The organism is Gordonia phosphorivorans (genome assembly GCF_042432625.1).
Taxonomy (GTDB): domain Bacteria; phylum Actinomycetota; class Actinomycetes; order Mycobacteriales; family Mycobacteriaceae; genus Gordonia; species Gordonia phosphorivorans.
In genome coordinates this window covers 392962-450218 of sequence record NZ_JBHLWV010000016.1, presented here as the reverse complement: position 1 = coordinate 450218, position 57257 = coordinate 392962, and the positions used below count along the sequence as shown (strand labels likewise).

The 57257-nt window shown below is 68.8% G+C and carries 49 protein-coding genes, 1 tRNA gene and 1 riboswitch (1 of these 51 running past the window's edge); of the genes, 23 read left to right on the top strand and 27 right to left on the bottom strand.

Features of this window, described 5'->3' with window-relative positions; genetic code table 11:
• Positions 1 to 251 precede the first annotated feature (251 nt).
• Positions 252 to 911, bottom strand: coding sequence for a thiamine phosphate synthase (thiE, locus tag ACFFJD_RS08190; protein ID WP_382362937.1), 660 nt, complete (start codon positions 909 to 911; stop codon positions 252 to 254).
• Between the two features lie 26 nt (positions 912 to 937).
• Positions 938 to 1052: riboswitch (TPP riboswitch) on the top strand.
• On the opposite strand from thiE, the gene ACFFJD_RS08185 reads away from it, so the two are divergent.
• From ACFFJD_RS08185 to ACFFJD_RS08175, 3 genes are all read left to right on the top strand, one after another.
• A complete protein-coding gene (locus ACFFJD_RS08185) occupies positions 1044 to 2132 on the top strand; it encodes an FAD-dependent oxidoreductase (protein WP_382362935.1) in 1089 nt (362 codons plus the stop codon). It overlaps the preceding riboswitch by 9 nt.
• Complete coding sequence (thiS, locus tag ACFFJD_RS08180; RefSeq protein ID WP_382362933.1) at positions 2129 to 2359, top strand: sulfur carrier protein ThiS; 231 nt, start codon at positions 2129 to 2131, stop codon at positions 2357 to 2359. The genes ACFFJD_RS08185 and thiS overlap by 4 nt, the downstream gene beginning before the upstream one ends.
• Positions 2352 to 3137, top strand: a complete 786-nt coding sequence (locus ACFFJD_RS08175; protein ID WP_382362932.1) for a thiazole synthase — start codon at positions 2352 to 2354, stop codon at positions 3135 to 3137. The genes thiS and ACFFJD_RS08175 overlap by 8 nt, the downstream gene beginning before the upstream one ends.
• Before the next feature lie 27 nt (positions 3138 to 3164).
• Here ACFFJD_RS08175 and ACFFJD_RS08170 read toward each other — a convergent pair whose 3' ends face one another.
• On the bottom strand, positions 3165 to 4127 hold the full coding sequence (locus ACFFJD_RS08170; RefSeq protein WP_382362930.1) for a DMT family protein: 963 nt from the start codon (positions 4125 to 4127) through the stop codon (positions 3165 to 3167).
• A gap of 125 nt (positions 4128 to 4252) precedes the next feature.
• Here ACFFJD_RS08170 and ACFFJD_RS08165 point away from each other — a divergent pair, with 125 nt between their 5' ends.
• Complete coding sequence (locus ACFFJD_RS08165) at positions 4253 to 5419, top strand: ATP-grasp domain-containing protein (protein ID WP_382362928.1); 1167 nt, start codon at positions 4253 to 4255, stop codon at positions 5417 to 5419.
• A 10-nt stretch (positions 5420 to 5429) separates the two neighbouring features.
• On the opposite strand, the gene ACFFJD_RS08160 is transcribed toward ACFFJD_RS08165, so the two are convergent.
• Complete coding sequence (locus tag ACFFJD_RS08160; protein WP_246993618.1) at positions 5430 to 6293, bottom strand: alpha/beta fold hydrolase; 864 nt, start codon at positions 6291 to 6293, stop codon at positions 5430 to 5432.
• 80 nt (positions 6294 to 6373) lie between these two features.
• Between ACFFJD_RS08160 and ACFFJD_RS08155 the strand changes: the two genes are divergently transcribed.
• The 7 genes from ACFFJD_RS08155 (at position 6374) to ulaA (ending at position 13847) form a co-directional block, all read left to right on the top strand.
• On the top strand, positions 6374 to 7330 hold the full coding sequence (locus ACFFJD_RS08155) for an ABC transporter ATP-binding protein (RefSeq protein WP_382362925.1): 957 nt from the start codon (positions 6374 to 6376) through the stop codon (positions 7328 to 7330).
• Positions 7327 to 8118 (top strand): ABC transporter permease, encoded by a 792-nt coding sequence (locus ACFFJD_RS08150; protein ID WP_382362923.1) that lies wholly within the window; start codon positions 7327 to 7329, stop codon positions 8116 to 8118. Before ACFFJD_RS08155 ends, ACFFJD_RS08150 begins: the two co-directional genes overlap by 4 nt.
• A gap of 109 nt (positions 8119 to 8227) precedes the next feature.
• A complete protein-coding gene (locus tag ACFFJD_RS08145) occupies positions 8228 to 9136 on the top strand; it encodes a crotonase/enoyl-CoA hydratase family protein (RefSeq protein WP_382362921.1) in 909 nt (302 codons plus the stop codon).
• Positions 9133 to 10743, top strand: coding sequence for a class I adenylate-forming enzyme family protein (locus ACFFJD_RS08140; protein WP_382362919.1), 1611 nt, complete (start codon positions 9133 to 9135; stop codon positions 10741 to 10743). Before ACFFJD_RS08145 ends, ACFFJD_RS08140 begins: the two co-directional genes overlap by 4 nt.
• A 23-nt stretch (positions 10744 to 10766) precedes the next feature.
• On the top strand, positions 10767 to 11360 hold the full coding sequence (locus tag ACFFJD_RS08135) for a TetR/AcrR family transcriptional regulator (RefSeq protein WP_382362917.1): 594 nt from the start codon (positions 10767 to 10769) through the stop codon (positions 11358 to 11360).
• A gap of 100 nt (positions 11361 to 11460) precedes the next feature.
• Positions 11461 to 12267: a PTS sugar transporter subunit IIA gene (locus ACFFJD_RS08130; protein ID WP_382362915.1), complete on the top strand. Its 807-nt coding sequence runs from the start codon at positions 11461 to 11463 to the stop codon at positions 12265 to 12267.
• Between the two features lie 11 nt (positions 12268 to 12278).
• On the top strand, positions 12279 to 13847 hold the full coding sequence (gene ulaA / locus ACFFJD_RS08125) for a PTS ascorbate transporter subunit IIC (RefSeq protein ID WP_382362913.1): 1569 nt from the start codon (positions 12279 to 12281) through the stop codon (positions 13845 to 13847).
• Positions 13848 to 13858: 11 nt separating this feature from the next.
• Here the strand turns inward: ulaA and ACFFJD_RS08120 are convergent, their stop codons facing one another.
• From ACFFJD_RS08120 to ACFFJD_RS08110, 3 genes are all read right to left on the bottom strand, one after another.
• Positions 13859 to 15172, bottom strand: a complete 1314-nt coding sequence (locus ACFFJD_RS08120; RefSeq protein WP_382362911.1) for a family 1 glycosylhydrolase — start codon at positions 15170 to 15172, stop codon at positions 13859 to 13861.
• Positions 15173 to 15222: 50 nt separating this feature from the next.
• Positions 15223 to 16890, bottom strand: a complete 1668-nt coding sequence (locus ACFFJD_RS08115) for an SLC13 family permease (protein WP_382362909.1) — start codon at positions 16888 to 16890, stop codon at positions 15223 to 15225.
• 90 nt (positions 16891 to 16980) lie between these two features.
• Positions 16981 to 18342, bottom strand: coding sequence for an FAD-binding oxidoreductase (locus ACFFJD_RS08110; RefSeq protein WP_382362907.1), 1362 nt, complete (start codon positions 18340 to 18342; stop codon positions 16981 to 16983).
• A gap of 75 nt (positions 18343 to 18417) precedes the next feature.
• Between ACFFJD_RS08110 and ACFFJD_RS08105 the strand changes: the two genes are divergently transcribed.
• The gene (locus ACFFJD_RS08105) at positions 18418 to 20091 is read left to right on the top strand and encodes an alkaline phosphatase D family protein (RefSeq protein ID WP_382362905.1); all 1674 of its coding nucleotides are present in this window, start codon (positions 18418 to 18420) and stop codon (positions 20089 to 20091) included.
• 24 nt (positions 20092 to 20115) lie between these two features.
• On the opposite strand, the gene ACFFJD_RS08100 is transcribed toward ACFFJD_RS08105, so the two are convergent.
• Both ACFFJD_RS08100 and dcd read right to left on the bottom strand, forming a co-directional pair.
• On the bottom strand, positions 20116 to 21192 hold the full coding sequence (locus ACFFJD_RS08100; protein ID WP_382362903.1) for a serine/threonine-protein kinase: 1077 nt from the start codon (positions 21190 to 21192) through the stop codon (positions 20116 to 20118).
• A gap of 13 nt (positions 21193 to 21205) precedes the next feature.
• The gene (dcd, locus tag ACFFJD_RS08095) at positions 21206 to 21772 is read right to left on the bottom strand and encodes a dCTP deaminase (RefSeq protein WP_382362901.1); all 567 of its coding nucleotides are present in this window, start codon (positions 21770 to 21772) and stop codon (positions 21206 to 21208) included.
• A gap of 107 nt (positions 21773 to 21879) precedes the next feature.
• Here dcd and ACFFJD_RS08090 point away from each other — a divergent pair.
• The 4 genes from ACFFJD_RS08090 to ACFFJD_RS08075 all read left to right on the top strand — a co-directional run bounded on the left by ACFFJD_RS08090 (position 21880) and on the right by ACFFJD_RS08075 (position 24775).
• A tRNA-Gly gene (locus ACFFJD_RS08090) sits at positions 21880 to 21950 on the top strand.
• Positions 21951 to 22110: 160 nt separating this feature from the next.
• Positions 22111 to 22590, top strand: a complete 480-nt coding sequence (locus tag ACFFJD_RS08085; RefSeq protein ID WP_382362899.1) for a hypothetical protein — start codon at positions 22111 to 22113, stop codon at positions 22588 to 22590.
• A 96-nt stretch (positions 22591 to 22686) separates the two neighbouring features.
• Positions 22687 to 23781 carry a metallophosphoesterase gene (locus ACFFJD_RS08080; RefSeq protein WP_382362897.1) on the top strand — a complete coding sequence of 365 codons (1095 nt, stop codon included), beginning with the start codon at positions 22687 to 22689 and terminating at the stop codon, positions 23779 to 23781.
• A gap of 100 nt (positions 23782 to 23881) precedes the next feature.
• Positions 23882 to 24775, top strand: coding sequence for a bile acid:sodium symporter family protein (locus tag ACFFJD_RS08075; RefSeq protein ID WP_382362895.1), 894 nt, complete (start codon positions 23882 to 23884; stop codon positions 24773 to 24775).
• 21 nt (positions 24776 to 24796) lie between these two features.
• Here ACFFJD_RS08075 and ACFFJD_RS08070 read toward each other — a convergent pair whose 3' ends face one another.
• The 4 genes from ACFFJD_RS08070 to ACFFJD_RS08055 all read right to left on the bottom strand — a co-directional run bounded on the left by ACFFJD_RS08070 (position 24797) and on the right by ACFFJD_RS08055 (position 29993).
• The gene (locus ACFFJD_RS08070; RefSeq protein WP_382362893.1) at positions 24797 to 26335 is read right to left on the bottom strand and encodes an MFS transporter; all 1539 of its coding nucleotides are present in this window, start codon (positions 26333 to 26335) and stop codon (positions 24797 to 24799) included.
• Entirely contained in the window at positions 26332 to 26883 is a 552-nt protein-coding gene (locus tag ACFFJD_RS08065; protein ID WP_382362891.1) for a TetR/AcrR family transcriptional regulator, read from the bottom strand. The genes ACFFJD_RS08070 and ACFFJD_RS08065 overlap by 4 nt, the downstream gene beginning before the upstream one ends.
• 105 nt (positions 26884 to 26988) lie before the next feature.
• A complete protein-coding gene (locus tag ACFFJD_RS08060; protein WP_382362889.1) occupies positions 26989 to 28107 on the bottom strand; it encodes a CaiB/BaiF CoA transferase family protein in 1119 nt (372 codons plus the stop codon).
• Positions 28104 to 29993 (bottom strand): flavin-containing monooxygenase, encoded by a 1890-nt coding sequence (locus tag ACFFJD_RS08055; protein ID WP_382362989.1) that lies wholly within the window; start codon positions 29991 to 29993, stop codon positions 28104 to 28106. The genes ACFFJD_RS08060 and ACFFJD_RS08055 overlap by 4 nt, the downstream gene beginning before the upstream one ends.
• A gap of 226 nt (positions 29994 to 30219) precedes the next feature.
• On the opposite strand from ACFFJD_RS08055, the gene ACFFJD_RS08050 reads away from it, so the two are divergent.
• Both ACFFJD_RS08050 and ACFFJD_RS08045 read left to right on the top strand, forming a co-directional pair.
• A complete protein-coding gene (locus ACFFJD_RS08050; protein ID WP_382362887.1) occupies positions 30220 to 31836 on the top strand; it encodes a class I adenylate-forming enzyme family protein in 1617 nt (538 codons plus the stop codon).
• A complete protein-coding gene (locus ACFFJD_RS08045) occupies positions 31833 to 32492 on the top strand; it encodes a TetR/AcrR family transcriptional regulator (protein ID WP_382362987.1) in 660 nt (219 codons plus the stop codon). The genes ACFFJD_RS08050 and ACFFJD_RS08045 overlap by 4 nt, the downstream gene beginning before the upstream one ends.
• Positions 32493 to 32576: 84 nt before the next feature.
• Here the strand turns inward: ACFFJD_RS08045 and ACFFJD_RS08040 are convergent, their stop codons facing one another.
• From ACFFJD_RS08040 to ACFFJD_RS08015, 6 genes are all read right to left on the bottom strand, one after another.
• Positions 32577 to 33746 carry an iron-containing alcohol dehydrogenase gene (locus ACFFJD_RS08040; protein WP_382362885.1) on the bottom strand — a complete coding sequence of 390 codons (1170 nt, stop codon included), beginning with the start codon at positions 33744 to 33746 and terminating at the stop codon, positions 32577 to 32579.
• Positions 33747 to 34093: 347 nt separating this feature from the next.
• Positions 34094 to 34855: a MerR family transcriptional regulator gene (locus ACFFJD_RS08035; RefSeq protein WP_382362883.1), complete on the bottom strand. Its 762-nt coding sequence runs from the start codon at positions 34853 to 34855 to the stop codon at positions 34094 to 34096.
• Positions 34856 to 34897: 42 nt separating this feature from the next.
• Positions 34898 to 36025 (bottom strand): PDR/VanB family oxidoreductase, encoded by a 1128-nt coding sequence (locus ACFFJD_RS08030; protein ID WP_382362881.1) that lies wholly within the window; start codon positions 36023 to 36025, stop codon positions 34898 to 34900.
• A 7-nt stretch (positions 36026 to 36032) separates the two neighbouring features.
• Entirely contained in the window at positions 36033 to 36932 is a 900-nt protein-coding gene (locus ACFFJD_RS08025; protein ID WP_382362879.1) for a metal-dependent hydrolase, read from the bottom strand.
• Positions 36933 to 36943: 11 nt separating this feature from the next.
• Positions 36944 to 38713 carry an SDR family oxidoreductase gene (locus ACFFJD_RS08020; protein WP_382362877.1) on the bottom strand — a complete coding sequence of 590 codons (1770 nt, stop codon included), beginning with the start codon at positions 38711 to 38713 and terminating at the stop codon, positions 36944 to 36946.
• 128 nt (positions 38714 to 38841) lie between these two features.
• Entirely contained in the window at positions 38842 to 40095 is a 1254-nt protein-coding gene (locus ACFFJD_RS08015; RefSeq protein ID WP_382362875.1) for a pyridoxal phosphate-dependent aminotransferase, read from the bottom strand.
• Positions 40096 to 40159: 64 nt separating this feature from the next.
• Here ACFFJD_RS08015 and ACFFJD_RS08010 point away from each other — a divergent pair, with 64 nt between their 5' ends.
• Positions 40160 to 41068: an exodeoxyribonuclease III gene (locus ACFFJD_RS08010; RefSeq protein WP_382362873.1), complete on the top strand. Its 909-nt coding sequence runs from the start codon at positions 40160 to 40162 to the stop codon at positions 41066 to 41068.
• 52 nt (positions 41069 to 41120) lie between these two features.
• On the opposite strand, the gene ACFFJD_RS08005 is transcribed toward ACFFJD_RS08010, so the two are convergent.
• The 3 genes from ACFFJD_RS08005 to ACFFJD_RS07995 all read right to left on the bottom strand — a co-directional run bounded on the left by ACFFJD_RS08005 (position 41121) and on the right by ACFFJD_RS07995 (position 46411).
• Entirely contained in the window at positions 41121 to 41459 is a 339-nt protein-coding gene (locus tag ACFFJD_RS08005) for a hypothetical protein (protein WP_382362871.1), read from the bottom strand.
• A 154-nt stretch (positions 41460 to 41613) separates the two neighbouring features.
• Entirely contained in the window at positions 41614 to 44799 is a 3186-nt protein-coding gene (locus ACFFJD_RS08000) for a (Fe-S)-binding protein (protein WP_382362869.1), read from the bottom strand.
• 211 nt (positions 44800 to 45010) lie between these two features.
• The gene (locus ACFFJD_RS07995) at positions 45011 to 46411 is read right to left on the bottom strand and encodes a WS/DGAT/MGAT family O-acyltransferase (protein WP_382362985.1); all 1401 of its coding nucleotides are present in this window, start codon (positions 46409 to 46411) and stop codon (positions 45011 to 45013) included.
• A gap of 248 nt (positions 46412 to 46659) precedes the next feature.
• On the opposite strand from ACFFJD_RS07995, the gene ACFFJD_RS07990 reads away from it, so the two are divergent.
• The 3 genes from ACFFJD_RS07990 to ACFFJD_RS07980 all read left to right on the top strand — a co-directional run bounded on the left by ACFFJD_RS07990 (position 46660) and on the right by ACFFJD_RS07980 (position 48164).
• The gene (locus ACFFJD_RS07990; RefSeq protein ID WP_382362867.1) at positions 46660 to 47094 is read left to right on the top strand and encodes a hypothetical protein; all 435 of its coding nucleotides are present in this window, start codon (positions 46660 to 46662) and stop codon (positions 47092 to 47094) included.
• Positions 47063 to 47485 carry a hypothetical protein gene (locus ACFFJD_RS07985; protein ID WP_382362865.1) on the top strand — a complete coding sequence of 141 codons (423 nt, stop codon included), beginning with the start codon at positions 47063 to 47065 and terminating at the stop codon, positions 47483 to 47485. The genes ACFFJD_RS07990 and ACFFJD_RS07985 overlap by 32 nt, the downstream gene beginning before the upstream one ends.
• A gap of 79 nt (positions 47486 to 47564) precedes the next feature.
• Positions 47565 to 48164 carry a SanA/YdcF family protein gene (locus ACFFJD_RS07980; protein WP_382362863.1) on the top strand — a complete coding sequence of 200 codons (600 nt, stop codon included), beginning with the start codon at positions 47565 to 47567 and terminating at the stop codon, positions 48162 to 48164.
• A 114-nt stretch (positions 48165 to 48278) separates the two neighbouring features.
• On the opposite strand, the gene ACFFJD_RS07975 is transcribed toward ACFFJD_RS07980, so the two are convergent.
• Positions 48279 to 49511: an acyltransferase gene (locus ACFFJD_RS07975; protein WP_382362861.1), complete on the bottom strand. Its 1233-nt coding sequence runs from the start codon at positions 49509 to 49511 to the stop codon at positions 48279 to 48281.
• An 87-nt stretch (positions 49512 to 49598) separates the two neighbouring features.
• A complete protein-coding gene (locus tag ACFFJD_RS07970) occupies positions 49599 to 51752 on the bottom strand; it encodes an acyltransferase family protein (protein WP_382362859.1) in 2154 nt (717 codons plus the stop codon).
• 176 nt (positions 51753 to 51928) lie between these two features.
• Between ACFFJD_RS07970 and ACFFJD_RS07965 the strand changes: the two genes are divergently transcribed.
• Positions 51929 to 53056, top strand: a complete 1128-nt coding sequence (locus ACFFJD_RS07965) for an NDMA-dependent alcohol dehydrogenase (protein WP_382362857.1) — start codon at positions 51929 to 51931, stop codon at positions 53054 to 53056.
• Between the two features lie 56 nt (positions 53057 to 53112).
• Here ACFFJD_RS07965 and ACFFJD_RS07960 read toward each other — a convergent pair whose 3' ends face one another.
• The 4 genes from ACFFJD_RS07960 to ACFFJD_RS07945 all read right to left on the bottom strand — a co-directional run.
• The gene (locus ACFFJD_RS07960; protein ID WP_382362855.1) at positions 53113 to 55095 is read right to left on the bottom strand and encodes a DUF2339 domain-containing protein; all 1983 of its coding nucleotides are present in this window, start codon (positions 55093 to 55095) and stop codon (positions 53113 to 53115) included.
• 100 nt (positions 55096 to 55195) lie between these two features.
• A complete protein-coding gene (locus ACFFJD_RS07955) occupies positions 55196 to 55846 on the bottom strand; it encodes a response regulator (RefSeq protein ID WP_382362853.1) in 651 nt (216 codons plus the stop codon).
• Positions 55847 to 55861: 15 nt separating this feature from the next.
• Positions 55862 to 57082: a MacS family sensor histidine kinase gene (gene macS, locus ACFFJD_RS07950; RefSeq protein WP_382362851.1), complete on the bottom strand. Its 1221-nt coding sequence runs from the start codon at positions 57080 to 57082 to the stop codon at positions 55862 to 55864.
• A gap of 7 nt (positions 57083 to 57089) precedes the next feature.
• Positions 57090 to 57257, bottom strand: partial view of a crotonase/enoyl-CoA hydratase family protein gene (locus tag ACFFJD_RS07945; RefSeq protein WP_382362850.1) — the 3' portion only. The gene runs 630 nt beyond the window's last position; 168 of the gene's 798 nt are visible here — the last part of the coding sequence; its start codon lies beyond the right edge, outside the window; the stop codon is at positions 57090 to 57092.

Below are 57257 nucleotides of genomic sequence, written 5' to 3'. Positions count from 1 at the left end.
GAGGGTCCTCGGTGAGCTGTCGTGGTATTCACGGGTACAGCTTCGGCGAGTATTCGTAACGGTGGGCATCGGTACGTGTCTTTCCGGTCGAAATATGGGTGACCGACGAAAGATGGTGGAAAGCACGACGACCCGCAGCGGGGGGTCGGTCGAAATCAGACCCCGCTGCGGCGGGTTACGAGAAGCTTGTTCCACGACATGATGGGAAGAATTCTACCCGGATCGTGCCGGGGCGCAAACGGGTTGAGTGCTCACAGCGCGGCGCGCAGGGCCCGAGCGGCTTCGGCGGGATCGTCGGCCGCGGTCAGCGCGCGGACGACGACGATCCGGGAGGCCCCGGCCGCAGCGGCCGTCGGCACCCGGTCCAGATCGATGCCGCCGATGGCGAACCACGGCTTGTCGGTGCCGGAGTCGGCCGCCGCGCACACCAGGTCGAGCCCGGTGGCTTCCCGGCCGGGCTTGGTGGGGGTGGACCAGCACGGGCCGGTGCAGAAGTAGTCCACGGCGGCGTCGTCGACGGCGGCCCGCATCTGCGCCTCGTCGTGCGTGGAACGGCCGATGATCATGTCGGTGCCGACGATGCGGCGGGCCGTCGTCGGCGGCAGGTCGCCCTGTCCCAGGTGCAGCACGTCGGCCTCGGCCAGGGCGGCGATGTCGGCGCGGTCGTTCACGGCGAGTAGTGCCCCCGCCGCGCGGGTCTGTTCCCGCAGCTGAGCGAGCAGTTCCAGTTCCTGCCCGGCCTCGAGTGGGCCGAACTGTCGTGCCCCCGGCGACCCCTTGTCCCGCAACTGCACGATGTCGACGCCGCCGGCCAGCGCCGCCGCGACGAACTCTTGGAGGTCCCCGCGCTCGCGGCGGGCATCGGTGCACAGGTACAGCCGGGCGTCGGCCAAGCGGCGGCGGAGATCCATGCCGCCAACGGTAGGCTAGGGGCACACGAACACGACACGGGTGCCCGGGGGACCGCCGGGCTGAGATCGCGGAATCGCCTCCGCGGACCGTCACACCTGATCCGGGTAATGCCGGCGAAGGAAGGTCCACCAGTGCGGAAAAAATCCAGCGCGGCGCCGCTGTTGGCGGTGGTCGGCGGCGGTGCCGTCGGCCTCATCTGTGCCCTCGCGGCCGTCGACGACGGATGGCGGGTGCGCGTGTACGACGCGGGGCCGCGGCGGCGTGCCGCGCAGGTGGCGGGCGGAATGCTCGGCTGCCTCGGAGAGGCCCGGCCCGGCGAGCCGGAACTCCTCGCCGCCTCCGCCCGGTCGGTGGCGCACTGGCCCGCGTTGCTGCGGCGCCTGGGCGATCCGTCCGTGGCCGCCGCCGAGCACACGCTGCTGGTGGCCGGGGACGCCGCCGATCGCGCCTACCTGGACGAGGCGATGACCTTCGCGCGGGAAGCGCTCCCAGCAGCTGCGGTCGAGGAGCTCTCGGCAGCCGCGCTGCGCGGCCTGGAACTGGGTGTCGCGCGGCTTCCGATCGGGGGTTATCGGCTGGCGGGCGAGGGCGCGGTGGACAACCGACGCCTGTTGGCCGCGCTGCGGGCGGCGCTCACCGCGGCGGGTGCCGAACTGGTCGACGCGCACGTCACCGACCTGGCGGACGTGGCGGCCGACGAGATCCTGGTGGCGGCCGGCGTGGACAGCGGCGCCGTGCTGCCGGGCGGGCTCGACGGCCTGCGCGGCGAGAAGGGCGAGGTCCTGCGGCTGCGGCGCACCGCATGGTCGGTGGCCCCGCCGCAGCATGTGATTCGGGCGCGCTGGCGCGGGCGCAACGTCTACCTGGTGCCGCGCGCGGACGGCGTCGTCGTCGGCGCCACCCAGTACGAGGCGCTCGACGGCCAGGACCGCGGCCCGCAGGTGGGCGGTGTCGCCGACCTGCTGGCCGATGCGTGCGAGGTGTACCCGGGCCTGCGCACCTACGAACTGTCCGAGGTCGCGGCTGGGATCCGTCCGATGTCGGCGGACGGCCTGCCCCTCGTCCGGCGCGTCGACGAGGGCGTCCTGGTGGCCGCCGGTCACGGCCGCAACGGCATCGCCCTGTCGCCGGGGACCGCCCGGCGGGTACGTGAACTGTTGGGCGCCGGTGCTCATGGAGAACGAGCACGGGCCCACCGAGAAGAGAGGAGCGCGCCATGAGCGTGCCGCACCCGACCCCATCGGAAGCATTGGAGCTGACGGTCAACGGAGACGCGCTGACCCTGCCGGCGGACCTGGACGTGGTCGGCCTGCTGGCCCACCTGGATCTGCCGAACAGCGGTGTCGCCGTGGCGATCGACGGCGTGGTCCGCCCGCAGTCGCGCTGGAGCGAACCGATCGCCGACGGCGCGGTGGTCGACGTTCTGACGGCGGTGCAGGGTGGCTGAGCTCGGCGTCGTCGAATCGGTCGACGACCCGTTGGTCATCGCCGGACGCACGTTCGCCTCGCGTCTGATCATGGGGACCGGTGGCGCCCCGAACCTGGCGGTGCTGGAGGCCGCGCTCACCGCCTCGGGGACCGAGCTGACCACGGTCGCCATGCGGCGGGTCAGCCCCGGTGGCGGGACCGGCATGCTCGACCTGTTGCGGCGCTTGGGGATCGACGTGCTGCCGAACACCGCCGGGTGTCACACGGCGGCCGAAGCGCTGCTGGTGGCCCAGCTCGCGCGGGAGGCCACCGGGACCGACCTGATCAAGCTGGAGGTGGTGGCCGACGATCACACGCTGCTGCCGGACCCGTTGGAACTGGTCGACGCGGCTGCGGCCATGGTCGCCGACGGTTTCTCCGTCCTGGCCTACACCAACGACGATCCGGTGTTGGCGCGGCGGCTGGAGGACACCGGGGTGGCGGCCGTGATGCCGCTCGGTTCACCGATCGGCACCGGTCTGGGCATCTCGAATCCGCACAACATCGAGATGATCGTGGCGCGCGCGGGGGTGCCGGTGGTCCTCGACGCCGGCATCGGCACCGCCAGCGATGCGGTGCTGGCCATGGAACTCGGCTGCGATGCGGTGCTGCTGGCCACCGCCGTCACCCGCGCGCAGGACCCGGTGCGGATGGCCGGTGCCATGGCGCACGCGGTGCGGGCGGGCCGACTCGCCGCCGGCGCCGGTCGCATCCCCAAGCGCTTCTGGGCGCAGGCCTCCTCGCCCGCGGTGCTCTGACTGATGGCGGTGCCCTGAGCGGGCGGCTCAGGTGGCGGCGGGCGGATCGATCCGTCCGCGGCGCCAGCCGCCGATCTCCTCGGGGGCTTCGCCGAAATGGTCGGGGTCGCCGCTGCCGTACCAGGCCACCAGGATCGCGCCGATCACGGCGCCGACGAATCCCGCAACGGCGAGCCAGCCGAGGCCGGGGTGGGCGTGATCGCCGAGGAACAGGACGCCGATGATGCTGGGCCCGGCCGTCTCGCCGACCACCAGGACGGCCGTGACGCCGTTGACCGCGCCCACCTGCAGGGCCACCGTCTGGACGTAGAAGCCGCTGGCGCCGGCGACGGCGATCGCCCAGGCGGCGGGGTCGGTGAGCAACTGGACCGGATCGAACGGGGCCACGCCGTCGAGCACACGCACCGCGATCGCGATGACACCGAACTGGAGGCCGCCGGCGAAGCCGCCGACGAAGGCCGCGTACTTGCCGAAGCGGTAGACGCCCACCAGGCCGATGGCGCCGATGACGAAGGCGGCGGCCAACAGAATCCAGTGGAACGAGCGGGCGGCATGGTCCTCGGCCTGCGGGGCCGAGGAGATACCCAGCAGGCACAGCGACAGGACCACCATCCAGATCGCCACCCAGTCGCGGGTGTGCAGCCGGATGTTCAGCATGAAGGTGGCGACCAGGGCGGTGACCACCAGGTTCGCCGACACGATCGACTGCGCCAGGAACAGGGGCAGGAAGCGCGCGGCGATCGCTCCGCCGGCGAAGCCGATCACCACCATCACGGTGCCCAGAATGAAGGCCGGGTCGCCCAGGGTGGCTACCGTCGACGACATGGTCGGCGGCGCGGACGGGTCCGTGGACGGCGGCGGTGCGCCCTCGTTCTCGGCGGCCTCGCGCTCGGCGACAGCGACCCGCCGGGCGCCCAACGCGCGCAGGACGGTCGACATGCCGTAGGCGACGGCCGCCATCATTCCTGCGATGATGCCGATTGCGTACAACGTCGGATCCTTTGGCTCGCAGGTGAGTTCGGCTGCCGACGGGATGGGGCTCGCTGCGGGAGCAGATTTCGGCTGCCTGAGAACGTTATCAGGCGACCGGGGTATGAGCGGTTACGCTAGCGGTCGTGGACCAAGGTAAGCGTAAGCACATTCTGATCACATTCGGGCGGTCGTTCCTGACGCTGAACTTGGCGCGACTGCTCGCGGCGGCGGGGCATCGGGTGAGTACGGCCGACAGCGTGCCCATCGCGGTGAGCCGGTTCTCCACGGCGGTCACGGGCTTCCATCGTGTCAGTCCGCCGAAGTACAAGCCGCAGGAATACTGCCGTCAGATCGCTGCCATCGTCGAGTCCGAGGGCATCGACATGGTCATCCCGATTCACGAGGAGACCGACATCCTGGCCATGATGGCCGGGCTGTTCCCCCCGTCGTGCGAGCTGTTCCTGTCCGATTTCGCTCTGGAAGATGCGCTGCACGACAAGCTGAAATTCCAGGAACTGCTGGTCGAGATGGGTGTGGAGACGCTCAAGTTCGCCTCGATCACCGGCCCGGACGACATCGCCGCGCTCGATTTCAACACGCCGTTCGCCGTGAAACAAGCCTATTCGCGGGGATCGCAGAACGTGATCAAGGCTTACTCGGGCGACCGGCTGGAGCAGTTGACGTTCGACCCGACCAATCCGTGGATCGCCCAGGAGTGGCTGGAGGGCGACCGGTACTGCACCTACTCGATCTGCCGGGACGGCGAGGTCTACGCGCACGCGACCTACCCGGTGCGGTACGCGATCGGCGGATCGTCGTGCCTGACCTTCGAGCAGGTACCGCATGCCGGGATCGAGGAGTGGGTTCGCGACGTGATCAAGCGCACCGGCTTCACCGGTCACATCGGCTTCGACTTCATCGATCACCCCGAGCGCGGTCTGGTGACCATCGAAGCCAACCCGCGGGCCACCAGCGGCATCATGATGTTCACGCCGGAGGACCACGTCGACCGGGCCTTCTTCGGCGAGAACGACGAAGTGATCGAGCCGCCGACCGGGCGGGTGCGCATGATCGGCATCGGGATGGCACTCTACGGCTGGCGCAAGGACTCCTTGCCGGGCAACAACTTTCGGCAATTCTTCCGGGACTTCCGGGCAGCCGACGATGTGATCGCGGAGAAGGGCGACATGGGTCCGGCCGTGATGCTGGTGCCCGCGTACTCGAACATTCTGCGGCACAGTCTCCGCTACCGGGTGGGGCTGGCCGGCGGCTTCATGCACGACCACGAATGGGACGGGCACCAGATCTGAGCGCTACGCCCTAGCGCGCGCCGTCCCGCACCCGGCGACAGAAGTCGACGATGTGGCCGGGGGCGGTGTGGCTCGGGTCGAGCATGAACCCGCCGTGGGCGAAGCCGTCGATCTCGACGAACTGTGCGTCCGGGATCAGTGCGGCCGCGGCACGTGAGGTGGCGGGGGGAAAGAACAGGTCCTCCGAGTAGGCCATCACCAGTGTCGGAACATCGATGGCCGCCAGCCGGGCCGCGGTGGGCTCGCCGGCCAGTACCCACGACTGCGAGGCGGCGAGCTGACCGTGGTGCCCGTCCGGTGACGCCCACGAACTGGGGCGGTGAACGAGCAAGTCGCGCCAGCCGCGCACGGTCGCTTGATCCTGCAGCGAGGCGCGGTCGAGGGTGGTCAGCATCGTCTCGAACGCGGAGACTTCCTTCGGCAGTTCGCCGTACCGCTCGAACAGGCCCAATTCCATCTCGTTGACGAAGTTGCTGATCTCGGACGAGCCCAGCCCCGCCCACATCACGACGCCGAGGGCGGTGCCGGGGCGACGTTCCAGTAGTGCCTGCGTGATGTAGCAGCCCATCGAATAGCCGACGAGGATGGCGCGGTCGATGTCGAAGTGGTCGAGCAGTCCGGCCGCATCGTCGGCCATCGACGGGATGTCGTACGGCGGGGGCGGCGCGTCCGAGCCGGTCACGCCGCGGGCGGTATAGGACAGCACGCGGAAGCCCGCGTCGACCAGCGGTGCGATGAGTTCGGTGAGCTCCCATGAGGTTTGGGACATCGACATGCCGGGATTGAGCAGGACGAACGGTCCGTCGCCGCTTCCGGTGAGCGTGGCGGACAGGCCGACTCCGGTGGGCAGGACGACGCGCTGGTTATCGGGCACGGGACCGAGTTTAGACATCGAAGGCGCGGCGCGCGGATCGGCGACGCGCACACGCCCGCCGCGACGGGCATGATGCGGTGATGATCGTTGTGGAGCGTCTGACCAAGAGGTACGGGCCGTTCGTCGCCGTCGACGACGTCTCGTTCGCCTGCCATCCCGGGCAGGTGGTGGGCTTCCTCGGACCGAACGGGGCGGGCAAGTCCACCACCCTGCGCGTCCTGACCGGCTTGACCCCGGCCACCTCCGGATCGGCGACGATCGGTGGCTACGCCTACCGCGACATCCCCAATCCCGCGATGCAGGTCGGCACGCTGCTCGATGCCTCGGCCTTCCATTCCGGCCGCAGCGCCCGCGAGACTCTGCGCTTGAGCGCGCAGATGATGGGCCTGCCGAACTCGCGCGTGGAGGAGATGCTCGACCTGGTCGGTCTTGCGGCCTCGGAGGCGGGGCGTCGAGTGGCCAACTACTCGCTCGGCATGCGTCAGCGGCTCGGGGTGGCCAACGCTCTGCTCGGCGATCCCAGCGTGCTGATCCTGGACGAGCCGGTCAACGGCTTGGACCCGGCCGGTATCCACTGGATGCGCGGGGTGCTGCGGGGATTCGCCGATGCCGGCGGCACGGTCCTGCTCAGCTCGCACCTGCTGCACGAGATCGAGTTGATCGCCGACCACATCATTGTGATCGGCGGAGGCCGCGTGATGGCGCAGGGCACCAAGGAGGCGTTGGCCGGGACGCCCGGCACGCACGTCCGCGCCGTCGACGAGGCGGCACTGGTGGGCGCGCTCACCGCGGCCGGCCTGCCGTGCCGACCCGGTCCGGTCGGCGGTGTCGCCGTCGACGCCTCGACCCGCCAGGTGGGCGAGGTCGCCGCGGCCGCCGGGCTGGTGCTCACCGAACTGGGCTCGTCGTCCACCGGGGGCCTAGAGCAGACCTACCTCCAATTGACCGCCGCGGCGCAGCGGGGACCGATGCGGCAACCGGGCCCGCCGCCCGGGCCCGGCATCGTCGGACAGAACTCTTCGGGAGGAATGGCATGAGTGTTCCGATGACGGCCAAGGGGATCGACCCGGGCTTGGCGACGATTCCGTTCTGGCGGACGGTTCTGGTGGAACTGCGCAAGGCGGTGGGCACCCGCGGACCGTGGATCGTGCTCGGTGTGATGGCGCTGGTGTGGTGCGGGGTCGGCGTGGTCGGGCTGTCGGTCGGGGTGCCCGCGAGTTTCGGCGGACTGCTGTCCTCCTTCGGGCTGATGACGCGGATCTTCGTCGGCGTGCTGGCGATTCTGCTGGTGACCACCGAATGGGGCCAGCGATCGGTGGTGACCACCTTTGCCCTCGAGCCGCGTCGAGAGCGGGTGATTCTGGCCAAGCTCTCGGCCGCGCTGCTGCTGGCGGTGGCGTTCTTCGCCGTGATGTCGGTGCTGGCGACGGTGATCACGGCCCTGCGCGGCGGAGCCTTTGACGACGCCGCGCGGGCGCTGCGGGGCGACGGGGTGCGGACCCTGTTCGACGTCCTGATGGCGTTCGCGATCGCCCTCGCGGTGCTCAACACCGCCGGTGCGATGGTGACCTACCTGGTGTTGCCGGAGGTCATCGTGCCGACCCTGCTGTTCCTCGGCTCGCTCGGATCCGCGGCCGATCGCCCCGGCGGCGGCCTCTACGGCACGTTGGCGCCGTGGGTGTACCCGCGGGAGGCGCTGGCCGGGATCTCCGAGGCGGCACCCGGGGCGCAAGACTGGGCGCAAGTCCTGGTCTGCGCCGTGATCTGGATCGGCCTGCCGGGTGTTCTCGGCGTGTACCGGGTGATGACCGCCGAGGTGAAATAGCGGCAGCGGCCCCGGTCGAGCGTGTTTTCGTCGCCCCCAAACTCATTGACAGTCCAGACGGACTGTGAAATTGTATCGACACACCAAGCAACCGATTGGGAGTCGAACCATGTCATTTACCGGGACCGTCGTCCGTTACGAGACGCGTGATCACCGTGCCTACATCACGCTCAACCGCCCCGAACGCCTCAACGCCATCACCATGGAGATGGCGCAGGAGATCGAAGCGGCGGTCAAGGCGGCCAACGCCGACGACGACGTGCGGGTGATCATCGTGCAGGGCGAGGGCCGGGCCTTCTGCGCCGGCTACGACCTGAAGATCTACGCCGAGTCCGGCGAGGCACACCAGGGGGCGGTGTGGGATCCGATCAAGGACTTCGCCGGGATGAAGGCCAACACTGACCACTTCTTCTCGCTGTGGCGCTCGGCCAAGCCGACCATCGCCAAGGTGCGCGGTTACGCGGTGGCCGGCGGCAGTGACATCGCGCTCTCCTGCGACCTCGTGGTGATGGAGGACGACGCCAAGATCGGCTACATGCCCGCACGCATCTGGGGCTGCCCCACGACGGCGATGTGGGTGTACCGCCTGGGTGCCGAGAAGGCCAAGCGGATGCTGCTCACCGGCGACACCATCTCCGGCACGCAGGCCAAGGAGTGGGGCCTGGTGATCGACGCCGTGCCCGCCGCCGAACTGGACGCCGAGGTCGAGCGCCTGGCCGATCGCATGGCCGGGGTGCCGATCAACCAGCTGGTGATGCAGAAGATGATGATCAACCAGGCCTACGACAACATGGGTCTGCAGAGCACCCAGAACATGGCGATCCTGTTCGACGGGATCACCCGTCATTCGCCCGAGGGCCGCTGGTTCGTCGACTTCGCCCAGGAACACGGCTACGGTGCCGCGGTGCAGTGGCGCGACGCCGGGAAGTTCATTCCCGACGGCGGGGGCGCGGTGCCTTCCGTGGACGAGATCGACGCCATGCGGGCCGAGCTCGAGGCCAAGGACGGGGGCCGATGATGCGCACGCTGACCGAATCCCTGTGGACCGCCGACCACAGCCGGCCCATCGTGGAACTGACCGTCGGCGAGCTGCTCCGTCAGGCCGCCGCCGACGTCCCCGACAAGTGCGCGGTGATCTCCGTGGGTCCGGGCCGTGAGGACCGGACCTGGACCTACGCCGAACTGCTCGACGACGCCGAACGCGCCGCCTCCTGGCTCCTGGATCGATTCCAGCCGGGCGAGCATGTCGCGGTCTGGGCGCCGAACGTGCCCGAGTGGCTGGTGCTGCAGTACGGCGCGGCCCTGGCCGGATTGGTCCTCGTCGCGGTGAACCCGGCGCTGCGCGACGGCGAACTGGCCTATGCGCTGCGGCGCGCCGAATGCGTGGGAGTCTTCTCCGTCGGCGAGTTCCGTGGCACCGACATGGCGTCGATGGTGCAGCGGGTGTGCGCGGACATCCCGGAGATCCGGGAGAACGTCGACCTCAACGGTTGGCTGCCGCGGGTGCGCGCCACCGCGCCCCGCGCGGAACTGCCCGTCGTCGCCCCGGAGGCGCCGACGCAGATCCAGTTCACCTCCGGCACCACCGGCAGTCCGAAGGCCGCGGTGCTGGCGCACCGCGCGATGGTGAGCAATGCCGCCTTCGTTCGGGAACGCTGCGGCTTGGCGGCGGGAGCCACCTACGCCACGGCGCTGCCGCTGTTCCACACCGCGGGCTGCGGTCTGGCGGTGATGGGCTCGTTCTACGACCGGGCCACCCTGGTCCTGGCCGAGATCTTCGATCCGGCGACGGTGCTGAAGGGAATGGCCGACCATCGCGCGGCCGCCTTCGGCGGCGTGCCGCTGATGTTGCATGCGCTGCTCGGGTTCCCGGGCCGCGAGGAGTTCGACCTGTCCGCGCTCACCGTGTTGATGTCCGGCGGCGACGCCGTGCCCGCGGCGCTGATCGACGGCTGGGCACGGGCCTACGGGGTCGGATCGAGCGCCGTGTACGGGCAGACCGAGGCGAGTCCGATCATCTGCCAGACCAGCCCCGCCGACGCCCCCGAGGATGCACTGCACACCGCCGGGCAGCCGCTGCCCAATGCCGACGTGGCCATCCTCGATCCCGACACCGGTGCCGTCGCGCCGATCGGCGCCGAGGGCGAGATCTGTGCCCGCGGCTACCAGGTGATGCTCGGCTATCTCGGGATGCCCGAGGCCACCGCGCGCACGGTCGACGCCGACGGATGGCTGCACACCGGCGATCTGGGCACCATGGACGCGCGCGGATACGTGACGGTGACCGGTCGGCTCAAGGACCTGATCATCCGCGGCGGCGAGAACATCTACCCCCGCGAGGTCGAGGAAGCGCTGGTGGAGCACCCCGCAGTGGCCAACGCGGCGGTCCTCGGTCGCCGGGACGAGGCCTGGGGCGAACAGGTGGTGGCGGTGGTGACCCTCGATCCGGCCCAGGACGCGCCGTCGGCGGACGATCTCCATGCGCACGTGCGCGGGCTGCTGGCGCCGCACAAGACCCCGCGCGACTGGTACGTGGTGACCGAACTGCCAGTGAACGCGATGGGCAAACTGCAGAAGTTCCGGCTCCGCGACGGCATCGAGGCTGGTGATCTGCAGCCGTTGTGAACAGGGCCGATAGGCTGGCGGGCGTGACTGGCACTACCCGCGACCTGCAACGCGCCCGGACCCGCGAGACCCTGCTGAACGCGACGATCCGCTGCCTGGTGAACTACGGCTACGCCGACACCACCACGCAGCGGATCCAAGACGAAGCCGGGGTCTCGCGGGGGGCGCTCCTGCACCACTTCGGATCCAAGTCCGAGCTGCTGGTGGCGGCCATCCACTACATCGCCGACATGCGGATGGCTCACGTGACCGACGTCATCGGCGACCTCGGCGACGACCCGAACGGCCTGCGGCGCATGGTCGAGGCGGTCCGTGAGGCGATGGCCGGGCCGCTGTTCCAAGCGGCGCTCGAACTGTGGACGGCCTCGCGAACCAACGAGGAACTGCGGGCCGCACTCGTGCCCGCCGAACGACGACTGGGTGCGGCGGTGCGGGAGGTCTTCAACGCGCACGTCGGGATCGACGACCCGCAACAGGCACGCGTGGCCTTCGAATCGCTGATGGCACTGGTGCGGGGCCTGGAAGTGACCCGCAATCTGCGTGACGACCGCACGGTGGACGACCTGGTCCTCCAGGACTGGATCGCCCGCGTGGAGCAGCTGCGCGACGCACCCTGACCGGGCCGGAGCCCGCGGGCAGACGACGGAGTCTCCGATCCGTCTCGAACCCGCGCAATCGATGCATTCGGTACGGCGCGATCGGCTAGCGTCGGCGAACGTGAGCGCATTGACAGATCTGCTGAGTCCCGACGCCGTCGCCGTGGATGTGGAAGCCGCGGATTGGCGCGCCGCCGTCGCCGCGGCCGGTGCGCTGCTGGAGGCCACCGGTGTCGCGACCGCGGAGTACACGGCCGAGATGATCGAATCGGTGGTGGAGAAGGGGCCGTACATCGTGATCGCCCCGGGCTTCGCGTTCGCCCACGCCCGGCCGTCGCCCGCGGTGCTGCGCACCGGACTGTCCTGGGTGCGGTTGGCACGGCCGGTCGAGTTCGGTCACCAGCGCAACGATCCGGTGGATCTGGTGGTGGCCCTGGCGGCCACCGATGCCAAGGCGCACACCGTGGCGATGGCCGAGCTGGCCAAGGTGATCGGCGATCGGGACCGCAGCGCGGCGTTGGCCGCGGCCGCCACCCCCGCCCAGATCCTGGCCATCCTGCGCGGTGATCGCGCCCCCGACACCGCGGCGAGCCCGGAACCGGCTGCACACGAACCGGCTGCGGCCGAACCGGCCCGCCGGACCGCCAACAAGATCCTCACCGTCTGCGGGAACGGTCTGGGCACCAGCCTGTTTCTGAAGAACACCCTGGAGAAGGTGCTCGGCGACTGGGGCTGGTCGTCGTACATCACGGTGGAGGCCACCGACACCATCTCGGCCAAGGGCAAGGCCAAGGAGGCCGACCTGATTCTCACCTCGGGCGAGATCGCCAAGGCGCTCGGCGATCTCGGGGTGCCGATGACGGTGATCGAGAACTTCACCAGCACGGCGGAGATCGACGCCGCGCTCCGTGCCAACTACGACGTCTGAGAGGCACGATCATGAACTGGCTCGTCGTCACCGCCGAATTCATCGTCAACGAGATCCTCGCGGTTCCCGCGTATCTGATCGGCATCATCACCGCGGTCGGCCTGATCGCGCTGCGCAAATCGGTGGGCCAGGTGATCGGCGGGGCGCTCAAGGCGACCCTCGGCTTCCTGCTGATCGGGGCCGGCGCCACGCTCGTGGTGGCCTCGCTGGATCCGCTCGGGGTGATGCTCAGCGGCTCAACCACCTCGCACGGCGTGGTGCCGACCAACGAGGCCATCGTCGGTATCGCGCAGAACACCTACGGCGCGCAGGTGGCGTGGCTGATGATCCTCGGCTTCGTGTTCAGCCTGGTGCTGGCGCGGTTCACCCCGCTGCGGTACGTCTTCCTCACCGGCCACCACACGCTGTTCATGGCGACGCTGCTGACCATCGTGCTCGCGACCAGCGGCCTGAACGCGGTCACCGTGGTGATCGTGGGCGGTGTGCTGCTCGGCGTGGTGATGGTGGCGCTGCCGGCGATCTCGCAGCCGTGGACCAAACGCATCACCGGGGACAACACCATCGCCATCGGTCACTTCGGCACCCTCGGCTACATCGTCGCCGGCGTCGTCGGCCGCTGGACCGGCGGCAAGCGCAGCCGCTCGACCGAGGATCTGAAGCTGCCGGAATCGTTGCGCTTCCTCCGCGACTCGATGGTGGCCACCGCGCTGTCGATGGTGCTGATGTACCTGATCGTCTCGCTGATCTACGTCGGTCGAGTCGGCAGCAGTGAGGCCTATCTGGCCTACGCCAACGCCGACGGCGAGGGCGGCGCCACCGGCATGGGCAACTTCCTGATGAGCGGCGTCACCCAGGGGCTGAGCTTCGGCGTCGCCGTCGCGGTGATCCTGTTCGGTGTGCGCACCATCCTGGGCGAACTGGTGCCGGCCTTCCAGGGCATCGCCGAACGGGTGGTGCCCGGCGCGGTGCCCGCACTGGACGCCCCGATCGTCTTCCCGTACGCGCAGAACGCCGTGCTGATCGGCTTCCTGTCCAGCTTCGCCGCCGGTCTCGTCGGCCTGGCGGTGCTGGCGTCCTGGCTGGGGCCGTCGTTCGGTTGGGCGCTGGTGCTGCCGGGGCTGGTGCCGCACTTCTTCACCGGCGGTGCGGCCGGCGTCTACGGCAACGCCACCGGCGGTCGCCTCGGCGCGATCTCCGGCGCCTTCGCCAACGGTCTGCTGATCACCTTCCTGCCCGCCCTGCTGGTGGGCGTGCTCGGCGGCTTCGGTGAGGAGAACACCACCTTCGGCGACGCCGACTTCGGTTGGTACGGACTGCTTCTCGGCAACGCCGCCAAGCTGGGCGGGGTGCCCGGCGTGATCGTGATGATCGCCATCGGTGCGGCGGTGCTGGTGCTGGCCATCGTGGTGCAGAAGAAGCTCGTCGAGACCGACTGGGATCCGTCGCCGGGCCGTCCGATGCCGGGTGCCGGCGACCCTCCGGGCCCCGGTAACCCGGACATGGTGGTCGCCGGTCGTCGGTACGCCAAGATTCCGCCGCCGGCCGGTGCTCCGAAGCCGCCGCCGCCTCCGCAATCCTGAGCGGCGGGGGGTCAGCGCACCGGACGGGTGCAGCTCGACGGCGCGGCTACCAGGGAACACCGGGTGGCCGGGCGGCTCGGTCGATAGTGCGGTCCGACGCCATTGTCGGCGGCGATCCGCCGGTAGGCGGCCACGGCTGCGGTGGGGATGCGTCGCAGGCTCGGATCGGTCAGCACGTTCACCGTGTACAGCCCGAATCGCGGTGTGTAGCTGCCCCATTCGTAGTTGTCGGTCAGGCTCCAGTAGTTCAAACCCATCACGTCGATGCCGTCGGCGCGGGCGCGTTGCGTCCAGTAGACGAGGTCGCGGAGGTGGTCCGCGCGCCGATAGCCGTCCGGGCGGGGCGCGCCGTCGCGGGTGGGCATGCCGGTCTCGATCACATACAGCGGTTTACCCGGAAAGCGCTGAGCGTAGTCCCGGTAGGCGTAGTACAGCCCGTCCGCCGAGACCGGCGCCTCCCACGAACGGTCGGCGAGGATCTGCGCGGCACCCAGCTCGGTCGGTGACACCGAGTAGTAGTAGTCGAAGCCGACGAAGTCGAGCTTGTCGCGCACCCGATCCAGGAAGGTCTGGTCGAGGGCGGGCTGCACCGTGGGAATGTAGGCGGCGTTCGACGAGACCATCGCGCCCGGGTCGCGGCGGTGGATGTGGTCGTAGATCGTCCGGTGCACGCCGACCAGTCGATCGAGCATCACGGGAGCCAGCTGCGGCGGCAGCCCGCCGTGCTGGACCTCCTTCATCAGGTACGCCGTCGGCTCGTTCACGGTGATCCACAGCGGGTGATGCCGCGCGAAGCGGTCGACCACGCGCCGCTGATGTCGCAGCCAGGCCTCCGGGGTGCGCGCATCGGCCCAGCCGCCGCGGTCGGCGATCCAGCCGGGGTAGACCCAGTGGTCGAGGGTCAGCATCGGACGCATGCCCGCGTCGACGATCGCCTGCACCATGTCCTCGTAGTAGGCCCACTCGCGCGCGTCGTCGCGGCCGGGACGCGGTTCCAGACGCGCCCACTCGATGCTCACGCGGTAGACCTTCATGCCCATCGACCGGGCGAGGCCGATGTCCTGGCGGTAGCGATGACGGAAGTCCACCGACGTGCCGATGCCGTCGCGGAACGGCGATCCCGGCGCGGCGGCCTGCTTCGCGTACCGGCGCCAGTTGCTGTCCGGGGAGGTGCCCTCGGTCTGAAACCCGGAGGCGGCGACACCCCACAGGAAGTCGTCGGGCAGCGATGGGGCGGCGTGGGCGGGTCCGGGGACGATCGCGGTCGTGACCGACAGGAGGCAGGCGGCCAGGACGACGACGAGGGTGCGGAACGCTTTCGGCATACGAGCGAGTCTTATCGCAGCCGGGCGCGGACGAGGCGACTTCGGCGCGATCAGTGCCAGAAGGTCAGCAGCGGCCAGGCCACGGCGAACGCCGTGACCAGAGAGACCAGCGTGATGGGAATCCCGAAACGAACGAACGTCGACGTGGTGTATTTGCCCGGCTCCATCACCATCAGATTCGACTGGTGGCTGAACGGATTGAGGAAGGTGAACGAGATACAGGTGCCGACCAGGATCAGCAGAATCAGCGGATTCACGCCCATCGAAGTCGCGACGGTGATGGCCACGGGCGTCAGGATGCTCGCCGCGGCCGCATTGGTGACCAGATTGGTCAACACCGTGGTGCCGAGTGCGATCACCGCCACCATCAGGGGGATGCTGCCGGCGGACAGCTCGATGATGGCGCCGGAGAGGTAGCCTCCGAGGCCGCTCTCGATCACCATCACGCCGAGCCCGATCGACCCGGCGATGATCGCCAGGATGTTCCAGTCCAGGGCGCGCACCGCCGACCGGGGCGTCAGCACCCCGGTCACGATCATCGCCACCGCGCCGATCGAGGCCGCCAACTCCACCGGGGCCAGTCCGAACGACGCGGCCACGATCACCGCGAGGAGCACGCCCAGTGCGATCCAGGTCTTCCCCGGCTGCGGGGCTTTCCCGGCCGCGTTCTGCCAGAGCCCGACCAGGGGATGATGCGTGAGGATGTCGCGCGAGGCGGTGGAGACGTACACCGTGCGGCCCGGCCGCAACGAGGTCTCACGGAACCGCTTCGTCGTCTCCGCGGCCACCACGAGGAGGTCCTCGTCGTCCTGCAGGTCCCGGATACTGCCGCTCTGGTTGGTGTCGATGGTGACGGCGAACAGGTGGTGCGGCGCCAGCCCGAAGCGGGGGCTCGTCCACAGCATCCGCACCCCGGATTCGGTGGCGCGATACACCAGGAGGTCGTCCTCCTCGAGGACGCTGTCGGTGACCACCGACTCGCCCCACCGTCGCACGTCGATCAACTCGTACTCGGCGGTGCGGGCGATCCCGACGTCGGCGGCGGTGCGACCGACACTCACCGACCGGCTCGACAGGGGGATCTCGACGCGCCAGTGCAGATCCTTGGCCGGCGCCTTCGGTTTGCCCTTGAGCAGGTAGCGCGAGCAGACGATCACGGCGATGCCGCCGACGATCGCGACCGGTGCGGCGACCGGAACGAAGGAGAACATGGACAGCTGCACGCCGTACGGGGCGGCCATGCCGGCGATGATGAGGTTGGAGCTGGTGCCGATCAACGTCATCGACCCGGCCAGCGTGGTGGCGTGGGCCACCGGCAGCAGCACCGACCGCGCGGGCACGCCCGATCGCTGCTGCAACTCCTTGGTGGCGGGGATCAGCATCGCCACGATCGGCGTGGTGTTGATCAGCGAACTGATGATGCCGATGGGCGGCACGATGCGGCGCAGGGTCTGGCCCGGCGTGGTGACCCCGGAGAGCAGTCGGAAGGTGACGCGGGAGACCACACCGGTGGCCAGCACCCCCTTCGCGATGACCAACATGGCGGCGATGGTGATGACGCCGCCGTTCGACAGTCCGGAGAAGAGCTCGGTGGGCGTGGCGATTCCGGCGACCCCGGCCACCAGGAGCGCGATGATCAACGCCAGGACCGGCGGCACGCGACCACTGGTCATCGCGATCAGCGTCGCGACGACGATCACCCCGGTCAGGATTGCCATGAAAGTCATGATGGCCGATCGGCGGCCGGGTGGAAGCGCTAACGGCAGCGCCCCGCGCTCAATCAGCTCAACGTATGGATCGGTGCACGCTCAGAGCATCACGCCCGGGTTGAACACGCCGTGCGGGTCCAACGCCCGCTTGATGGTCGCGGTCAACTCCATGACGTCGTCACCGACCTGGGCGGGCAGCCAGCCCTTCTTCAGCCGTCCCACGCCGTGCTCGCCGGTGATGGTGCCGCCCATCTCGACGGCCAGGCCCATCACCTGATCGAAGGCCACCTGGGCGCGCCGGGCCTCCTCGCGGTCGGCCGGATCGAAGACGATCAGCGGGTGGGTGTTGCCGTCCCCGGCGTGGGCGATCACCGCGATGGTGACGTCGTTGTCGGCGGCGATGGCGGCGACGCCGTCCACCAGGTCGGGCAGCGCGGGCAGGGGCACGCCCACGTCCTCGAGCAGGAGCGATCCGCGTCGTTCCACGGCCGGGATTGCCACGCGGCGGGCCACGGTGAAGGCCTCGCCCTCCTCGGGGTCGTCGGTGGCGAACACCTCGTCGGCCTGATGCGCGCGGAAGGCCTGCTCGATCAGCGCGACCTCGGCCAGACCGGCCGGGCCGGGCGCGTCGGACTGCGCGATGAGCATGGCGCCGGCGTCCCGGTCGAGCCCCATGTGCAGCATGTCCTCGACCGCGTTGATCGACGTGTGGTCCATGAATTCGAGCATCGCCGGACGAGTCTGGGCGGTCACCGCGAGGACCGCTTGGCTGGCGGCGCGCACCGTGGGGAACACACCGACCACGGTGCATGCGGCCGGCTGCGGCGGCAGGAGTCGCACGGTGACTTCGGTGATGATGCCGAGCAGCCCCTCGCTGCCGACGAACAGGCGCGTCAGCGACAGGCCGGCGGAGTCCTTGAGTTGCTTGCCGCCCAGCCGCACCGCGCGGCCGTCGGCGAGCACCACCTGCAGGCCGAGGACGTAGTCGACGGTGACGCCGTACTTGACGCAGCACAGCCCACCGGCGTTGGTGGCCGCGTTGCCGCCGATGGTGCAGATCTCGAACGAGGACGGATCCGGCGGATACCAGAGGCCGTGCTCGGCGGCGGCGGCCTTGACCTCGGCGTTGAGCATGCCCGGCGCGCAGACGGCGGTGCGGGTGGTGGGATCGACGGTGATCCCGCGCATCTTCTCCGTGGTGATCATCAGCGCACCGTCGACGGCGGTGGCGCCGCCGGACAGACTGGTGCCCGCGCCCCGGGTGATGATCGGTACCCGGTGTTCGGCGCACCAGCGGACCGCGGTCTGCACGTCGGCGGTGCTTTCGGGGCGGACCAGGGCGAGGGGAGTGCCCGCCGACGGATCGTCGGCGCGATCGAAGCGGTAGGCCGCCAGGATGTCGGGGTCGGTCACCACCATCGCCTCGGGCAGGGCTGCGCGCAGGGTGCTCACGTCGACCATTCCTTCAGGGTAGAGCCCACCGGGCGATGCGCGGCGGTTACCGGCCCGTCACCTACGGTGACCACGCTTGGCCGCGTGCGAAATCGATTCTCGGCCAACCTTTCCCGTCGGACCTTCGTGGCGGCCGCCGGTGCCGCCGGCGTGGGGGTGGTCGGCGGCGGTCGGACCGGAGCCGGGCCGTCGGCGGCGCGACCCCGGTCGCGCGCGGTGTTCGCGCACGGCGTCGCCTCCGGTGACCCACTCGCCGACCGGGTGATCCTGTGGACGCGGGTCAGTCCGGAGCCTGCGGCCGCACCCGGCTCGGGTCGCGGGAGTCCGGTGAACCTGCGCTGGGAGATGGCGACCACCGCGGACTTCGCCGCGGTCGCGGCGACCGGCACGGTGGTCACCACCGCCGCGAGCGATCACACGGTCAAGGTGGATGCGGCGGGGCTGTCCCCGAGCACCGCCTACTGGTATCGGTTCCGCGTGCTCGACGGCGCGGCCGCGGGCGAGATGTCGCCGGTCGGCCGCACCAAGACGGCGCCGACGGCCGCCGATGACGTGCGTCGAGCCAGGTTCGGCGTGGCCAGCTGTGCCAACTGGGAGGCGGGCTACTTCGGCGCCTACCGGGCGTTGGCGCAGCGGAGTGACCTGGACGCGGTGGTGCATCTGGGCGATTACCTCTACGAATACGGTCCCGGCGAGTACGGCGGCAAGCACGGCTCGGTCCGGGCGCACGAGCCGGCCCGCGACATCGTGTCGTTGGCGGACTACCGGATTCGTCACGCGCAGTACAAGACCGACCCGGACCTGCGGGCCGCGCACGCCGCGCACCCGTTCATCTGCACCTGGGACGACCACGAATCGGCCGACAACGCCTGGCAGCGCGGGGCCGAGAACCACGACCCGCGTCGGCAGGGCTCGTGGGCGGCGCGCAAGGCCGCCGCGGAGCAGGCCTACTACGAGTGGATGCCGGTGCGCCCGCAGGTCGACGCCACCGGGCGGCACCTGTACCGGCGCCTGCGCTACGGAAAGCTCCTCGAACTGTCGATGCTCGACCTGCGCAGCTATCGGGACGAGCAGGTGGCGTCGACGTCGGCGAAGGTCGACTCGCCGTCGGCGTCGATCACCGGTCGAAACCAGATGCGTTGGCTCACCGGGGGATTGGAGACCTCGCAGACCACCTGGCAGTTGATCGGCAATCCGGTGATGATCTCGCCCATTCTGTTGCCGCCGTTGGACCCCGAACGCAGCCGGATCCTCACCGAGCTGCTCGGGCTGCCGCGCAACGGGGTGTCGTTGAACGCCGACGCCTGGGACGGCTACACCGCGGATCGGCGCACCCTGCTGGCGGCGATCGCGAAGAAGGCCGGTGGCAACGCCGTCTTCCTGACCGGTGACATCCACATGTCGTGGGCGTGCGAGGTACCGCGCGAACCCGCCGACTATCCCGGTGCGGGCAGCGTGGCGACGGAGTTCGTCGTCACGTCCGTGACCTCGAACAACTTGGACGACATGGTGTCGGTGCCGGAGGCCACGCTGGGCACTCCGGCGGCGGCCGCTCTGATGGCGACCAATCGGCACACCCGGTGGGTCGACACCGATGCGCACGGCTATGCCGTGCTGACGGTGACGCCGGCGGCGGCCCAGATGGATTGGTTCTTCGTGGCGGACAGGTCCGTGCGCCGATCGAGCTTCCGGCACGGCCAGTCGTGGCGGGTGGCCGCGGGTTCGCGGCGGCTCACCAAGGCAGCCCGTCCGGCGTGACGACGGCCGCTCGGTCGGGGCCGGTCAGCCGATGACGATCGGCGGCAGCCCCGGGATCGGGTTGGGCAGCGTGCGTCGGTTGTCCGGGCGCGGTTTGGGTCGCGGGCGCGGGCCGAGCGGGGCCTCGGAGGTGGTCGACGTCGTCGAGGATGTGGTCCGGGGCGGCACGTAACGCTTCATCGGTGCTCGCGCGGCCCGGAGTTCGCTGGGGGCGGCGGCCGGGGCGCCGGACACGCTCGGATCCGTGCTCGAGGGCGTCGAGGACTCGGCGGCGGTGGAGGGCTGGTCGGTGTCGTCGAGGGACAGCGCCGTCGCGAGCCCCGCCCCGCCGAGCGCGATGACGGCCAGGGCCGCGGCGGTCAACGCGATTCGCGTGCGTCGGGGGTTCCGCACGGAAGTGCCCGGTGCCGCCGTGTCCGGTGCCCCCGTGTCTGGTGCGTCGGTGTCCGGTGCCGCGATGTCGGCCGGCGGTGTGGCCGCGGAGGTGGCCCAGGCCAACGCGACGGGGTCGGGGGAGATGGCCTGGAGGGCGTGGGTGGCGGCGTCGTCTCCGGCGAACAGCTCCGGGAACGGATCCTCGGGGCCGAGCATGGCGAAGCCGCGTTCGGTGAGGGCTTCCCACAGTCCGGGCCAGCGGTCGATGCCGGGGCCCAGGAGCACGGCGGCGACCGGCTCGCTGCCCGCGAGTTCCACGATCACGCCGTTGGCCCGGTTCGCCTCGGGGACGGTGGCGGCCAGAACGGTATCGAGGGTCACCGACACCATCCGCAGACGGTCGGTACCCATCAGCAGGACGCTCTCACGCTCGATCAGGGAGGCGCGGGCCCGTCGGCAGACGTCGAGCAGCTCGGCGAAGGTCTGCGGGTCGTCCGTGCCGGGGATCGCCTCGCTGTGGTGCAGGTACGTGGCCACCCGCAGATCGAGGACCGCCGGGGTGATGCGCGGTTCGCGAGCGATGCGCACCACGGCGCCGTCGGCGTCGAGCCGGGCCGCCCACAGCCCGTCGTCGCCGAAGTCCACCGCCACCACCGCGCCCGCCGTGTCCGCAGGGATCGAGAAGTCGTCGATCCAGGGCGGGGGCGGTGGGGGAGCGGAGGTCATGGTCGTCGCACGGTCACTTCTGGAAGTTCAGGTACGCCTTGGACGGGGTGGGCCCGCGCTGACCCTGGTATTTGGAGCCGACAGCGGCTGAGCCGTAAGGATTCTCGGCCGGCGACGAGAGCCGGAACAGGCACAGCTGGCCGATCTTCATGCCCGGCCAGAGCGTGATGGGCAGGTTCGCGACGTTGGAGAGCTCCAACGTGATGTGGCCGGAGAAGCCGGGATCGATGAAGCCCGCGGTGGAGTGGGTGAGCAGCCCCAGACGCCCCAGGGAGGACTTGCCTTCCAGCCGTCCGGCCAGGTCGTCGGGCAGGCTGCAGACCTCGAGGGTGGAGCCGAGGACGAACTCGCCGGGGTGCAGCACGAAGGGCTCGCCCTCGGCCGGCTCCACCAGGGTGGTCAGTTCGTCTTGCCGCTGTGCGGGGTCGATGTGCGTGTAGCGCGTGTTGTCGAAGACGCGGAACAGACTGTCGAGCCGGACGTCGACACTCGACGGCTGCACGAGATCGGCGGAGTAGGGATCGATCCCTAGACGGCCTGTCTGGATTTCAGCGCGGATGTCGCGGTCGGAGAGCAGCACAGGGTCGAGATTATCCGACCCGGTCGGTCCACACCCCGCCGCCGCGGGTTTGCTACTGTAGCTGGCGCAGCACTCACGGCCGTCGAACGACGATCGAGAGGTGCACTGCCGGTGTGGCGTAGTGGTAACGCTGCTGCTTCCCAAGCAGCCGTCGCGGGTTCGATTCCCGTCACCGGCTCTCCAGCCGCCGTGTCGCGACCCGTACTTCGTGTCGCCGGCGCTGCAGCACGGCGACACGAAGGATGAGTCGCGACACGGGATTTCGGGTGCGGACCGGGTCCCGGTGCGCCGGGTGTCGGGCGTAGATTGACGCGCATGGCACGACGAATGCTGGTGCGGTGACCGCGCCGCCTCCGGATCGGGCGCAACCGTGGCGGCAGCCGCCGCACCGCCCGCCCTTGCCCGTGCCGATCTCGCTGGGCATGATGCCGATCGACCTGCGCCTGAGTGAGGGCGCCGCGATCAACTGCTCGTTCTACCTGCTCAACCCGGTGCTCGCGACCTCGCTGATCAGCATCGAACTCAACGGCTACGAACTGGTGCCCGCGCGGTGGGGGCGGATCGAGATTCCGGTGCGGCCCGGCACGTACCACTTCCGGGTCTTCATTCGGAACGGTCAACAGATCAAGCACCTCGCCGAAGTGACCGCCGACGTGGTGCCGGGGCAGTTGTTGGAGTTGGACTACGTGTTCCCCCGGTTCGGTAAACCCTTCCTGAGTGTCAGTGCCACGGCCGAAGAGAACAAGCGGATGCTGTGGTTGATGCTCGGGTCGGTCCTGGTCCTGTGGGTTCTGCTGCTGGTGTGGGTGTTCATCTGACCAGCAGGTGTGGACGGACCGGCGGTGAACGGGCGGTGACCGTCCGGAGGCGGATAAGCGCCGTCGGCGTTCACCTCGGCGTGGGAGTATTCCGGAATGACCGATAATCTCTCCCAGCCCGGAGACTCCGGTGACCTCTCCCAGTCCGGCGGCGCAGGCGTGAAGCGTCGCTCGTTCCTCGTCGGGGCGGCCGCGGCCGCAGGCGCGGCGGCGGCCTGGGGCGGGGTGCCTGCCGGGACCGCCTCCGCCGCACCCCGGTTCCCGATGCCCAAGGACAAGCAGAGTCTGCACGTGCTGGTGACCGGCGACGCCGGGACCGGCGAGGCGCCCCAGTACGCGGTGACCAAGGCCGCACGAAAGATCCACGCCGCCAAGCCTTTCGACATCGCGGTGGGTCTCGGCGACAACATCTACGAGAGCGGCCCGAACGGTCCCGACGACGCGCAGTTCCACGCCAAGTTCGAGAAGCCGAACGCGGGCCTGGACTTCCCGTGGTTGATGGCCCTCGGCAACCACGACAACACCGCGGTGTTCCCGGGTGACGGCGGCTGGCTGCTGCGCGGCGACACCGAGGTGGACTACGCCCGCAAGTCGCGGCGCTGGTACATGCCCGCGCGCTACTACTCGGTGGATCTCGGGGTGGCCGAGTTCTTCGTCGTCGACGGAAACCCCTGTGCCGCATACATTCCGCCCTTCCTCTCGCCGGAGTGGGAGCCGGGTGGGCACTACATGACGCGCCAAGCCAAGTGGCTCGACCGCGCGCTGTCGGCGTCGACAGCGCAGTGGAAGCTGGTCTGCACGCACCATCCGTATGCCAACAACGGACCCCACGGTCCGGCGGGCGCGTACGACGGTCTGCCCGCACCGCTGAACGGGCAGCCGTGGAAGGACTTCCTGGAGCGGCACGTGGCGGGTCGGGCGCACTTCTTGCTCTCCGGGCACGACCACAGCCAGCAGGTGATCGACGCGGTGCCCGGTTTCAAGGGGACCCGCCAGATCGTCGCCGGCGCCTCCGCCAAGACGGTGCACGGCCGGTCCAGCGGGGAGTTCCGGGCGAAGTACGAGAACTTCACCGAGCGCGGCTTCATGACGATGGACGTGCAGCCGTCCGCCCTCACCCTCACCGCCTACGAGGTCTCCGCGAACAAGCCCGACGCACGCGCCGCGTACACCGCCACCTACCGCAGGTAGGGCGCCGCCCTGTCACCGGTTAGGGTGACGGGGATCTCCGTCACGCCGTCCACGGGCGCAGATCACTGCGAGCGATGTGGTCGGGAAGAGAGGTTCCGCGGTGCAGGATTCGGCCTTGATCACCACCGGTCTGCCGATCGCCTTGGCGATCATCATGTTCGGTTTGGGGCTCTCGCTCACCACCGGTGATTTCGCCCGGGTGGCCCGCTCGCCGCGCGCGGTGATCGGTGCCCTGATCCTGCAGATCGTGGTGCTGCCGGCGGTGGCCTTCGGACTGGTGCTGGTCTTCGACCTGCCCGCCATGCTGGCGGTCGGCGTGATGCTGCTGGCCGCGTCGCCGGGCGGCACCACCGCGAACCTGTTCAGCCACCTGTTCCGCGGTGATGTCGCCTTGAACATCTCGCTGACGGCGATCAACTCGGTGCTGGCCGCCTTCAGCATTCCGCTGATCACCAACCTGGCGATCAACTACTTCGACGTCGACGGCGAACTGGGTCTGCAGTTCGGCAAGGTCGCACAGGTGATCGCGCTGGTCCTGGTGCCGGTGGTGATCGGCATGATCGTGCGCTCCCGCTGGGAGGATTTCGCCAAGCAGGCCGATCGACCGGTCCGCATCTTCTCGATCATCGTGCTGGTGGCGGTGACGATCGGCGCGATCGTCGGTGAGCGCGACAACGTCCTGGACTATGCGCGCCAGGTCGGTCTGGTCACCGGCCTGTTCTGCCTGCTCAGCCTGTCGGCGGGCTACGGTCTCGCGTTGGCGCTGCGGCTGTCCCGGCCGCAGGCGGTGGCCACCTCGATGGAGGTGGGCATTCACAACACCACCATCGCCCTGACGATCGCGTTGAGCGTGCTCGACAACGCCATGGTGGCGATCCCGGCGGCGGTGTACTCGATCCTCATGTACATCCTGGCGCCGGCCTTCGGCTGGGCGGTCAGTCGGACGTCGGGCCCCGTCGACGACGAGCAGCGGGCCGACCTCGAATCGGTGTAGCTCCCCGGCGTCGGCGCGGCGTCAGTGCTGGACGTCCAGGTCGAGGCCCCGCGGGGTCAGCAGGTACACCGCGACGGCGGCCAGCGTCAGCAGCACCGCGCCGACGAGACCGACCTGAGCGAGTGCGTCGGTGAACGAGGTCTGCGCCACGGCCGCGAGCTCGGTCGAGCCGGTCGCCTGCGCGATCTCGAGGGCCGCGGCCAGCGACTGGTCCGCCCCGGGCACCTCGGGTCCGACGCGGGAACTGAAGATCACCGCGGCGATGGTGCCGAGGAAGGCCACGCCGAAGACATTGCCCAGGTCGTAGGCGGTCTCCTCGATGGCGGCGGCGTTGCCCGCCTTCTCCTGGGGGCTCGCCCCCATGATCATCGCCGAGCCGATGGTGAGGGCGCCCGCGCCGGCGCCCTGCAGGATCATCGCGGTCGCCACCCAGCCGTAGGCGAGCGGAGTCGGCGCGAGCCAGAGCAGCCCGAAGCCGACGGCCGGCAGGAGCATGGCCAGGCCCATGACGGTGCGGGCGCCGAGTCGGTCGGAGAGGTACTGCGCCGAGATCGAGGTGATGATCGCGCCGACGGCGAACGGCATCAGGCGGTAACCGGCCTGCAACGGGGTGTAGCCCTCCACCAACTGCAGCCACTGCGCCAGCAGCAGCAGGCCGCCGCCCATCGCGATCATCGAGAACAGCGCCGCCAGGACGCCGGCGGTCAGCTGCGGCCGCAGGAACAACCGGACCTCGAGCAGCGGGTCGGGCCGGTGCAGGCAGCGCAGCACGAACCAGGTCAGCAGGACGACGGCGGCGGCCAGTGCCGCCCAGGCGGGCAGGTTCGCCAGGCCGTCGTTCACGAAGTGCTTGCCGAACTCCTTGATCGACCACACCAGCGCCGCGACGCCGCCGATGGACAGCACCGAACCGAGCCCGTCCCACCGAGCCGTCGAGGCGACCCGGGATTCGGGGAGCAGGACGGCGGCGGCGATGAGGGCGAGCGCCATCGGCGGCACGTTCACCAGGAAAGCCGCGTGCCACGAGAAGTGCTCCAGCAGGAAGCCGCCGATGATCGGGCCCACCGCGGCGCCCGCGGCCGAGACCGCGGCCCACACGCCGATGGCCAGCGTGCGTTCGCGGGTGTCGGTGAAGAGCACGCGCAGCATCGACAGGGTGGTCGGCATGATCATCGCGCCGCCGAGTCCGAGGAGTGCGCGCAGGGCGATCACCGCTCCCGACGAATCGGCCCAGAGGACCAGCAGGGAGGCGAGCCCGAAGACGGCGAAGCCGCACATCAGCAGGAGGCGGCGGCCCCAGCGGTCGGCGAGACCGCTCATCGAGATCAGCAGGCCGGCGAGCACCAACGAGTAGGCGTCGACCATCCACAACTGTTGTGTCGCCGACGGGCGCAGCTCGGCACTGATGGACGGCAGGGCGACGTTGAGGACGGTCAGGTCCATCACGACGGTCAGCAGGGCCAGTGACAGCACACCGAGCGCGGACCATCGCCGCCAGGCGGGCAGGTCGGCCTCCAGGGTGCCGTCCGGTCGGGTGGCGGGCGTGGCGAGGAAGTTCACGAGCGTCCTGCTTCGGGTGCGATGGTGTCGGCGGAGGGGGACATCAGGGTGCGGCTCAGACCTTCGAGCAGCGGCAGTTCGAGCGGGGTGTCGTTGATGGCGGCATGCATGCACGCGCCGTCGAGGAAGACCGCCATCAGGCGTGCGGAGTCGCGGTCGGTGAGATCGGTGAGGACCTCGACGATCCCGTCGAACCAGCGCCGGCTCAGGTCGATCAGTTCGGGCCGGGTGACGGCCGCGATGTAGAGAGCTGTCTCGGTGCGGACGCGATCCTGGTCGGAGAGGTACTCGTGGAAGGCCGCGGCGATGGCCTCGGGCGTGCCGTCGCCGGCCGCGATGGTCGCCGCGGTTTCGGCGAGGTCGGCGTCGACCTGCGCGGCGAGGTGTTCGAGCGCGGCGGCGACGAGGTCGTCGAGCGAGGAGAAGTAGTACGTGGTGGATCCGAGCGGGACGGCTGCGCGATCAGCGACCAGTCGGTGGGTCAGCTTGCCGTCCCCGTCGCGCAGCAGGTCCGCCGCCGCCTCCACAATCTGTTGTCGCCGACTCACGGGCGCCACCTCATCTCGTATGTACAGATGTACATGTACAAATGTACATCACTCGATGCGGCGGCACCCGCGCCGGCGACCGACCTCGCGGTGTGCGGGGCGGGGTCAGTCGCGGCCCCAGCGGTGCAGCACCGTGGTCAGCTCTTCGGAGATCGGCGCCGGGACGCGGCCGCGCGCGAACTCCATGCGTGGCGCCGGGGCGGGCATGGGGAATCCCGCGTCATCGACGAAGGCGGCACGCTGGGCAGCGTGATCGTCCAGGGTCGCTTCGCGGAGTGACAGCACGGGCGTGACGCACGCATCCACTCCGTCGAAGGAGTCGACCCATTCCTGTCGCGTCCGCGTGCGGAACTCGTCGTGGAAGCGCTCCGACAGCGCCGCCCAGTGGGCCCGGTTCCAGCGATCCGGGAGGTCGGCCGGGTCCATCCCGAGGCCGCGGACGAATCGGTCGTAGAAGGTGTCTTCGAGCGCGCCGACGGCCATGAACCCGCCGTCCGCGCATTCATAGGCGCGGTAGAACGGCGCCGATCCGTCCAGCAGGTTGTTGCCGCGGTGCGCGGACCACCGGCCCGCGTGCTGCCAGGACCGGACGAGCGCGGTCATCGAACTCGCCCCGTCGACCATCGCCGCGTCGACGATCTGTCCGCGACCGGTCCGCTGACGTTCGTGCAGCGCGGCGAGGACGCCGACGAGGAGGAACATCGATCCGCCGCCGAAGTTGCCGACATAGTTCAGCGGCGGCGAGGGAGGCCCGGGTGTCGGACCGAGCTGTTCCAGCGCGCCGGCGACCGCGAGATAGTTGATGTCGTGTCCGGCGGCCTGGGACAGCGGTCCCTGCTGGCCCCACCCGGTCATGCGGCCGTACACCAGGCCCGGGTTGTCGGTGAGGCAGACATCCGGCCCCAGTCCGAGTTTCTCCATCGTGCCGGGGCGAGAACCCTCCAGCAGAATGTCGGCGCGGGCGATCAGCTCCCGGACGCGGTGGTTGTCGTCCGGTTCTCGCAGGTCGGCGGTGACCTCGGACCTGCCGCGGAGCATGCCGCGGTTCGCATCGTCGATCCCGTCGTCGGAGGTGAACGAAGGACGGACGACGCGGATGATCTCGGCACCCAGATCGGCCAGCATCATCCCGGCGTGCAGCAGCGGCCCGATGGCTTCCATCTCGACCACGCGAACGCCGGACAGGGGTCCCGCGTGGTCGCGCTCGGCGTGCGCGTCGCTCATTCCGGCCGCCCGGCGACGACGTTCGGGCGCACGGAGGCATCCTGAACCGGCTCGGTGTGAAAGTCGTTCGGGTCCACGGCGGAGGTCATCGACCAGTAGTCATTGATGCGCCACGGAAGCACGGAGACCACTCGGCCGTCCGGGTTGCGGTACCAGTTCTCCATGGCCGGATGGGTCCAGACCATGCGAGCGTGCTGCCGGTCGACCGCATCGTTGTAGCGCTCGTTCACCTCGGCGCGGCACTCCAGGGCCCCGAGGCGATCGGTGCGCATCCACTCGAGTGCCGCCATGATGTACCGCACTTGGCACTCCAGGATGGTGATGAAGCTGCCGCCGTGCCCGAGGCCGGTGTTCGGCCCGGTCATGATGAAGAAGTTCGGGAAGTCCGGAACCGTGATCCCCAGGTAGGCGCGCGCATCGTGGTCGCCCCAGATGCTCTTCGTGGATCGTCCCGATCGGCCGATGATGTCCATCGGATAGAGGATGCGAACGCTGTGAAAGCCGGTCGCCATGATGATCACATCGAGTTCGTGTTCGACTCCGGTCGAGTCGATCAGGCCGGTCGGGGTCAGCGCCTGCACGCCGTGCGGCACGAGGGCGACGTCGGGCTTGCGCAGCATGGCGAACCAGCCGTTGTCGAGGAGCATCCGCTTGCCGAACGGCGGATAATCCGGCAGCGAGGCGCTGATCAGGTCGGTCCGATCGCCCAACTGATCGCGCAGGTAGCGCTCGTAGAAATTCCGGTGGCCGTGGTTGGCCGCATTGATCGACGACTTCTCCTCCGGCCATTCGGGGTCGACGAGCAGCGTCGGGTACACCTTGTCGTTGAAGATCCACGACAGCCGAGCGCGATACCACTCGCGGTAGCCGGGGACGTGGTCCATCAGCCAGTTGGCGTCGTCGTCGATGCGTTCGAAGTAGTCGTCATTGGGGGCGATCCATTGCGGAGAGCGCTGAAAGACCGTCAGGGATCCGACGCGATCGGCGATCGCCGGTCCGATCTGCATGGCACTGGCGCCGGCGCCGACGATGCCCACTCGCTTGCCCCGCAGGGAGTCCGGTTCGTCGAGATCCTCGGGCCACTCGGCGGAGTGGAACAGGCGTCCTTGGAAATCGTCGGTTCCCGCGAAGTCGGGCATCTTGGGACGGTTGAGCAGGCCGACGGCGCTGATCACCACGGAGGCGATCACGGTCTCCGGCTCGCCCTCGGGCCCCTGCACGCTCACCCGCCAACACTGGCCGGCTGCGTCGAACTCGGCGCGGGTCACCTCGTGTCCGAAGCGCACGTGGCGACGGATGTCGTTCGCGGTCGCGAAGTCCTCGAGATACTGCTGCACTTCGTCACGCTTGCCGAAGTGCGTCGACCAGTTGCGCGGGAACGACGAGATCGAATAGAGGTGGCTCGGTGTGTCGACGCCCGCGCCCGGGTAGCGATTCTCCCACCAGGACCCGCCGACCTCGGCGTTCTTCTCCATGATCACGTGGCTGATCCCGGCGCGGGTCAACTCGACCGAGGCGAGCATGCCCGCGATACCCGCGCCGATGACGACGACCTGGAGCCGATCGTCGGGTTCGGTGGCCGCAGGCTTCACGCGCGGCCCGTTGACGATCTCGGCCATCATCGGTGCGAAGTCGGCGGGTACCGATTCGCCGCAGGTGAAGTCCAGGAGGCGCTTGACCTCCGCGGTGTCCAGGGTGCGCCGAGCGGGTCCGCCCTGGGCCCACCATTGTTCGACCGCGTCGACCAGCGCCTCCTGGATCTCGACTCGAACCTCTTCGGGGAGTCCGCCGGTGGCGTTGTCGTCCATGCCTCGGCTGCGCGTGGGTGCGTAGCGCGGGGCCGTCCACCTCGGATCTCCGGTCAATTCCAACAGCACGGCGAGCATCGTCGGCACGTTGCCCCGGGTGACCGCCGAACGAAGGCGGTCGTGATCTCGAGATGTAGCAGTAACCATGCCGCGACACTAACCCACGTTAGTGTCGTTGCCAAGCGTGGCTGCAGATGACCCAGAATCCCTGACTATTGCGCGCTTGACCGGCTCGCGGTGCCCTGGCAGCATGACCCACATCATACTAACCACTGTAAGTCGCAAGAATGGTGAGGAATCCTCTATGAACTCGTCGACACACGGCCCGGTGAACGGCGGGCGGACCCTCGCCGCGTCGCACTCGACTCCGCTCGGGAGAGCCACGTTGGGCGACCAGCTCCGGCGTCATGCGCAGAGCCGAGGAGCCAAGCCCGCGGTGGTGGCCTACACCCCGGATGGCCGCCGGACCGAGACCACCTACCGCGAGCTCGATCAGCGGGCCAACCAGGCCGCGCACCTGTTTCGCGGACTCGGCGTGGCGCGCGGTGACAGGGTTGCCGTGATGGCGCGCAATCGTGTGGAGTCCATCATCGCCTACTACGGCGCGCTGAAGATCGGAGCGGTCTACTCCGGAGTCAATGTGCTTTTCGGTTCCCGCGAGGTGGCCCAGCAGCTGGCTCATCTGGAACCGTCCGCGGTGGTGGTGGCCGCCGAATTCCTGCCGACGCTCACGAGCGCGCTGGCGGAGCTGGAGTCGGCGCCCGAGGTCATCGTGCTCGACGGCGACCGGGGCGGCGAGGGGCACGGGTTCGAGGCGCTGATGGAGGCGTCGCCGTCGACGGAGCCGGAGTGCGAGGTGGACGAGCTCGACCTCGCGATGATCGTCTACACCAGCGGTACCGAGGCGGCGCCGAAGGGCGTCATGCTGCCGCATCGCAACTATCTGATCTCCACCGCGCCCGCCTACACGTGGGGTCTGCGGTGCCTGGACGACGACGTCTGGCTGTACGTGATGCCGTTTCACACGATCGCGGGCATCGGCTCGCTCACCTCGTTGCTGCTGTTGGGGGCCACTCTGGTGCTGCCGGCGAGCCTGGCTCCCGACGTCGCACTGCAGATGATCAAGACCGAGCGCATCACCGTTCTGGCCCAGACGCCGACCTTCTTCATCTCGTTGGCAGACCATCCCGACTTCGGGCCGGCCGCGGTCGGCACGATTCAGCGCTGCCTGACCTATGGCGGCCAGGTGCTGCCGCGCACCGTGGATGCGTGGCACCGTGCAGCGCCCGCGTCGATCTGGGGCACCTATTGGGGGCAGTCGGAACTGACTCAGCTCGGCTCGGTCGGCTGGTTCAAGCGACTGGAGGCCGTTCCCGGTCAGGATCCGACCTGGATCGGAAAGCCGGTCGGACACCTGGAGGTGAAGGTGGTCGACGACGCGGGCAACGAGGCCGAGCACGGTGAACTCCTGTGCCGCACCCCGTCGACGATGCTCGGCTACTACAAGGATCCGGTGAAGACCGCGGAGACGGTGAAGGACGGCTGGGTCCACACCGGCGACATCGTGCGTCGCGACGCCGAGGGCAACATGTTCTTCCTCGACCGCAGCAAGGACATGATCAAGACGGGCGGCTACAACGTCTCCTCGCAGGAGGTCGAACGCGCGCTCCAGACCCATCCCGGGGTGGCCCGGGCAGCCGTCGTCGGGCTGCCCGACGAGTACTGGTCGGAGGCGGTGACGGGCTTCGTCGTGGCCGCCGCCGACAGCGACATCAGCGGCGACGAGCTCCGAGATCACTGCAAGACGACGCTCGCAGGCTATAAGGTCCCCAAGAGGATCCTGATCGTGACCGAGTTGCCGACCGATCCTCAGGGAAAGCTGCTCAAGAGGGAGCTACGCCGCCTCTACGCAAAGGACTGAGACAGGTGAAGACCGAGCCGGATGGCCCCGAGAGTTCGATCTCCGCGCGGGCGCAGGTCGCTCGACTCCACAGCCGTCGCGACGCGATCCTCGCGGCGGCTGCCGAGTACTTCGCTGAACAGGGCTATCACGCGGCCGGTATGCGCGGCATCGCCGATGCGGTCGGTATCAAGGGCGCGAGCCTGTACAACCACTTCTCTTCGAAGGAAGAGATCCTCTATGCGATCGCCCTCAAGATGACGCGGGATCCGGTCGAGGAGCATCTCCTGGTCCTGGACGAGCAGGGGACACCCGCCGAGCGGCTGACCGCGTTGATCAATGTGCATCTGCGGTATCTGGCGGTCAACCGCGTCGAGCACCTGGTGAGCCTGCGCGAGATCTCGGCGCTGACCCCGGAGCATCGCGATCGAGTGGTCGAGTACCGCAAGTACTACCAGCGGAGGGTCCGTGACGTCATCGCCGCGGGGACGCGCTCCGGGGAGTTCGACGCGGTCGATCCGATGCGAGCCGCCGTCGCCACCTTGGACCTGATGAACGGTGTGAGCTGGTGGCTCCGCGACAGTCATGACATCGAGGCGCTGATCGACACCTACGTCGGCTACATCGTCGACGGGATCCTCGGGTATCGACGACATCGTTCGGTGCGCACGGACTAGCGGTCCTCCCGCACGCAGAGCGGACAGCACAACGAGGTTGTGCCCGGCGATCACCGGGCACAACCTCGTTTCTGTGTATTCGGTTCAGAGGGCCTGCTGCAGGAGCGGCACCAGCGCCTCGGGATCAGCGATGGGATTGGGGTTGGTGCCGCACCAGATGTCCTTGAAGGTGTACTCGGCGAGGCTGGCGAGATCGTCTCGGCCCAACCCCACTTCCTGCAGCGAGCGGGGCATGCCGAGCTTCCGGATCAGCGCATCCGCCAACTCGTGTGCGGGCGTGTCGGGCTGGCCGAAAGCGACGCTGATCAGGGCCTGGCGGTGGGCGTTGACCTCGCGGTTGTAATCCAGCGCGAACGGGGCCATGACGCAGGACGTGTAGCCGTGCGGCACCTTGAACGAGCCGCCGAGTGCATGACCGACCGCATGGCTGATGCCCATGTCGAGACCGGCGACGATCGCGACCATCGACGACCAGGCGCCGACCTGGCACATCTGGCGGGCCTCGACGTCCTCGGGATCGTCCTTCACTCGAACGAGGCCCTCTGACAGCAGTCGGATGGCGTTCATCGCCATACCGTCGTAGTACCCGTTGGACTCGAGGGAGCCGAGCGTTTCGAAGGCGTGGTCCAGCGCGCGGACTCCCGTCGAGAGCCACAGCCACTCGGGCGTGTGCCGGGCGAGCACGGGATCGAGGATGACGGCGTGGGGAGTCATCGCCGGGTGGAGGTAGCCCTCCTTCACGTTGCTCGCCTCGTCGGTCGAACCCGAGAGGGCGTTGAACTCTCCGCCGGCGAGCGTCGTCGGGGCGATCACCACGGGGATGGTCGGCGCCGCAAAGCTCGGGGCGGTCACCGTCGTATCCGGGTTCACCTGCAGGTGGTACCCGTCCATCTCCGCCGTCGTGCGGATGCCGTGTTCCAGGGTGAGCGCAAGGATCTTGGTCAGATCGGTCGCCGATCCTCCGCCGATGCTCAGCAACATGTCCGGGGAGACCTCGGCGGCACGATGGGTCGCCGCGATGACGTCCTCGCGCGGCACATGCGGGCGAACCGCGTCGAACACGCCGACCAGCCGGTCCCCGAGCGCAGCGGCGACGAGCTCGATCTCGTCGGTCTCGTTCTTCAGGGTGCTGCTGCACACGAGGAGCACGCGCTCGGCGCCGAGCAGGTCGGCTTCGGCGGCCGCTGCCTGCGCGACGCGAGTGCCGATATGAACTCGCTGCATCGAAGACAACGAGACGACTGAAGACTGCATGAAAACCATCCTTCACGGTGTTCTGGGCCCGTGGCCGCAGGCGAGTGCTCGCTGACGGTCGGGCGAATGCGGTGCTTGGTGACCGACCTCTGTCGGCACACCCGAGTAGCTGGACTAACAGCGGTTACCCTACCGGACTCATGTGTCATGAGCCACAGTTAGCGAGAAAGGTGCTCCGGGATTCGGTGGTGCCGCGCAAAACACCTGGAAAAGCCGATGATTCGGCGGAGGTCGAGGGGATCTCCCCGCCCTGGACGGCCCCGGTGAAGAGTGGCCGGTGGCGATAATGTTCGGCGAAACGGGCCTCGCGGAGGCTGACAGCGGATCGTACGTTGTTGTCGCGGTCGTCAGTCGGAGGACTGCCGGCGCGAACGCGCGATCGCGAGATAGTCGTCGAGCTGGCGCGTGAGCTCACGGTCCAACGCTCGATTGAGCGTGTTGTGGGCCGTGACGCGGCCGGTGTGGCGCAACTGCTGAATGAACGACGCGGCCCAGTCCGACTCCTCGTCGCTCTGGGGAATCCAGCCGTCGAACCTCCCCTCGGTGATCGCGCCGCGCCCCGCGGTGATCAACGTTCGGGCGGCGGCGGCGAGATCGTCTTCGAGCCTGCGCTGCAGCCCGAGGATGTACGGCAGCGGAATGCCGATGGCCAGCATCGCCCGGTAGGCCTCGAGGGTCTCGGTGTCGTGGACCAGATACTCCGCGGGGTCGTCTCCGTCGCCGATCGGGCTGATCAGTCCGAACTCTTGAAGTTGTTGCAGCAGTTGAGGATCGGGATCGTTGAGTTGATCGCTCAGGGCCGCGGCCGATACCTGTGCGGTCGGCGTGCGTTCGATCGGCTCGGTCAGGACACTCTCCAGGCCGAGTACTTCGACGAGGTCATCGCCGCGCTGCACACCGGACACGAACTCCGCGATGTGCGACATCGTGAACCCGCGGCCCAGCAGATCGCCGATCACGCGCAGGCGCGCCAGGTGCTGATCGGTGTAGATCGCGACCCGCCCGCGCCGCACCGGACGCGGGATCAAGCCGCGGTCCTGGTAGCCCCGAACGTTGCGGACCGTGGTGCCCGCGGCACGAGCGAGGTCGTCGATCCGGTACTCGGTCATGCGCCAGATTGTCCCAGAGGACGTCGGCCGGGCGCACGACGATCAGGCCTCTACCGTCAACTCCGTCGAGTCGCACCGGGACACGCACGGCAGGAAGTACCCCGCCGCGCGCTCCGGCTCGGTCAGCAGACCGTCCCGATGATCGATCTCGCCGGCCGTGGTCCGCAGCTTGCAGGTCCCGCAGAAGCCCTGCTGGCACGAATATGGGACACCGGGGCGGACGGCGCGGATCGCCGTCAGCACCGACTCGTCGGCGGCGACGGTGATCTTCTCGCCGGTCGAGTTCAGGACGACGTCGAACTCGGTGCCGTCGACGATCGGCGGCGGCGAGAAGCGCTCGAAGTGCAGTTCGATGTCGCCGCGCTCGGCGAGATGGGACCGCAGGCCCTCGAGCATCGGGACCGGTCCGCAGGCGTAGATCGACAGCTGGGCGTTGGCCGCCGGGCGCGGGCCGACCAGCTCGTCCATGGTCGGCAGGCCGTCGACGTCGTCGGTGCGGACGGTGACCTTGTCGCCGTAGCGCGCCAACTCGTCGATGAACGGAATCGACTCCGGGCTGCGGCCGCAGTAGAGCATGGTCCACTCCAGTCCGTAGCGGTCGGCCATCGCCAGCATGGGCAGGATCGGCGTGATGCCGATGCCCGCGGCGACGAAGCGCAGCGTGCGGGCCGACGAGCCGTAGCCGGGCAGTGCCAGCGGGAAGGCGTTGCGGGGCCCGCGGATGGCCACCGTATCGCCCACCCGCACGGTGTCGTGCACCTCGATCGAACCGCCCCCGCCGTCGGGAATCCGTCGGACCGCGATCCGATAGGACCGTCGATCGCCGGGGTCCCCGCACAGCGAGTACGAGCGCATCCGGCCCGAGGCCAGGTGCAGGTCCAGGTGGGCTCCCGGGTGCCACTCGGGCAGCACCGCGCCGCTGGGGGCGGCCAAGGTCAGCGCGATGACGTTGTCGTCCTGCGCCACCACCTCGCGGTCGATGACCTCCAGCGTGAGGAGGCCGTCGTCGGCGGGCAGGGGACGCACGCGCTCGAGCTTCTCGAACACCGGAAACCAGATCTTGCGCAGTCCGGTGGTGAGCCGCATCAGGGGATCCCGGCGCCACCGCCCGTACAGGTGCGGCGGCTCGGTGGTCAGCGAGGTCTCGTGTTCGTGGAAGATGTGGTTCATCGCCACCTCAAGCTGCTCGGCGCGCGCCCGGGGACGAAGCGAGGTACGCGACGGCCTGCGCGGTGTCACCGATGTCGTGCGGGTGGAAGCTCGGCTTGAAGTAGGTGAAGGTCGCGCCGAGCAGGGTGCGGATCTTCGGCAGCACGCCGGCGCGGCCGCCGCGGTAGTAGCCGGTGAACTTGCCGATCGGGCCGACGCTGACCGATCCGTCCGCGTTCATGATGAACCGGAAGCCGCGCACCAGCAGCAGTGCCAGGAACGGCAAGGCCAAGCCCATCGCCCGGGCGCGGTTGAACATGGTGTCGGTGAAGTACGCGGCGGCGTCGTGCGCCACCGCGCGGTGCTCCACTTCTTCGGCGCCGTGCCAGACGAACAGATCCATCATGTTCGGGTCGGCGCCGGCCTCGGCCCACTTCGAGTTCAGCGCGAAGTCGCCGAGAACCGCGGTGTAGTGCTCGATCGCCGCGACCAGCCAGAGGCGTTCGATGAGGTGCTTCTGCCGCTGCTCCGGGGTGCCGCCTTCGCGGGGGCCCAGCACGCGGCGGAAGATCCACTCCATCTGATCGGTGTACGGCTTCGCGTCGATGCCGTGCCGGTTGAGCCATTCTTCGACGGCGAGGTCGTGCGCCTCCGCGTGCATGGCCTCCTGGCCGATGAAGCCCCGCATGTCTGCGGCCAACTCCTCGTCCTTGACCATCGGCAGCGCCTCGTTGAAGGTCTCCACGAACCAGCGCTCGCCCTCGGGCAGCAGCAGATTCAGGACGGTGATGAAGTTGGACGCGACCGGGTGATCGGGGATCCAGTGCAGCGGAGTCTGCGACAGGTCGAATTCGACGTTGCGGGCGTGCAGCTCCACCTTGCCCGGATCGGTGTCCGGAGTGGAATGCGTCGGCTGGGTGGTGGTCATGGTCGACTCCCTTACTTCGTCAGCTTCTGGCGGGCGGCGATACGCGAGGCCCACGGGAAGAATCGGTACGAGCGGTAACCGAACTTGGCCTCGGGGGTCACCGGGACCACGGCCTTGTTCGCCAGGATGGCTTTCACGATGTCGCGGGCCACCTTGTCCGGGGTGAACCCGCGCTTGGCGTAGAAGTCGTCGATCCGCTTGCGATTGCCCTCTTCGTCGTCGGTGCCGGCGATCTCGGTGGTCGAGGTGATGTTGGTGTGCACGATGCCGGGGCAGATCGCGGTGACGCCGATCTTGTGCTCGGCCAGCTCGGCGCGCAGCGACTCGCAGAACATCAGCACTCCGGCCTTGCTCGCCGAGTACAGGCCGAGCTCGCGGGACGGGGTGAAGGCCGCCGCGGAGGCGAGATTGACGATGTGGCCGCCGGTGCCGCGCTCGACCATCTGCTTGCCGAAGGCGCGGCTGCCGCTGATCACGCCGCGCAGGTTGATGTCGAACAGCCGGTCCACCTGCTCGTCGGAGGCGGCCAATGCCGAGCCGGCCAGCGCGATGCCCGCGTTGTTGACGACGATGTCCGGGACACCGTGGGCCCGGCGGACGCGGTCGGCGAACTCGTTGACCGCGGACGTATTCGACACGTCCAGGTCGTAGACGTTGGTGAGCACGCCCTTGGCCTTGCACTCGGCGGCGGTCTCTTCCGCCGCGGCGACATTGATGTCGGCCAGCACAACTTCGCAGCCCAACTCGGCGAGTGCGTAAGCGGTTTCGCGGCCGATGCCGCTGCCCGCGCCGGTGATCACGGCGAGCTTGCCGCCCAGTCTCTGCGGCGGACCGAGACGGCGGGCGCGGTCGATGGTGTTGGGCGCGCTGGACGTGCCCTTCTCGATCATCGCGATGAACTCGCGAGCGGCGTCGGCCAGGTACGTCGGATTGGTGTACGGCAACCAGTGCCCGGTGGCGGAGTTCTTGCGCCACAGCTTGTTGGCGTGGGTGTGGGTGAGGTCGTAGATGGCCGGGCGCAGGGCGATGTCGCGCTCATTGACCACTTCGAGGACCGGCACCACGGTGGGGCGGGGATTGGGGCGGGCGAGCTTCTCGCGGATGTTCGCGCTGTAGAACCGCAGCCCCGAGACCATGTCCTCCCGGAGGGTCGGTGCGAAGGAGACGTTCTCGCGCGGGGTGCCCTCGACGGCGTGCAGGAACTCGGTCCAGTTCTTCTCCGAACCGAAGGTGGAGAAGAAGGCTTGCGGGAGGACCGGCAGCTGGAAGAAGGCGGTGTACGCCGACGACGCGACCTGCGAGAGGGCACGCCCGAGGTTGCCGGGCGTGGGGCGGGCGAGGTTCGCGTGCGCCCACTCGCCGAGGAAGTCGAGGTTGGGGCCGGAGACCGAGGTGAAGCTCTTGATCCGGTCCTCGGCGCCGGGGGTGGTGACGGCCTCCCACGCCTGCACCGAACCCCAGTCGTGGCCGATCACGTGCACCGGCGTGCCCGGGCTCACGGCGTCGATCACCGCGAACAGGTCCTGGGCCAGGTGCTCGAGGCGGTAGGCCTCCACCCGGTCCGGGCGCGAGCTCTCGCCGTAGCCGCGCGTGTCGTAGGAGACGACGCGGAGCTCGTCGGCGAGCAGCGGTGCGACGTTGTCCCACAGGTGGTGCGAGTCGGGCCAGCCGTGCACCAGGACCACGGTCGGGCGGTCGGCGGGCGCCTCGGCTACGTCCAGCTCGAAGACCGCGAGGTCGGTTCCGTCGCTGCTGACCGAGGAGTGCTTCCACGACGCCATGTGCGTTCACCTTCTGCCGAATGGGTTGGTGCGATGCACGTTACCACCCGTAACAGAGAACTGCTAGCTCTAGTTAGCACTGGCGAGGGGATCGGGTATGCGACCGCGGGCGGCCGCATACCCGCAGGTCACTGCCGGTATGACGAGAGGAAGTTGCCGATTCGCTCGATCGCCTCGGACAGGTCCTGGGGCCAGGGGAGCGTGACGATGCGGAAGTGCGAGGTGTCGGGAAGATTGAATCCGCTGCCCTGCACCACCAGGATCTTCTCCTGCAACAGCAGATCCTGGACGAACTTCTCGTCGTCGTGGATCTGGTGGACTTCCGGGTCGAGCTTGGGGAAGGCGTACAGGGCGCCCATCGGCTTCACGCAGCTCACGCCCGGGATCTCGTTGAGCTTCTCCCACGTGACGGTGCGCTGCTTGTGCAGGCGGCCGCCGGGCGCGCAGAGCGCGTCGATGCTCTGGTAGCCGCCGAGTGCCACCTGGATGGCGTGCTGGCCGGGCACATTGCTGCACAGGCGGGTCGAGGCCAGGGTGTGCAGGCCCTCGATGAAGCCGCGCGCATGGTCCTTGGGACCGGTGATCACCACCCAGCCGGCGCGGTAGCCGCACACCCGGTAGGCCTTGCTCAGGCCGTTGAAGGTCAGCACCAGCATGTCGTGAGCCAGCGTGGCGATGGAGGTGTGGACGGCGTCGTCGTAGAGGATCTTGTCGTAGATCTCGTCGGCGAGGATGAGCAGCGAGTACTTGCGGGCCAGATCGACGATGCCCTTGAGGATCTCCGGTGAGTACACCGCGCCGGTCGGATTGTTCGGGTTGATCACCACGATCGCCTTGGTGCGATCGGTGATCTTGGCTTCGATGTCCTCCAGGTCTGGATTCCAGTCGTTGTCCTCGTCGCAGCGGTAATGCACCGGGGTGCCGCCGGACAGTGCGGTCATGGCGGTCCACAGCGGATAGTCGGGCGACGGGATCAGGACCTCGTCGCCGTCGTTCAGCAGGGCCTGCATCGTCATGGTGATCAGTTCGGAGACGCCGTTGCCGAGCAGGACGTCGTCGACGTCGAAGTACGGGAAGTCGTCCACCAGCTCGTAGCGGGTCACGATCGCGCGACGCGCGGGCAGCACGCCGAGTGAGTCCGAGTAGCCCTGCGAGAACGGGAGGGCGTGGATCATGTCCCGCATGATCACGTCCGGCGCCTCGAAACCGAACAGGGCGGGATTGCCGATGTTCAGCTTGAGGATCCGGTGGCCTTCGGCCTCCATGCGCGCTGCGTGTTCGTGCACCGGACCGCGGATCTCGTAGCACACATTCTTGAGCTTGTCGGACTGCTCGAGGGTGCGCAGGTTCAGGTTCTGTTGGGATACATACGGTCGGCTCACGGGTTCTATTCTGTCAGCCGGGCGCAAGTGGATTCCGGAAGACCGGTGCGGCAGGGTGAACGCCATGACCCAGCTCACGCCTGTGCCGAGCGATTCGGTCCCCGGCGAGGGGTTCGCCGTCGCGTCGTTCAATGTGAACGGGATCCGTGCGGCGCGCCGTCGCGGCTTCGATGACTGGCTGGACCGGCGCCAACCCGACGTGGTGGGGATTCAGGAATTACGTTGCGGCACAGACCATGTGGGACAGTTCCCGGGCTACGTCGCGGCGGTCGACGTGGGATCGGTGCCCGGTCGCAACGGGGTGGCGGTGCTGACGCGGCGGGAGCCTGTGGCCGTCCGGACGTGGGCGGCGACGCCCCCGCGGGCGCGCGGGCTCGGCGAGTTCGCGGCGGAAGGGCGATACATCGAGGTGGATCTGGCCGATCGGCCGGTGACGGTGGCCAATCTCTATCTGCCCAAGGGCGGGCTGCCCGCCGAACTGCAGCGGCCCGGGTCGATGCGCGAGAAGCCCGACGGCGGTGCCAAACACGCGCGCAAGATGCGCTTCCTGACGGGATTTGCCCGGGAGCTGCAGCGCAGCCGGTTGACGGCGTTGCGCGCGGGTCGCGAGTTCCTCCTGATCGGCGATCTGAACGTGGCCTATCTCGAATACGACGTGACCAATTGGCGCGCCGCCCGCAAGATGGAGGGCTTTCTGCCGGAAGAACGGGAGTGGTTCGGCAGCGTCGTCGGACCGCGCCGACTGGTCGACGTGGTGCGCCGACTGCACGGTGATCGGCCCGGGCCGTTGACCTGGTGGAGTTGGGCCGGCGAGAGCTTCGCCAAGGACGTCGGCTGGCGGATCGACCACCAACTCGCGACGCCGGGACTGGCTCGGCGCGCGGTATCGGTGACCGTGGACAAGGAATCGTCGCCCGATCGTCGTCTCTCCGACCATGCGCCGCTCGTGGTGACCTACGCCGACCTCGACTGATGTCGGTGCAGAGGTACCGGGCGGCGCGGCCGCACGGCACCGGAGGCCGGGGTTAGGCGATGCCGCTCGCGAGCAGGAGGGCGATGGCGCCGGCGGCGACCAGCAGCGAGACGATGAACTCGAGAATCCCCCCGAGGTCGAGCGCGCCTGCGATGAGGCCGCCGAGCAATGAGCCGATGAGACCGGCGAGGATGGTCATCATCCAGCTCATTCCGCTGGTGCCGCGAACCAGGAGCCGCGCGAGACCGCCGAGGACGAGGCCGACGACCGCGGCGACCAACAGCGACCAGCCCCAGCCGACGATGGTGCCGAATCCGAGCACCGCCAGCACGACGATCACCAGCAGGACCCAGAAGGCGACGGACAGAGTGCGTCGTTCGTTCACAGCCATGGGACCGGACTTTACATGGCCGCGACCGCTGCCATCCCCGTTCCCGCTCCGGAGCCGGGGGCTTCGGCAGCCGGGGTGGCGACCACCGTAGCCATCGGAGAGATGCAAACGGTCCCGCACTCGAGGTGAATGCGGGACCGCCTGCGGTTGTCTCCTACTTGCCGGGGCGCTTCTTGCCCGCGGCCATTCCGAAGCCCTTGGCCTTGCCCGCGGTGCCTTCGGTGGTGGCAGCCTCGGGAGCGGCGGACGCAGGTGCCGCCGGAGCCGGCGTTGCTGCGACCGGGGTTTCCGCGACCGGGGTCTCTGCGACCGGGGCTTCTTCGACCGGAGCTTCCGCTGCCGGTGTCGCCGCGGCCGGAGCCTTCGGTGCGCCCGGCTTCTTGATGCCCGGCTTCTTCAGGCCACCGGCCATGCCGAAGCCCTTGGCTGCGCCCTGCGTGGCCGCGGTGGTGACCGCCTCGGCCGACGCCGCAGCGGGGGCCTCCGTTGCCGGGGTTTCCGCGACCGCGGCCTCGGCAGCGGGCGCCTCGGCTTCCGGCGCGGGAGCTGCGGCAGCAGGCTTCGGTGCGCCCGGCTTCTTGATACCCGGCTTCTTGAGCCCGCCGGCCATGCCGAAGCCCTTGGCCTTGCCCTCGGTCGACGCGGTGGTGGTCACACCCGACTCGGCCGTCTCGGCGGTCGACGCAGCCGGTGCCGCGGGTGCTGCTGCGGCCGGTGCTGCGGCGGCGCCGGGCTTCTTGATTCCACCCGGCTTCTTGAGGCCGCCGGGCTTCTTCAAGCCGCCCTTGACCGCCAGGCCGCCTTCGGCCGGAGCTGCGGTCTCGGCTGCCGGAGCTGCGGCTGCGGGGGCAGCGGCGCCGCCGGGCTTCTTCAAACCGCCAGGCTTCTTCAGACCGCCCTTCGGTGCCAGGCCACCGGCCGCGGGCTTGGGCGCGCCGCCGCCGGAAGCCGGAACCGCCGCCGGTGCGGCGACCGCTGCGGCCGGGGCCGCGGCCTTCACCGGTTCGGGCTCAGGCTCGGGCTTGGCCACATGCTTCGGGCCGTGGAACGCCGTGCCGCGGGTGATGTCGTCGAGCTGGCCGCGCTTGACGCCTTCCAGAATCATCTGGGCGACGTCGACCACCTCGATCTTGTCTTCCTGCTCGGTGCCCGCGGTCTGGGCGTCGACACCGTCGGTCAGCATGACGCGGCAGAACGGGCAGCCCGTGGCGATCAGCTTGGTGTCGTCCTTGGTCGGCGTGGCGGCCAGCGTGTCGAGCGCTTCGTCGACGCGGTCGACGTTGATGCGCTTGCCGATCTGCTCTTCCATCCACATCCGGGCGCCGCCGGCACCACAGCACATCGAGCGCGAGCCGTGGCGCGGCATCTCGGTGAGGGTCGAGCCGGAGGCCTCCATCAGTTCGCGCGGGGCGTCGTAGATGGTGTTGTGGCGGCCTAGGTAGCACGGGTCGTGGTAGGTCACTTCGCGGCCGCCGACGGGCGCCACCGGAACCAGGCGCTTCTCCCGCACCAGGCGGTTGAGCAGCTGGGTGTGGTGGACCACCTCGTACTGGCCGGCGCTCGCCTGCCCGTCACCGAGCTCGGCGACCTGCGGGTACTCGTTGTAGATGGTGTTGAAGCAGTGCGCGCAGGTCACGACGATCTTCCGGCGCTGAGCCGGCGCGGTGCCGAACAGCTCGTTGAAGGTCTCGATGTTCTGCTGCGCCAGCATCTGGAACAGGAACTCGTTGCCCGCGCGGCGAGCCGAGTCGCCGGTGCAGGTCTCGCCCTGGCCGAGGACCATGAAGTCGACGGCGGCGATGTTCAGCAGTTCGGCGACGGCCTTGGTGGTCTTCTTGGCGCGGTCCTCGTAGGCGCCGGCGCAGCCGACCCAGAAGAGGTACTCGTAGCCTTCGAACGACTCGACGTCCTGGCCGTACACGGGAACGTGGAAGTCCAGTTCGTCGATCCAGGCGGTGCGCTGGGCCTGGTTCTGGCCCCACGGATTGCCCTTGTTCTCCAGGTTCTTGAACAGGCCGGCCAGTTCGGTCGGGAAGTCCGACTCGATGAGGACCTGGTAGCGGCGCATGTCGACGAAGTGGTCGATGTGCTCGATGTCCACCGGGCACTGCTCCACGCAGGCGCCACAGGTGGTGCAGCTCCACAGGGCTTCGGCGTCGATCACGGCGCCGGTGAGGCCTTCGGACTCGCCGACCAGCTTGCGGTCGGCAGCGGCGCGCGCAGCCTCGGGGATCTTGGCGAGCTTGGCCTCGTCGGGATTGCCGTCGGCGTCGAGCAGGCCGATCTCCTCGCCGCCCATGTCCTTCTTGCCGCCGGCGATCAGGTAGGGCGCCACGTCGAGCGCCTGCTCACGCAGCGACATCATCATCAGCTTGGGCGACAGCGGCTTACCGGTGTTCCAGGCCGGGCACTGGCTCTGGCAACGACCGCACTCGGTGCAGGTGGTGAAGTCGAGCAGGCCCTTCCAGCTGAAGTCCTCGATCTTGCCGGCACCGAACGAATCATTGTCCGGGTCGGCGTTGTCCATGTGCAGGACCTTGCCGTTCGACATCATCGGCTTGATGGCGCCCAGCGCGGGGCCGCCGTCGGTCTCACGCTTGAACAGGATGTTCGGGAACGCGGAGAAGCGGTGCCAGGCCACGCCCCAGTTGGCGTTGAGACCGACCACGGCGAGCCAGATCATGCCGCTCATCAGCTTCACGACGGCTGCGGCGGTGACCCAGTAGGTGGAGGAGCCGTCGAAGAGTTCGGCGAAGTAGTGGGTGAAGAACGACGTCCAGACCGGCGGGTTCTCCAGGCCGGACGAGATCTTGAAGGTCTTGACGAAGATCATGCCGAGGCCCTCGATGAGGACGACGATCTCCACGAAGTAGGCGGCGCGGAAGTCCGAGCCCGAGAAGCGCGAGAGACGCTTGGGCAGACGCGGGTGGTTGAGCTGGCGAATGATCATCAGCGTCGTGATGCCGATGACGGTGCCGAGGCCGAGGATCTCGTCCGCGAAGATGTAGACGTTCCAGCTGCCGATGACGGGCCAGTGGAAGGCCGGGTTGAAGATCTGTCCGTAGGCTTCGAACCAGAAGATCGCGCCGATCAGGAAGCCGAACATCACCAGCCAGTGGGCCCAGCCGACGGTGCGGAACTTGGCCATGCGCGTGTGTGCGACGAACTCGACGAGCATGGTCCACAGTCGGGCGATCGGGCTCGCGAAGCGGGTCTTCTCTACCTTTTCGCCCTGCGCGATCGTGCGAATGATCCGTCCAGCGCCGCTGATGAAGAGCGCCCAGCAGACGAGACTGATAGCGACGGCGATGGACCCGATCACAACCGTTGTGGTCGTCACTGGAGTACCGGCCTTTCTTGAGGTCGTACTGTGACCGGTTCCGCGATGCGGGCAGCAGCGACGGAGCCGGACTGTTATTCGTTGGCTAACCTTCTTGGGCTAACCGTAAAGGTTGCACCCGGTTCGGCGCTGCCAAGGTCTACCTAACTCGGCAGGTGGGACGAGGGTACGGGCGATGTTACCAGCGAGTAATAAGCCGGGCCAGTTGAAATCAGGCGTCCGGCTTGATCGACGGGATCTCTTCGAGCTCGGTGAGTGCCGTCTCGAGGTGGTCGAGGATCCGCTGCAGGCGAGGCAACTGGGCGCGGGCGCCGATGATGCCGAAGTTGGCCTTCCCCGCGACGGTGGTCATGGTGATGTTCATGGCCAGGCCCTCCATCGGGATGGAGACGGGGTAGCAGCCGTCGAGCTTGGCGCCGTTCCAGTACAGGGCCTCGTCGGGGCCGGGGACGGTGGAGACCATCAGGTTGAAGCCCCGCGGAGTGAAGTTCACAAAACCCGGTACCGGAGCGAACGCCAGCGGCCACACGTTGGCGGCGCCCAGTGCGAGCGACTGCAGCGGCTTCAGCCCGCGTACCACGTCCTTGGCCGTGGAGGTGGACGCGACGATCTCGCGCAGACGCTCGGCGGGATCGGCGACGTCGGTGGCCATTCGGGCCAGGATCGCGGTGATGGCGTTGCTGGCCTCGTCGCCGTCGGTGTGCAGCGACACCGGCTGGCAGACGTGGAGGGACTCGTCGGGGAGTGCTTCGTTGTCCTCGAGGTAGCGCCGCAACGCGCCGGAGCACATCGCGAGCACGACGTCGTTGAACGTGATGCCGTGGTGGCGGGCCACCGCGCGCAGTCGTTCGGTGGGCCAGTCCTGTGCGGCGAAGCGTCGCGCCGAACCGATCGGCACATTCAGCAGGGTGTCCGGCGCCATCTGCATGGGGGCGACGAAATCGTGGTTCAGCACGCCGGTGGCGGCCACCTTCGCGGCAGCGGGCACCACGCCGACCAGTTCGTCGGCCATTTCCAGCGCCGAGCCCACCGCGCCGGTGACTCGGGAGAGCAGGCCCGGCTTGGGCGCGGCGGCGCGGCGCTCCTTGCGTGGGCGGCGCACCAGCTGGTTGTCCCAGAACGCGGTGCCGGTGCGGTCGTCGGGGTCGGTGGTCAGGGTGCGCTGCAACATGCGCAGCGCGGTCACGCCGTCGGCGAGGGAGTGGTGGATCTTGTTGTAGAGAGCGACGCGGCCGTCGGCCAGCCCCTCGATGATGTGGACCTCCCACATCGGGCGTGACCGATCGAGCAGGGCACCGTGGTTGAGCGAGACGTAGCGCAGCAGATTCTTGATCTCGCCCGGGCGCGGCAGGATGATCCGCCGCACGTGGTAGTCGAAGTCGATGTCGTGAGCGTGCTGCCAGGCCGTGTAGCCGGCGAGGTTTGCCGGGCTCGCCGGGCGCTTGAGGAAGGTGTCCTGAATATCGGTGGCCGCGATGAACTTCTCATGGATCTCTTCGGCCAGCTCCTCGGAGGTCTGACCGGCGCGCGGAATGAACAACTGCAGACCGCCGACGTGCATCGGCTGGTCGCGGGTCTCCGCGATGAGAAACATTGATTGCGTCACCGGCATGTACTGCACAGAACGCCTCCCCTCCGTTTGGTCGTACTGGCGAGTACAGACCGGCTCACTGAATCCCCTTCAGTGTGTCAGGTGCCATATCGGGGGTGGAGTTGGGTCGGGCCCGACAGTGGGGCCGGTTCTGTCGGCGGCGGTGAGCGCTTTCCGGAGGAACGCGGTAGATGCCCGTTTATTGCGATTGCAAGCTAATGTTTGCGATTGGGACGGGGACCCCGCTGACTCTGAAGGACCGAGAACACATGGCCACTTCGTTGAATCGTAAGAATCGTCGTCGAAAGAAAGCCGCCGCGCTGGTCGCCGTGGGCGCCTCCGCGACCCTGCTCGCCGGCGGGCTGGTCCCCGCGCAGTCGAACGCCACCGTGGTGCCGGGTGTGGCGACGTGTACCCCCGGTGGGGTCGATGGGGCTTGGCTGCTTCCGGCCAGCGCGGATTGCCAGAAGGCCGACCCCGCGCTCATTGCCACGGTGGGCGATGCGCTGCTCGGCCTCGTCATGCCGAACCTGGGGATCTCCCTGGGAACTTTCAACGGTGCGTTGGCGACGGCAGGCCTGGAGCTCAACCTTGTCCTCATCGGCGGAAATGTCATCATTCCGGGGCACGCCTCGATTGCCGGCACGGGCGGAGGGAGCCGCCGACCTGCTGGTGGGCAAGTTTGTTCCGAAGTTCGGCAGTGACCTCGTGCGCATCTCCTTCGACGGCGGCACGCCCAAGGTCGAGTCGGATCTGCCGGACTTCATCGGCAACCTCCTCGATCAGAACTCGGCCGGCTCCCCGGTGCTGGGCTTGCGGGATCTGGACCTGGACCCGGGCGACGTGCAGAGCGTGTCGGGTTACGGGATCGGTGGTGGCGAGGCCGGTGCGGGCGGCGACGCGAACACCGATGACATCCAGTTGAGCGACGACTCCGGGTCGGCCGGCGACCCGGCGCCGGTCGTCGTTCCGGAAGCGTCGGCCGCGCCGAGCCCGGCCGGTGACGTGAGCCAGAGTTCTTCGAGTGACGGCCCCAGCCCGGTCGACTCCGATCAGGGCGGGGGTGCCGGCCTCGACCTCGAACCGGCGCTGTAAGTAGGTTTCTCCGCAGGACTCTCGGCCCGCTCGCCCCGTGCGAGCGGGCCGAGGTCTGTCCGGGGCTACCGTGAAGCGTGTGCGGAAGCGGTCGGTGGCGTGGTGGGGTGTGGCCCTCGTATCGCTGATCGTGGTGGTGACCTCGGCGTGGACCCTGTGGGCGGCGCGCGGACGGGTAGTGGAACCGGGCCGGCTGCCCGCGCAGGCGCCCACTACGCTGATCGTGCTCGGCGCTAAGGCCGCCGACGGTGTACCCGGCACCTACCTGCGCAACCGGCTTGACGTGGCCGTCGAGCTGTATCGCACCGGGCGCGTGGAGCGAATCCTCAACTCCGGCAACGACAGTGACGACGCCGGCCGGGAAGTGCGCACCATGCGTGCCTATCTCGAGGCCGCGGGCGTGCCCGCGGAGGTGATCGTCGATGATCCGATCGGGATGAACACCGCGGCCACCTGCCGTCGTTCGGCGGAAGAGTTCGGGATTCGCCGGGCGTTGATCGTGACTCAGGGGTTCCACGTCGGCCGCGCGGTCGCACTGTGTCGGGCCGAGGGGATCGACGTGACCGGCGTGATCGCGCCGTGTGCGGGGTGCACCCGACTTTCGTTGGCGCGCAACTACTTACGAGAAGCGCTGCTGTCGCGTCCGCGTGCCCTGCTCAACGCCGCCGGAGTCGGCTGAACGATAGGTGCTGGTAGAAGGAACTTTCTGCTGCAATAGTTGCTGTCCGTCGATCGGGCGATTGTCGAGGTGTCAACGAGACACGCGAGCGGGTCGAATGCCGTGCGGAGCGTGTCAGATCTGCCAGCGGAAGGGCAGACGCGGCCGGCCGGTCAGGTAGATCGAACCGGGCAGGCGTCGCAGCACCTCCACGACGGCGAGGGAGATCCCGATGGTCAACACGAAGGTGACCAGCGTGCCCCAGGGCTGGCCCAGCGCGTGCACCAGCGTCGGCTGGCCGTCGGTCTTGGCGCGCAGCAGGAAGAACAGCACCAGCACGTGCACCAGGAACACCGGGAAGCTGCGATTGGACGCGTAGGCGACGGCCTTGGCGAAGCGCGGTGAGTAGGGCCGGATGTTCGCCGACCAATGCCGGCCGAGGGCGTAGATCGACAGCGCCGCCACCACCAGCCACGGCAGCAGGGTCACGGCGAACGCGCTGTCGTTGCTGTGCACGGTGCCGCCGACGAAGGCGTCGTACAGGTAGAGCCCGACGGCGAAGGCCCCGGTGCCCACGAGGGCCAGGCCCAGCCAGCCGCCCTTCCCGGTGATCCACTCGTCGAAGCGTTCCCGGTGGGCGGCCGCCACGGCGCCGGCGATGATGAAGAACTGGTACGGGATGAAGGTCGCGTAGTGATGCCACCACCAGCTCGTCCACTCCGCGGGCGGCGTCCAGTAGGTGATGATCGCGAACACGGCGGCCTGCAGCGCGAAACTGACGGCCAGGAGCGCGCCGTGGTGGCCGCGGGTCTTCTGCACCAGCCATCGGATCGCCGGGAACAGCAGGTACACCTGCAGCATCACGATCAGGAAGTACAGGTGGAAGCCCGCGGTGCCCCAGCGCAGGTGTAGCCAGAACTCGTTCAGGCTGGTCGGGACGTCGCCGAGCCTGCCGTAGGACCACATGCCGATGACCACCCAGTACACCGCCGACCACAGGATGTACGGCAGGATCACCAGCTTCATGCGCCGTCGCCAGAACGAGACCGCGCGGAAGTCGTCGCGGCCCTGGTACTGGTACATCAACACGAACCCGGTGAGGGCGAAGAAGATGTTGCGCGTCGCGTGGAACAGCAGCGCGGTGCCGTTGGTCCCGATGTTGTTCATCTCATCGGTCGTCTGGGTCAACGTGTGGATGAAGATGACCAACGCGAAGGTGGTGGCGCGGATCAGGTCGATCTGGAACAGGTACGGCCGCTTGGCGGTCACCGGAGCGGCCCCGGTGCTCGTCGGCGATGCCGAGGCCGCCGTCGCCGAGGGCCCCGAGGGCGACGGCGCGGTGCTGGTGCGGGCGTCAGTAGTCGTCATAAGCAAGAGGAGCGCGCTGGCTCGCCGGACACGCTAACAGGCGAACCTGGCAACGACCTGTGTTGCGCGGACCGGTGGTGACCGGGGTCACCACCAGCCGGTGGCGCGCTGGATGTCCTTCTCCAGGTAGGGGATCAGGCTGCGGACGAACGCCGTGGTCAGATGGTGTCGGTCGTGCCAGACGAGGATGTTGCCCACCACCGCCGGGCAGTACGTGTCGTTGCACACCGCGTTCGAGTAGTCGATGAACGTGATGTTCGGGAACTCGGCGGCGATCTGCTCGGTGGGGCTCACCTCCGACAGCATGCGATCGCGTGCGACACCGCAGACATTGGGGCTACGGCCGTCGGCGATACAGGCCGGCGGCTCCATCGGCGGATCCATGCCCCACGGCGTGTCACGGACCGCGATCACCTTCTGGCCGCGCTCGCGGAACTGCTCGAAGATGTCCAGGTAGCCCTGCGGCACGTAGTCGCCCGGCTCGGCGCCCGGGATCGGTCGCGTACTCGTGGTGAACACGATCTCCGGCTTGTCCACGGCCAGCCGTTTCATGACGTCCTCGACCCAGTCCTGGCACTCGGTGAGCTTGCGGCCCTGGTATTCGACGACGGCTTCGGTGCTCAGTGCGCAACCGGCCTTCATGTAGGTGGTCACGCGGAAACCGTGCCGCTTGCCGAGTTCGTCGATCGCGGTCATCCAGTGCTCCGAATGCGAGCCGCCGACCACGGCGATGGTGCGGGTGGCCGTCGGATCGCCGTAGACGCCGACCTTGATCGACAGGTCGCCGAAGTTGCTGAAGTGCGGCCCGTGGCTCAGCGGCCAATCCTCGGCGGCCGCTTCCGGCGACGGGACCGGCGGGATCGCAGGCACCGGAACGGCGTCCATGAAGGCGCGGGCGCCGGGGTAGAGGCGCGGATCCAGGTTGCTGGTGTCGACCTGCATCGAGGCCGCCCGGGCCTGCCAGTAGGTGGCGCTGCTCCCGGCGAAGACGGTCAGTGCCACCACGATGATCGTGAGGATGCGGCGGTACTGCACCGAGAAGCCCTTGCCGCGACCGGCGCGCAGCGGCGTCTCGATGTACTTGGTGCACAACCAGGCGATCAGCACCGACAGCAGCAGGATGCCTGCGCCCTCGAGGAACGACACCCGGTCCTTGAAGCGCCAGGTCAGATAGAAGATCAGGATGGGCCAGTGCCACAGGTACAGCGAGTAGGCGATGGAACCGAGCCACACGATCCAGGGGTGGGCCAGCACCTTGCCGCCGAGCGAGAGGTCGGCGCCGGGTACCGGATGGCGTGCGGTTCGCGACGAGCCCACCCAGATCAGCAGCACCGTCGCGCCCACGGGCACCCACGCCATCGCGCCGGGGTACTGCTCGACGCCGGCGATCCAGATACCCGACGTGGCGATCAGTGCGACACCGACCACGGTCAGGAGGGTGCGCAGCCACTGGGGCATCGGCAGGCGCGGCATCCAGATGGCCAGCAGGCCGCCGACCAGCGGCTCCCAGAGGCGGGCGACGGTGTCGTAGTAGTTGAACGGCTGGTTGATGCCGTGGCGGTAGTTGGCCCATGCGAAGGACACGACGGCCACCGCGAGCAGGGCCAGGCCGACGACCCAGGCGATGGTGGTGCGACGACGCAGGATCTCCCAGCGGCGTGCGCCCAACTTGAGCAGGCCGCCCAAGGCCAAGGCCACGAGCAGGGTGAGTAGGAAGAACTGGCCCTGCATCGACATCGACCACAAGTGCTGGAGGGGGCTGACCGCGGAGTCGGCCGCGCCGTAGTCCTGCGACGAGAAGGCCAGCAGGTAGTTCTGGTAGTACAGCGCCGAGGCGACGATCTCTTCGCCCAGCGGACCCCAGCGGGTGGTCGGCATGATCCACCAGATCATCACCGCGGCGAACGCCAGGAGGATGAACAGGGCGGGCAGCAGGCGCAGCAGCAGTCGCTTGAGGCGCGGCCACGGGTTGATCGCCCGGTTCCAGCTCACCTCCGGCGACGTCGAATTGGTGACGTGCTTGAGCAGCGACGCGATGAAGAAGTATCCGGACAGGGTCAGGAAGACGTCCACACCGCCGGAGACCCGGCCGAACCATACGTGGAACACCGCCACCAGGAAGATGGCGACACCCCGCAGTCCGTCGAGGTCGAGGCGGTACCCGGAAGTGTTGCCGGTGGCCGCGTCTTCGTTCGGCGTCGGGGGTTCCGTCGCCAGTGCTCGTCTGTGTTTCGCTGCCACGTCTTCCCAATGTAGACACCTTGACGCGTAAGACCCACATCCACACGCCGTGCTCGGACATCTCGGACACCGTCAGTTCGACGAAAACCACTCGCTTTTCTGTGACGCGGGACACCATCGAGGGCAGGCGGTGTCCCCCGCCCGAACCACCAACACTGAGCGATGAGGAAGTGCGAATGAAGACCAAGGCCGCAGTCCTGCACGGAGTGAACGAGGAGTGGACGATCGAGGAGGTGGAACTCGGCGACCCGGTGGCGGGCGAAGTGCAGGTCAAGCTGGTGGCGTCCGGACTGTGCCACTCCGATCACCACCTGCGCACGGGGCAGAGCCCGGCACCGTTCCCGGTGGTCGGCGGGCACGAGGGTGCGGGCATCGTGGTCAAGGTGGGGCCCGGTGTGACGCGTTTCGCCGAGGGCGACCACGTGGTGACCGCCTTCATCCCCGCCTGTGGCGTGTGCGGGCCGTGTTCTCGTGGTCAGCAGAACATCTGCGACGAGGGTGCGGGCTTGCTCACCGGGCTGTCGATCGCCGACAAGACCCATCGGGTTACGACGGCCGACGGCGTGGGCCTGACCCAGATGTGCCTGCTGGGCACCTTCTCGCCGTACATCACCGTGAACCAGGCCTCCCTGGTCAAGATCGAGGAGGACATTCCGCTGCGCGAAGCCGCACTGCTCGGCTGCGGCGTCGCCACCGGTTGGGGTTCGGCCACCGAGATCGGTGGAACCAAGGTCGGTGACACGGTGGTGATCGTCGGCATCGGCGGTGTGGGTATCAATGCGGTGCAGGGTGCGAAGGCCGCGGGTGCACGCCACGTGATCGCCGTGGATCCGGTCAAGTTCAAGCGGGACATGGCCGAGAAGCTGGGGGCCACCCACACCTTCGAGTCGATGGAGGCCGCGACCCCGGTGGTCGGCGAGCTCACCTGGGGCACGATGGCCGACACGGTGGTTCTCACCGTCGGGGAGATCAAGGGCGAATACATCGCGCCGGCGATGGCGATGGCCGGCAAGGGCGGTCAGGTGGTCGTGGTCGGCATGGGCGACTACGCCGCGATGGATGTGAAGTTGAACCTGTTCGAGCTGACCCTGCTGCAGAAGCGGGTGCAGGGCGCGATCTTCGGCGGGGCCGGGCCGCGTACCCAGGTGCCCAAGCTGCTCAACGAGTATCGCGCCGGACAGCTGAATCTCGCCGACCTGGTGACGCAGACCTACAAGCTCGAAGACATCAACCGGGCCTACGACGACATGCTCGAGGGCAACAACATTCGCGGCATGGTGGTCTACGACGAAACGGACTGGTAGCAGCATCACGTGATGGCCGGTTCCCCCGGAAGGGAGAACCGGCCATCAACGACCCCTCAGCGGTGTTTTTGCGGTGTCACCGAAACCGGTATGTGGACGACCGGAATGGGTCCGGTCGGGGGATCCTCGTAGGAGGAAGGTCGGGAGTCGGCGGCCTCGTCCTCGAGGCTCTGGGCGTAGGCCACGCCCAGACCCAGCAGGACCAGTCCGACGACGATGAAGGCAAGCACCCGGAAGATACCGTCGAGTGCCGACAGGTCGAACAGGAACAGCTTGCCCACCGCGGTGGCGAGCACCAGCAGTCCGGAGGTCATCGCCAGGGCGCGGTTGGTGCCGCGCAGGCGGCGTGCCCACATCAGCCCGGCACCGCCGGCGACGGCGAAGATGACCGTGGCGCTCAGGTGGCCGCTGCGGAAGCCGGCGTCGCTGCCGCCGGTCACCAGCGCGGCCGAGGCGACGCAGACGACGTTGATCAGGGCCAGCGCGATCAGGCCGCCGACGCAGGCGATCGTGGTGGCCGCCGAACCGCTGGCCTGATGGAACCAGGACCAGCCCAGCGTGGTCACCGCGGCCAGCGCGAGCAGTGACGCGGTGAAGACGAGGGTCCGGTGCGGTGCGTCGAGCCAGTCGGCGTCGGTCAGTGCCATGACCGCGCGAGGGAAGATCGACAGCAGCCCGGCGCAGAGGGCCACCGTGCCGAGTACGCGGTACGACGCGACGAGGTCGGACCCGAAGCACGAGACCAGACCGAGTGCGAGCGCCCCGCCGAGGAGACCGAGCGGCAGCCAGTCGGCGCCGCCGAAGACCGCCGCGGCTCCGAGGGCGGCGACGGCGGCGCCGGTCAACCAGACCGTGCGGGCGCCGACGGTGGTGCGGATCGGAGCGGCACCGGCCAGCGTCAGGACCAGCAGCGCGGCGGAGATCCCGACCAGCAGCAGAGCGGCCGGGGCCCGATCGAGGACGAGGTCGCCGCCGAGAATCGGGAAGAGCGGCAGCAGACTGATCAGTGCCACCGCGACCGGCGCTCCGGTGCTGCGCAGCAGGATGACGGCCGAACCGGCGGCCAATGCGAAGGTGACCGCCGCACCGATCACGAATTGCGCGGTGGGCAGTTCGATGCCACGGCTGAGCAGCAGCAGGAGAGGTACGACGGTGGCGACGGTGTTGACCGCGAACAGCGCGGTCCAGTCGCGGCCGATCTGGACGGCCAGCGCGGCAGCCGCGTACACCAGGAGGAACACCAGCAGCGTCAGGTCCGCGCCCTGCGACAGGAACGGGGCGAGCAGCGCCAGGCCGGTGCCGACGGCGAGGCCGAGCGGCTGGCTGTCCCACCGGGCCGCCAACAGGAAGCCGACCGCGGCGATCGCCCCGGCCAACACGAGCGCGGCGATGGTCGGGAGCCAGTGGTAGAGATTCGTCGCGGCCAGGACGCAGAACAGCGCCGCCGCGATACCGGTGGCCACCAGGGCCGCGGCCGCGGAGCGTTTGGCCGGGGAACGGCCGACCAGTACGCCGGCGCCGACGAGGGCGGCCGCCAGGAGGGTGCCGCCGGCGACGCGAACCTCGGCGGCCAGCAGACCGGCCTGCGCGGCCAGCACCAGCAGCAACACCACGCCGATCAGGGTGATGGCCACGCCGGCGAACGCGAGGACCTTGCCGAGCTGTCCACCGGCGCTGGCCGCGGTGAGGCGGCTGGGTGCGGGGGCGGGAGCCGGAACCGGTCGGAACGGCGGCGGGGTGAAGACGGGAGGAGCCGCGTGCGCGGCGCCCGTGGCGTACTGCAACTGCGGGATTCCGGCCGACGGGGCGGTGGCGATACGGTTCTTCGGCGGGACCGGACGAACCGGCGCGGGCTGGGCGGCAGCGGGCGGCGAGAGGGGAACGGAGGCGACCGGAGCCGCGGTGTCGAGAGAAGACTGAGGGAGCGCATCGGCCAGGTCGGCGACCTGCGCGGAGACCCGGGTGAGGCGCGCTGCGAGATCGGCCAGCTCGTCGTTGATCTGTGCGACGGCGGCCACCGGGTCCGGTGCTGCGCTCATGCCTCCAGTGTGCTGGCCGACGGCTGCGCGGGCATGCGCACAACTACCTAGATGCCCTAGGTGTAAGCGCCCCGATCTGCGCGAATGGCGCCCTCGAGCGTCAGGAGAGGCCGTTCTCCATCGCGTAACGGGCCAGTTCGACCCGGTTCCCGAGCTGGAGTTTGCGCAGCGCGGCACCGACGTGGTTCTCCACGGTGCGCGGACTCAGATGCAGCCGCTCGGCGATCTGCTTGGAGCTCAGGCCCTTGGCCACCCAGCGCAGCACCTCGGTCTCGCGGTCGGTGAGCGCCGGGGCCTCGGTGGTCGGCTCCTTCGCCAGACGCCGATACTCGCCCAGGACCAGGCCGGCCAGCCCGGGCGTGAAAACGGTCTGACCGGCCGCGGTGGCCTGCACCGCGGCCACCAGCTCGGTACGGCGGGCGCTCTTGACCAGGTAGCCGGTGGCACCGGCCTTCACCGCGTCGAGGACGTCGTCCCGTTCCTCGGAGGCGGAGAGCACCAGAATCCGGGAGTTCGGGGACACCGCGAGCGTCCCGGCGGTGGCCTGCGTGCCGGTCCCGTCGGGCAGGTGCATGTCCATGAGGATCACGTCGGGGGTCACGGCGCGTGCGACCTCGACGGCGCGTGCGACGGAATCCGCGGTGGCGACCACGTCGAAGCCTTCGTCGGTGAGGTCGCGGCTGACGCCGTCGCGCCACATGGGGTGGTCGTCGACCACCATGACGCGGACCGGAGCGGTGTCGTCGGTCATGTTGCGGTGCCCTTCCTATGCCGTGGGTCCGGGGCCGTCGGCCGGGGCCGTCAACTCCCATTCTGTGCCTGCGCCGGGCGCAGATTTCAGTGAAACCGAGCCGCCGAGCGATTCCACCCGACCGATGATGGCTTGGGTGATGCCCATGCGTCCCTGCGCCGCGGCTTCCTCGAGCCGACCCGGAGCGATGCCGCAGCCGTCGTCTCGCACGCTCACCACCACTTCGTCGTCCAGGTCCTCCAACAGCACGAAGCTGCGTGCGTCCGGGCCGGCGTGGAAGCGCGTGTTGTCGAGGATGTTGTGCACCGCGGCCAACAGTTCCTCGCCGGTGAGGGCGCCGACCACCACGGGATCGGCGGGGGTGCTCACCGACACCGAGTCGGCGGCGAGGGCCCGCAGGGCGGGCCCCAGATCGAGGGAACCGGAGGGCGGAACGGCAGGCTCGGCGGGGGTCTCGGCGATGAGCCGGCGCAGTTGTCTTTCCTGGGTGGCGGCGAGTTCGGCCAGTTCGGCGGTCGGTCCGCCGATCTCCTGGCCGCGTCGTGAGATGAGGGCCAGCGTCTGCAGGACGCCGTCGTGCACGTGGCGGGCCAGCCGATCGCGTTCCTGAGCCTGGGTGGCCACGCGCATCGCCACGGACAGCTGCGCATGGTTGATGCGGGCCCGGGAAGCGGCCAGGCCCAGCGCCATGCCCGCGACCACCAGCAGCAGGAACGTGGGGTTGCCGAGGTTCATGAAGACTTCGCCCTTGACCACGAAGTTGACCGCGCCGATCAACACCCCGGCTGCCGCGCCTGCCCAGGTGCCGCCGAGGACGGCGGCCGACAGCAGGGCGCTGGCACACCACAGTGTGGTCGGCCACGTCTGGTTGTTCGCGATCCAGTCGGCGTCGGCCACCAGGAAGGTCGACAGCATCGCCGCGATGAAGACGGCGAACTCGGCGCCGATGCACCACCAGCGGCGGCCGGGACCCAGCAGGTAGCCGGCGGCGAGGAGCAGGTTGGTGCCGGTGAGCAGGGTGAAGAGAACCCACGCGACGGCGGGTCGGCTCAACTCGTCGTTGATCGTGATGTTGAAACCGAGCGCGTACAGGAAGCCCAGCAGCCGAAAGATCTGCGCCCCGCGCCAGAGCGCGCCGACCGGGTCGTCGTCGACGCGGTTCCGCCACGAGGTGGCCGGGAACATTCCGTCTAACGCCGAAGTGGCGTCGGCGGAGAAGATCCTGCGGTTGCGCATGGCGGACTCAGAACTGGCGGTCGGTGAATTCGGGAGCGGACTTGCTCATCCCGGCCTTGCGGGCGGCGGCGTGGTTACGTCCGGTCAGCAACCGGACCTGCAGGGCCTGCTCCACCGGGAACGAGAGACGCGAGCCGTTGTACCAGGTCTGTTCGAACAGGGCCTTGGACGCGGC

Bases quoted from the DNA above. Each gene is read 5' to 3' on its own strand.
- ACFFJD_RS08055 (WP_382362989.1), bottom strand. From the start codon at position 29,993: ATGCTCGCCGTGCTGTTGGAATTGACCGGAGATCCGAGGTGGACGGCC.
- ACFFJD_RS08115 (WP_382362909.1), bottom strand. From the start codon at position 16,890: ATGGCAATCCTGACCGGGGTGATCGTCGTCGCGACGCTGATCGCGATG.
- ACFFJD_RS08040 (WP_382362885.1), bottom strand. From the start codon at position 33,746: ATGCAGTCTTCAGTCGTCTCGTTGTCTTCGATGCAGCGAGTTCATATC.
- ACFFJD_RS08110 (WP_382362907.1), bottom strand. From the start codon at position 18,342: ATGGTCGACGTGAGCACCCTGCGCGCAGCCCTGCCCGAGGCGATGGTG.
- ACFFJD_RS08050 (WP_382362887.1), top strand. From the start codon at position 30,220: ATGAACTCGTCGACACACGGCCCGGTGAACGGCGGGCGGACCCTCGCC.
- ACFFJD_RS08060 (WP_382362889.1), bottom strand. From the start codon at position 28,107: ATGAGCGACGCGCACGCCGAGCGCGACCACGCGGGACCCCTGTCCGGC.
- ACFFJD_RS07955 (WP_382362853.1), bottom strand. From the start codon at position 55,846: ATGACCGACGACACCGCTCCGGTCCGCGTCATGGTGGTCGACGACCAC.
- ACFFJD_RS08145 (WP_382362921.1), top strand. From the start codon at position 8,228: ATGTCATTTACCGGGACCGTCGTCCGTTACGAGACGCGTGATCACCGT.
- ACFFJD_RS08030 (WP_382362881.1), bottom strand. From the start codon at position 36,025: ATGAACCACATCTTCCACGAACACGAGACCTCGCTGACCACCGAGCCG.
- ACFFJD_RS08025 (WP_382362879.1), bottom strand. From the start codon at position 36,932: ATGACCACCACCCAGCCGACGCATTCCACTCCGGACACCGATCCGGGC.
- ACFFJD_RS07975 (WP_382362861.1), bottom strand. From the start codon at position 49,511: ATGACGACTACTGACGCCCGCACCAGCACCGCGCCGTCGCCCTCGGGG.
- ACFFJD_RS08140 (WP_382362919.1), top strand. From the start codon at position 9,133: ATGATGCGCACGCTGACCGAATCCCTGTGGACCGCCGACCACAGCCGG.
- thiE (WP_382362937.1), bottom strand. From the start codon at position 911: ATGGATCTCCGCCGCCGCTTGGCCGACGCCCGGCTGTACCTGTGCACC.
- ACFFJD_RS07990 (WP_382362867.1), top strand. From the start codon at position 46,660: ATGGCCACTTCGTTGAATCGTAAGAATCGTCGTCGAAAGAAAGCCGCC.
- ACFFJD_RS07995 (WP_382362985.1), bottom strand. From the start codon at position 46,411: ATGCCGGTGACGCAATCAATGTTTCTCATCGCGGAGACCCGCGACCAG.
- ACFFJD_RS07965 (WP_382362857.1), top strand. From the start codon at position 51,929: ATGAAGACCAAGGCCGCAGTCCTGCACGGAGTGAACGAGGAGTGGACG.
- macS (WP_382362851.1), bottom strand. From the start codon at position 57,082: ATGCGCAACCGCAGGATCTTCTCCGCCGACGCCACTTCGGCGTTAGAC.
- ACFFJD_RS08150 (WP_382362923.1), top strand. From the start codon at position 7,327: ATGAGTGTTCCGATGACGGCCAAGGGGATCGACCCGGGCTTGGCGACG.
- ACFFJD_RS08100 (WP_382362903.1), bottom strand. From the start codon at position 21,192: ATGACCTCCGCTCCCCCACCGCCCCCGCCCTGGATCGACGACTTCTCG.
- ACFFJD_RS08020 (WP_382362877.1), bottom strand. From the start codon at position 38,713: ATGGCGTCGTGGAAGCACTCCTCGGTCAGCAGCGACGGAACCGACCTC.
- ACFFJD_RS08155 (WP_382362925.1), top strand. From the start codon at position 6,374: ATGATCGTTGTGGAGCGTCTGACCAAGAGGTACGGGCCGTTCGTCGCC.
- ACFFJD_RS08010 (WP_382362873.1), top strand. From the start codon at position 40,160: ATGACCCAGCTCACGCCTGTGCCGAGCGATTCGGTCCCCGGCGAGGGG.
- thiS (WP_382362933.1), top strand. From the start codon at position 2,129: ATGAGCGTGCCGCACCCGACCCCATCGGAAGCATTGGAGCTGACGGTC.
- ACFFJD_RS08080 (WP_382362897.1), top strand. From the start codon at position 22,687: ATGACCGATAATCTCTCCCAGCCCGGAGACTCCGGTGACCTCTCCCAG.
- ACFFJD_RS08005 (WP_382362871.1), bottom strand. From the start codon at position 41,459: ATGGCTGTGAACGAACGACGCACTCTGTCCGTCGCCTTCTGGGTCCTG.
- ACFFJD_RS08035 (WP_382362883.1), bottom strand. From the start codon at position 34,855: ATGACCGAGTACCGGATCGACGACCTCGCTCGTGCCGCGGGCACCACG.
- ACFFJD_RS07960 (WP_382362855.1), bottom strand. From the start codon at position 55,095: ATGAGCGCAGCACCGGACCCGGTGGCCGCCGTCGCACAGATCAACGAC.
- ACFFJD_RS08120 (WP_382362911.1), bottom strand. From the start codon at position 15,172: ATGCCGAAAGCGTTCCGCACCCTCGTCGTCGTCCTGGCCGCCTGCCTC.
- ulaA (WP_382362913.1), top strand. From the start codon at position 12,279: ATGAACTGGCTCGTCGTCACCGCCGAATTCATCGTCAACGAGATCCTC.